Raw genomic sequence first — 56,418 nt, 5'->3', positions numbered from 1 at the left:
GTGCCAGTTCGTCGCCGTACTCGGCGAATTGCGCGGCGGTGAGCCGGTATCCGCAGGGCGGGTCCCGGATGATCTCGGCGGGGCGCGCCGGGTCGTTGTCGGCGCCGCCGGCATAGACCGGTCCGGTGGCCCGCAGGCCCTCGGCGCGCGCGGCCGCCGTCGCGGCGACGATCTGGGCCGCGTGTTCCCGGGCGAAGGCGAACAGGCCGTGGAGAGCGGTGAGTTGTGCGGCGCGGCGGCGCCGGGCGGTCAGTGCCGCGTCGGCCTCCTCCGCCGGGGTGCCGGGGTCGGCGCGGCTCTCCACGAGCAGGCCGAGGGCGTGCTTGAGGCCCGCCGTGTTGCGCAGGATGCGCTCCTGGCCGTCGCCCGCGACCTGCTTCACCGGGTCGCCGGTCACCGGGTCGGTCCGGATGCCGTACGTGCCCGTGGAGTACCCGGCGGACCGGGCGGCCGGGCGGACGTACCGCCGGGACAGGGTCTCGGCCTCGGCGTGCACGGCGGGCGCGGTGTTGAGGTTGCGCGGCCAGAGGTCGAAGAGGTCCTTGTCGTAGGAGCCGGGTACGGCCGTGTATTCGTGCAGGTCGTAGACGATGTCGGGGTGCCGGTCGCGGATGACGGCGGCCAGGGCGCGGGCCTCGGCCGTCCTGAGGGCGAGGTGGTCGCGGTTGACGTCGACGCCGTCGGAGTTGCCGCGGGTGTCGGCGGCGCGTCCGTCGGGGTTGGCGGTGGGCACGACGAGCAGGGTCGTGCGGGCCAGGAACGCGCCGGTCGCCGGGTCGGTGGCCCGGGCGAGGTCGCGGACGGTGGTGAGACAGGCCTCGCGCCCGGCGGGTTCGTCGCCGTGCTGGCCGCACACGAGCAGCACCGTGAGGGCGGCGCGGGGCGCGCCGACGCGGACCAGCCGGAGCGGGCGCCCCTGGGCGGTGGTGCCGATCCGGGAGACGGCGACGCGGTCGGAGGCCCGGTCGACCGCGGCGAGCAGCGCCCGCTCCTGCGGCCCGGTGGTCCAGCGGGCGCCGTGCGTCCGCTCGAAGCCGGTGCCGGGGAGCGGGGCGGCGGCCCGCGCCGGGAGCACCGCCACCAGGGGTGCGGCCAGGGCCGCCGCGGCGACGGCCGCGGCGAGGGTGCGTCCGGGTCCGGCCATCGGTCACTCGCCGCCGGGGACGGGGTGGTGCGGGCGCAGGGGGCGTACGGGGTCGGTGGACGGGGTGCTCGGCGCGGTGGCCCGGGACCCGGCGGTGGCGGCGGCGAAGGCGCGGGCGCCGCCGACGACGGGGACGCGGGCCGCGGTGCGGGACAGGTCGAGGGTGAGGGTCGGCCGGGTGGACGGCGGGTCGATGAGGTCCTTGTCGGTGCCCGCGACGATGAGGGCGAGCCGGTGCCCGGCGGGGACGACGTGGTCGGCGGCGGCCAGCGAGATCGTGAGGGAGTGGGCGCGGCCCGGGGTGAGCGGGCGGCCGCGGCCGGGGTCGGCGTAGGTGCCGAGGTCGGCCCAGCCCCGGCTGAAGACGGTCGCGCCGACGTCCGCCGTGTCGGTCCTGGTGTTCTTGTAGCAGGAGCTGTCGCCGGTGGTGCTCGGGCCCCAGCAGCTGCGGTCGGAGAGCGTCGTGATGCCCTCGCCGGCCGCGCCGTAGTCCCGGATGGTGGCGGGTCCGAGGTCGACCAGGACGGCGGACAGGTGGGCGGTGGACGTCGTCGGGGTCGCGGTGACGGTCACCGTCGAGGAGCCGGAGATCCGCAGGTCCTTGGCGAGCGGGCGGCTGATGAAGCCGGCCTTGCCGGGTGTCGGGGTGTCGGCCCGGGCGGCCCAGTCGCTCTCGCCGAGGGACGGGTCGTCGGTGAACCGCTCGGTGCCGGAGCCGGCCCGCAGGCCTAGGGTGCCGACGCCGGGCGCGGCGCCGCCGCCGGGGCGCAGGGCGGTGGCCCGGGTCGGGCGGGGCGGCCACACCGGGTCGGTGGTCCAGTGGTCGGGGGTGCGTTCGATGTCGGCCATGGGGGCGCGGTCGATGCCGTTGCGCAGGCCGAGGAGTTCGTGGTCGAACCAGCGGTGGAGGGTGTCGACCCACTCGGCGCGGCGGTAGTCGAACGGGTCGACGTGCCCGGTCTGCGACAGCCAGATCTTGCGCTCGACGCCGTGCTCGGCGAGCGCGTCCCACCACTGGCCGAAGTGCTTGGCGCGGACGTTGAGGTCCTGCATGCCGTGCACGACGAAGACGCTGGCGCGCACCTTGGCGGCGTCCCGGACGTAGTCGCGCTGCTGCCACAGCGGGGTCAGGTCGCCGCTGCGCGGGGCCCCGTCGACGAGCCGCTGCTGGACGGCGGCGCAGCGGGCGCGGGCGTCGGGGCTCTCCACGTAGTCGGACAGCCAGTCGGGGCCGGAGTCGTAGAGCGGGGCGCCCTGCTGGAAGTAGTAGTCGTACCAGGAGGAGATGCCGCCGATGGGGACGATGGTCTCCAGGCCCTCGACGCCGGACGCGGCGACGGCGTTGGCGATGGTGGCGTCGTAGCTCTTGCCGATCATGCCGGTGCGACCGTTGGTCCAGTCCGCCGTCGCGCGGGCGGTTCCGGTGCGGGAGGTGTAGCCCTTGGCGCGGCCGTTGAGCCAGTCGACGACGGCCTTGGCGGACTGCACGTCGGAGCGTCCGCCGACGTCGACGCAGCCGTCGGAGCGATTGGTGCCGGCGAGGTCGACCCCGACGAACGCGTAGCCGCGGGGCACGAAGTAGTTGTCGTAGTAGAGCGGCATCCCGACGATGTCGCCCTGCGCGTCGTACGTCTTCAGCTGGCTCTCGTTGCCGCGTCCGCAGCAGGAGTAGTACGGGCTGGCATCCATGATCACGGGTACTTTCCGGCCCTGTGCGGCCGGTTCGCGGGGGCGGACGACGTCGACGGCGACCCGGTCGGTCCTGCCGTCGCCGTCGCCGTCGAGCCGGGTGTCGACCCAGACGGACTCGCGGACGGCGTTCTCGTACGAGTAGACGGGCCGGGACTCGGTCGGCGGGGCCGGGCGGGCCGCGGCGCCGGCCGGGGCGACCAGCACGGCGAGCAGCGCCGCGGCGGCCGCGCCCACGAGGAGGGTCCAGAGGCGGTGGATGCGTCCGGTGGGTATCGGCATGGCCGGAAGGTACACGGGTCGACTCCCGTGCGACAGAGGGCAGTCACGCGTCGCGACAGGCGCGTGGGGCGTAAAGACACATGTCGGCCGAATGGCGATCGTGTGACAGGAGGGGCCATGGACATGACCGGGGCGCCGGGTGCTGAATAGGGTCGCGAACACGATCACACGGGGCCGGTTCCCTCCGGTCGTGTGGGGTCGGTCCCCGGTCTGTTCCTACGACTTGGAGTTTTCCGTGTACCGCAGACTCATCGCTCCCGGCGCGCTCACGGCCGCCCTGCTGCTGGCGATCCCGGCATCGGCGGCCGGTTTCACGCCCGGGGCCTCGGGCATCGGCGATCCCTACTACCCGACGTACGGGAACGGCGGCTACGACGTCTCCCACTACGACCTGCGTCTGAAGTACCAGCCGAAGACGGACCTGTTGGAGGGCACGGCGACCATCGTCGCCGCGTCCACCCAGGACCTGTCGCGCTTCGACCTCGACTTCGGGCTCACCGCGAGCGAGGTCCGGGTGAACGGGAAGAAGGCGGCGTTCGCCAGGTCGGGTGTGCAGGAACTGGAGGTGACGCCCGCGGCCGGGCTCCCGAAGGGCACCCCCTTCACGGTCGTGGTGAAGTACGCGGGCAAGCCGTCCGACGTGAAGCTGTGGGGGTTCACCTCCCCGCAGCGCACGCCGGACGGTGCCGTCTTCGCCAACGAGCCGGAGTCGGCGGCCTGGTGGTTCCCCTCGAACGACCACCCGCTCGACAAGGCCACCTACGACGTGTCGGTGGCCGTCCCCGACGGCACCCAGGCGATCTCCAACGGCACGCTCCAGTCGCAGAGTTCGAAGCTCGGCTGGACCCGCTTCAACTGGCGTTCCAGCCACCCGCAGGCCACCTATCTGACGACGCTGGCCATCGGGAAGTTCGACATCACCACCGACACCACCGCCGACGGGCTGCCCGTCGTCAACGCCTACAGCAAGGACCTCGGCGCCAACGAGGGCGCCGCCAAGGCGAGCGTGGAGCGCACCACCGAGGTCGCCGAGTGGCTGGAGTCGGTGTACGGGAAGTACCCCTTCGAGGCGCTGGGCGGCTACGTCCCGAACGTGCCGTCGTCGTTCGCGCTGGAGACGCAGACGCGGCCGTTCTACTCCCCCAAGCAGTTCGCGAACGGCGCGAACGTGTCCGTCGTCGTGCACGAGCTGGCGCACCAGTGGTACGGCGACAGCGTCTCCGTGCGCGGCTGGAAGGACATCTGGATCAACGAGGGCTTCGCCCGCTACAGCCAGTGGCTGTGGTCGGAGAAGGAGGGCGAGGGCACGGCCCGGGAGCTCTCCGACTACGCGTACGCGCAGCACCCGGCGGACGACGCGTTCTGGACGGTGAAGCCGGGTGACCCCGGCGCCGAGAACCAGTTCGACGCGGCGGTCTACGACCGGGGTGCCATGGCCATCCAGGCGCTGCGGGACGCGGTGGGCGACAAGAAGTTCTTCAAGATCCTGAAGGGCTGGCCGGCGGCGCACGCCTACGGCAACGCCACCGTCTCCGACTTCGTCTCGTACGCCGAGAAGGTGTCCGGCAAGCCGCTGGCCCAGCTGTTCGACACGTGGCTGTTCCAGCCGGAGCGGCCGGCCGCCCCGGCGGCGCTGCGGGCGTCCGGGGCGCCGCAGCAGCCGCGCTCCTGGAAGCCGATCGCGGCGACGAACACGATCCACGACGCGCGCTGATCCGCCGCGCGCCCCGGGTACGGGCCGGGCCCGTGCCCGGGGCGCGCGGGGTCGCGGGGTCCCGTCACGGCCGCCGGGCCGCCGCTCTGGCGCGGCGGGCCGCCGGCAGGTACCGCAGGCGTTCGGGCAGGCGCGGGACGGTCCAGCGGACCAGTACGGCGACCCGGCGCAGCCGGCGCTCCTGCCGCGCGCTCCACGGCAGTCCGATCGCCGCGCGCGCCTCGGGCGGCAGCAGTCCGACCGACAGGAAGCCCAGGGAGCGCGCGAGGACGGGGCCGAGCAGGGGCCACAGCAGCCGCAGCGCCCGGGATCCCGGCGGCGGCGGGAGGGTGCGGCGGGGGTCGGTCAGCTCGGCGACCACGGCGTTCGGCCCGATCTCCCGGGCGAGCGTCCTCGCGTAGTACGGCCAGAACTCCGCGACGGTCGGCGGCATGTCCCGGTCGTGGATGCCGAGGATCCGGCCGACCCGCAGCCACTCCGCGTAGAACCGCTCGTCCTCCTCGGGTGTGAACGGGCGCGCGAAATAGCGCCGGGCCCGCCGGGAGACCGGGAAGCCGGTGGCGTGCACCCAGGCGTAGGGGGCCGGGTCGAGCGCGTGGTAGCGGCGGCCGTGCGCGTCGGTGCCGCGGATGTCGCGGTGCACCCGGCGCAGCCGGCGTCCTTCTTCGGCGGCGGCCTCTCCCCCGTACACCCAGAGCAGCACCGAGGCCAGCGAGCGGGTGCCGCGGCCCCACGGGTCGGTGCGGAACACCGAGTACGCGTCGACGCCGGCGCCGACCGCGGGGTGCGCGACCTGGAGGACGAACGCGGCGGGCAGCGCCAGCAGGGAGCGGATGTCGCCCGCGGTGTCCCAGAGGATCCCGCCCTGCGGGGGCGGCGGCGGGTCGGGGTCGTGCTGTTCCATGCCGCTTCCTGTGCCGGTGCCGGATACGGACGGCACGCGCGGGGCCGGTGGGTCCCGCGGTGCTCATGTCCCAGTATGCGACGTGCCGGCCGGCTCCGGGCGGGCCGGATCTAGGGCTCGCCCCCGTAGCGCTTCGCCAGGTCGGAGGCGAGTTCCGCGACGCAGGTGCACAGGTCGGCGACGGCCGCGCCGTGGGCGGGGTCGGCGCGCGGGGCGTGCGACGGCACGACGGGCGGCCGGTAGGTGGCGAACGGGGGCGGGAGCGGCGCGGTGGGCTGCGGCGTCGCGGGGCGCGGTCGCCGCCGTACGGAGGTGACCACCGCCGTCGCCACCAGGCTCACGAAGAACGCCAGTTGTCCCGCCTTGAGGTGAACGTCCCAGGAAACCGAGGCCATGTCTGTGTCCTACCCGGCCGTCACACCCGGCCAACGCACCCGGCGGGCCGGCCCGGCGGTCCGTCCCGCACGCACGGCGCGGTGGCGCCGCCTCGGGCCTGTGCGCTCCGAGGTGACGCCACCGTGGGGGGGTGGGGCTAGTCGTTCTTCGTCGTGCCGGTCAGCGGCTCGGCGGCCGCCTTGCGGGCGATGTTCCGGCGGGCGCGGAACCAGCCGACGACGAGGAGCACGGCCACGATCGGGATCAGGCTCAGGGTCTTGCGGCCGGTCTCGGCGTCGTTCCACATGAGGCCGAGGACGAGCAGCAGGAAGACGATCGTGACGATCTCGGTCACCGGGGAGCCGGGCAGCCGGAACGCGGGGCGCTCGACGATCCCCTGCTTGGCCCGGCGGACGAACGCCAGGTGGGCGACCATGATCATGACCCAGGTGCCGATGATGCCGATGGAGGAGATCTCGATGACGATCTCGAAGGCGTCGGCGGGCAGCAGGTAGTTCAGGCCGACGCCCAGGACGCCGACGCCGGCCGTCAGCAGGATGCCGCCGTAGGGCACCTGGCTGCGGTTCATCCGGGCGGTGAAGCTCGGGGCGGAGCCCGACATCGCCATGGAGCGCAGGATGCGTCCCGTGGAGTAGAGGCCGGAGTTGAGCGACGACATCGCGGCGGTCAGCACGACCAGGTTGACGATGTCGCCGATGCCGCCGACGCCGAGCTTGCTGAACAGGGTGACGAACGGGCTCTCGCCCGCCTTGTACGTCGACGACGGCAGCAGCAGGGCCAGCACCAGCACCGAGCCGCAGTAGAACAGGCCGACGCGCCACATGATCGAGTTCACCGCGCGCGGCACGATTTTGTGCGGCTCGGCGGTCTCGCCCGCCGCGACGCCGACCAGCTCCAGGGCCGCGTAGGCGAAGACGACGCCCTGCATCACGAGGATCACCGACATGGTGCCGCTGGGCATCCAGCCGCCGTGGTCGGTGATCATGTGCAGGCCCGGTGTCTGGCCGTCGACGGGGTGCTGGGTGGCGATCAGGAAGATGCCCACGAGCAGGAAGGCGACGAGCGTCGCCACCTTGACGATCGAGAACCAGAACTCCATCTCGCCGAAGTACTTCACCGACACGAGGTTGACGGAGAGCACGACCGCGAGGGCGATCAGCGCGAGCACCCACTGCGGAACGCTGGTGAACGCGCTCCAGTACTGGGTGTAGAGCGCGATCGCGGTGATGTCCGCGATGCCCGTCATCGACCAGTTGAGGAAGTACATCCACCCGGCGATGTAGGCGCCCTTCTCGCCGAGGAACTCGCGCGCGTACGACACGAAGGATCCCGAGGAGGGCCGGTAGACGACCATCTCGCCGAGGGCGCGCACGACCAGGTACGCGAAGACTCCGCAGACCAGGTAGGCGAAGACGAGCGCGGGGCCCGCGTCGTGCAGGCGGCCGCCGGCGCCGAGGAAGAGTCCGGTGCCGATCGCGCCGCCGATGGCGATCATGTTGACGTGGCGGCTCTTGAGGGCCTTGCTGTAACCGGCGTCGCCCGCGTCGGCGGGCGTCCGGGGCGCATCCGCGGGGGATGCGTCCACGGCCGTGTTCACGGCGTCCTTGCTCACGTGGGGGTGTCCACTCTGTGGTGCGCGGGGACGTGGGGGTCCCCTGGGTCCGGATCTGCTCCGGCCCGCGACGCACCTGACGGCGCGCGGACCGACTGTGCACCTTCCCCCAAAGATCACCGTGAATGCGGTGGTGGAGATCACATAGCGGTCCTTCTCACATACCGAGAAGGACCCTTGCGCGACCGGTCGTCCAGGCGTAAGGAGCGTGGTCGGCGACTTTCACAACATCGGTGTGTCAGCAATACTGTTGAACCCGATCGGTACCGAGGGTTAGGCGCGAGGCGGACATGGCGACCGACATCGAGAACAGCGGGGCGGGACCGGCCGGTCCGGAGCCCACGCTGACCGTCGACGAGCTGGCGGCGCGGGCCGCCGTCACGGTCCGCACGATCCGCTTCTACAGCACGCGCGGACTGCTCCCGCCGCCGGTGATCGGGCCGCGCCGGGTCGGCCACTACGGACAGGCGCACCTGTCCCGCCTCGGTCTCATCGAGGAGCTCCAGCACCAGGGCATGACCCTGTCCGCGATCGAGCGCTACATGGAGCAGCTGCCGGCGGACCTGAGCGCCGACGACCTGGCCATGCACCGCGCGGTGGTGGCGAGCTGGGCGCCGGACGCGGCGGAGGACATGGCGCGGGAGGAGCTGGAGCGGCGCTGCGGGCGGGCGCTGTCCGGCACGGACGTGGACCGCCTGTCGGCCATGGGCGTGCTCACGTACCTGGAGGAGGCGGACGGGTTCCGGGTGGACGTCGGGCAGTTGCGGCTGGGCGTGCAGCTGCTGGACGTGCCGATCGCGCTGGAGACGCTGCTCGCCGCGCGCACGATCCTGCTGGAGCACACCCGGCAGACGGCGCAGGCGCTGTCCCGGCTGTTCCAGGAGGAGGTGTGGGGGCCGTACCGGGAGCGTGAGGCGGCGCCCGGGGACCCCGGGCACGTGGCGGCGATGCGGTCGCTGTCGGCCCACATGCAGCCGCTGGTGGTGCAGGCGCTGGTGACCGCGTTCCAGCGGTCGCTGCGCGAGGAGCTGCGCGCGGCGTTCCGCAGCGCCGCCGGGTGAGCGGCGGCCGTGCCGGTCCGCCCCGGTCGCGGGGCGGACCGGCACGGCCGGCGGGGGTGCGGCTCAGCGGTCGCTGAACGTCTCGCCCTTCTCCGCCTTCGCCACGAGCAGCGCGGGCGGCAGGAAGCGGTCGCCGTAGCGGTCGGCCAGCTCGCGCGCGCGGGCGACGAATCCGGCGGGGCCGCCCTCGTAGCCGTTGATGTACTGGAGGACGCCGCCGGTCCAGCCGGGGAAGCCGATCCCGAAGATGGAGCCGATGTTGGCGTCGGCGACGGACGTCAGGACGCCCTCCTCCAGCAGCCGGACCGTGTCCAGCGCCTCGGCGAAGAGCATGCGCTCCTGCATGTCCCGGAAGGGGATCTCCGTGCCCGGCCGGGTGAAGTGCTCGCGCAGCCCGGGCCACAGGGCGCCGCGCCTGCCGTCCTCCCCGTACTCGTAGAAGCCCGCGCCGCCGCTGCGGCCGGTGCGGCCGAACTCGTCGACCATGCGGTCGATGACGGCCTCCGCGGGGTGCTCGGTCCAGGTGCCGCCCGCCTCCTCGACGGCCGCCCGGGTCTCCTTACGGATCTTGCGGGGCAGGGTGAGGGTCAGCTCGTCCATCAGGGAGAGCACCTTCGCCGGGTAGCCGGCCTGGCCCGCCGCCTGTTCGACCGACGCGGGCTCGACGCCCTCGCCGACCATCGCGACGCCCTCGTTGATGAAGTGGCCGATGACGCGGGAGGTGAAGAACCCGCGCGAGTCGTTCACGACGATCGGCGTCTTGTTGATCTGCCGGACGAGGTCGAAGGCGCGGGCCAGCGCCTCGTCCCCGGTGCGCTCGCCCCTGATGATCTCGACCAGCGGCATCTTGTCGACCGGCGAGAAGAAGTGCAGGCCGATGAAATCGGTCTGCCGCCGGACGCCTTCGGCGAGGGCGGTGATGGGCAGCGTCGAGGTGTTGGAGCACAGCAGCGCGTCGGGGGCGACGACGTCCTGGATCTCCTGGAACACCTTGTGCTTGAGCGACGGGTCCTCGAAGACGGCCTCGATGACGGTGTCGCAGCCGGCGACGTCCTGCGGGTCGGCGGTGGGGGTGATCCGCGCGAGCAGCGCGTCCGCCTTCTCCCGGGTGGTGCGGCCGCGGGAGACGGCCTTCGCGCAGAGCTTCTCGGAGTACGCCTTGCCCTTCGCGGCGGACTCGGCCGACACGTCCTTGAGGACGACCTCGATGCCCGCGCGGGCGCACGAGTAGGCGATGCCCGCGCCCATCATGCCCGCGCCGAGGACGGCGACCCTGCGGACCGCGCGGGGCTCGATGCCCTGCGGGCGGTTGGCCCCCGAGTTGACCGCCTGGAGGTCGAAGAAGAACGCCTGGATCATGTTCTTCGCGGTCTGGCCGGTGACCAGCTCGGTGAAGTAGCGGGCCTCGATGGTCAGGGCGGTCTCGAAGTCCACCTGGGAGCCCTCGACGGCGGCCGCGAGGATGTTGCGGGGGGCCGGGTAGGGGGCGCCGTTGAGCTGCTTCTTGAGGTTGGCCGGGAACGCGGGCAGGTTCGCGGCGAACTTCGGGTGGGCGGGGGTGCCGCCGGGGATGCGGTAGCCGGGCTCGTCCCAGGGCTGGTGCGACTCGGGGTGGGCGTCGATGAAGGCGCGGGCCTTCTCCAGCATCTCCTCGCGGGTGGCGGCCACTTCGTGGATCAGGCCGTTGTCGAGCGCGCGCCGCGGCGGGTACTGGGTGCCCTGGAGGAGGACCTTGAGGAGGGCGTCGGCGATGCCCATGAGGCGGACGGTGCGGGTGACGCCGCCGCCGGCCGGGAGCAGGCCCAGGGTGACCTCGGGCAGGCCGATCTTCGAGCCCGGCGCGTCCAGGGCGACACGGTGGTGGCTGGCCAGGGCGATCTCGTAGCCGCCGCCCAGGGCCGCGCCGTTGATCGCCGCGACGACCGGCTTGCCGAGGGTCTCGATGCGGCGCAGGGAGTTCTTGATGCCGAGGCCGGTCTCGAAGACGGCCTGAGCGTCCTCGGGGCCGGCCTTCATCATGTCCTTGAGGTCACCGCCCGCGAAGAAGGTCTTCTTGGCGGAGGTGTAGATGATGCCGCGGATGGCGTCCCGCTCGGCCTCGGCGCGGTCGGCGATCGCCGCGATGGAGTCCTTGAACGCCTGGTTCATGGTGTTCGCGGACTGGTGCGGGTCGTCGAGGACGAGGGTGACGATGCCGGTGTCGTCCTGTTCCCAGCGGATGGTGGTGCTGGCGGTCATATGCGTGTCTCCGTGAAGGTGAAGTCAGGTGCGGCGGGTGGGGGCGGGAGGCGAGGTGGGGCGGTGGGTCGGCACCGGCGCCGGGCCCGTGCGGGCCGGTGGCTCGGTCGTCCGCCGGGCGCGGCCGGGGACGGGACGGTGGCCCCGCGGTGCTACACCCGCTCCACGACGGTCGCGATGCCCATGCCACCGCCGACGCACAGGGTGGCCAGCCCGTACCGCAGGTCGCGGCGTTCCAGTTCGTCGACCAGCGTGCCGAGGATCATCGCGCCGGTGGCGCCCAGCGGGTGCCCGAGGGCGATCGCGCCGCCGTTGACGTTCACCTTGTCCAGCGACAGGCCCATGTCCTTGACGAAGCGCAGCACCACCGCGGCGAAGGCCTCGTTGATCTCGACGAGGTCGATGTCGTCGATGGTCAGCCCGGCCTTGGCGAGCGCCTTGCGGGTGGCGGGCGCCGGGCCGGTGAGCATGATGGTCGGCTCGGAGCCGGAGACGGCCACGGAGACGACGCGGGCGCGGGGCGTCAGGTCGTACCGCTCCCCCACCTCGCGCGAGCCGATGGCGACCAGGGACGCCCCGTCGACGATGCCGGAGGAGTTGCCCGCGTGGTGCACGTGGTCGATCTTCTCGACCCAGTGGTACTTCTGGAGGGCGACGGCGTCGAAGCCGCCGAGGTCGCCGATGTCCTTGAAGGACGGCTTCAGCCCGGCCAGCGAGTCGGCGGTGGTGCCGGGGCGCAGGAACTCGTCGTGGTCCAGGACGGTGAGCCCGCTGCGGTCCTTCACCGGTACCACCGAACGCTCGAAGCGGCCGTCCTTCACGGCGGCGGCGGCCCGCTCCTGGGAGAGCGCCGCGTACTCGTCGACGTCCCGGCGGGAGAAGCCCTCGATGGTGGCGATGAGGTCGGCGCCGATGCCCTGCGGCACGAAGCCGGTCTCGAAGTTGGTCATCGGGTCGGCGAACCAGGCGCCGCCGTCGGAGGCCATCGGCACCCGTGACATCGACTCGACGCCGCCGGCGAGGACCAGGTCCTCCCAGCCGGAGCGGACCTTCATCGCGGCCAGGTTGACGGCTTCGAGGCCCGAGGCGCAGAAGCGGTTCTCCTGGACGCCGGCGACGGTGTCGGGCAGGCCGGCGGCGATGGCGGCGACGCGCGCGATGTCGGAACCCTGGTCGCCGACGGGGCCGACGACGCCGAGGACGATGTCGTCGATGGCGGCGGGGTCGAGGCCGGGGAAGCGCGCCTGGATCTCGTGGATCAGGCCGACCACCAGGTCGATCGGCTTGGTCCCGTGCAGGGAGCCGTTGGCCTTGCCCCGGCCACGAGGGGTGCGGATCGCGTCGTAGACGTACGCGTCTGTGGTCACGGAAGTGCCTTTCAACAGGGGGTGTTCAGGACAGCAGCGAGCGGCCGATGATCTCCTTCATGATCTCGGTCGTGCCGCCGTAGATGGTCTGGACGCGTCCGTCGGTGAAGGCCTTCGCGACGCGGTACTCGGTCATGTAGCCGTAGCCGCCGTGGAGCTGGAGGCAGCGGTCGGCGACGCGCTTCTGGAGTTCGGTGGCCCACCACTTGGCCATGGAGGCGTGCACGGCGTCGAGGGTGCCCGCGGCGTGGTCCTCGATGCAGCGGTCGAGGAAGGCCCGGGTGACGGCGCACTCGGTGGCCATCTCGGCGATCTCGAACCGGATGTGCTGGAGCTTGGCGAGCTTGCGCCCGAAGGCCTCGCGCTCCTTGACGTAGGCCGTGGTGATCTCCAGCAGGTGCTCGGCGGCGGCGATGGCGGCGACGGCGATGCCCATGCGCTCCTGCGCCAGGTTCGTCATCAGGTGGATGAACGCGCCGTTCGGCTCGCCGAGCAGATTCTCCTTGGGCACCCGTACGTCGTGGAAGAACAGCTCGGCCGTGTCCTGCGCCTTCTGGCCGATCTTGTCGAGGTTGCGGCCGCGCTCGAAGCCCTCCGCGCCGCGCTCGACGACGAGCAGGGACAGGCCGTGCGCGCCGCCCTCGGGGGTGGTCTTCGCGACGACGATCACGAGGTCGGCGAGGATGCCGTTCGAGATGAAGGTCTTCGAGCCGTTGAGCAGCCAGTGGTCGCCCTTGTCCTCGGCGGTGGTGCGGATGCCCTGGAGGTCGGATCCGGCGCCGGGCTCGGTCATGGCGATCGCGGTGATCAGCGAGCCGTCGCAGAAGCCGGGCAGCCAGCGCCGCTTCTGCTCGTCGGTGCCGAGGGAGGTGAGGTACGGGCCGATGATGTCGTTGTGCAGGCCGACGGCGAGCCCGGCCGCGCCGGCCCGGGTGAACTCCTCGGCCAGCACCGCGCTGTAGCGGAAGTCGGGGTCGCCGCCGCCCCCGTACTCCTCGGGGACGGCGAGTCCGAGCAGGCCCTGGCGGCCGGCGGCGAGCCAGGCCTCCCGCGCGACGATGCCGTCCTTCTCCCACTGCTCGTAGTGCGGGGTCACCTCCTTGGCGAGGAAGGTGCGCACGGTCTCGCGGAACGCCTCGTGCTCGGCGCTGAACAGGCGTCGTTCCATGCTCGCGATCAACTGCCTTTCTTCGGGGGGTCGGTGGGTCCGTCGCCGGTCAGGGCGGGTACGTCCCAGTCGCGGGCCACGTCCGCGGTGTCGGCGCCGGGCCGGGCGGGCGGGCGCCGGACCGCGGTGGGTGTGCGCGTGAAGCGGGGGGCGGGGGCGGGCTGGGTGATGCCGCCGTGCTCGACGAAGGTGCCGCGGGCGGCCAGATGCGGGTGCCCGGGTGCCTCGCGCAGCGACAGGACGGGGGCGACACAGGCGTCCGAGCCCTCGAAGACGGCCGTCCACTCCTGCCGCGTGCGCTCCTTGAAGCGCGCGGCGACGGCCTCGCGCAGCTCGCCCCAGCGGGCCAGGTCCGAGCGGGCGGGGGCGGTGTCGGCGAGGCCGAGGAGGTCGCTGAACTCGTCGTAGAACTGCTGTTCAAGGGCGCCGACCGCCATGTACTGGCCGTCGGCCGTCTCGTACGTGCCGTAGAAGGGGCAGCCGCCGTCCAGCAGGTTGGCGCCGCGCCGGTCCTGCCAGCCGCCCGCAGCGAGCATGCCGTGGATCATCGAGGCGAGGTGGGCGGTGCCGTCGACGATGGCGGCGTCGACGACCTGGCCGGTGCCGGTGGCGCGGGCGTGGTGGAGGGCCGCGAGGATGCCGACGACGAGGTAGAGGGAGCCGCCCGCGTAGTCCCCCACGAGGTTCACCGGGACGGTCGGCGGCTCGTCGGGCCTGCCGATCATGCCGAGGGTGCCGGTCGGGGCGATGTAGGCGATGTCGTGCCCGGCGCGCTGGGCCAGGGGGCCGTCCTGGCCCCAGCCGGTCATGCGTCCGTAGACCAGCTTCGGGTTCCGGGCGTGGCAGTCGGCGGGGCCGACGCCGAGGCGCTCGGCGACACCCGGCCGGTAGCCCTCGATCAGCACGTCCGCGCGGTCGACGAGTCCGAGCACGCGCGCGGTCCCGCCCTCGGCCTTCAGGTCGACGAGCACCGAGCGCTTGTTGCGGTTGGTGACATCGAACTCGGGGGCGATGCCGAGGCTGCTGCCGCCCGGCCGGTCGACCCGGACGACGTCGGCGCCGAGGTCGGCGAGCAGCATCGCGGCGAACGGTCCGGGACCGATCCCGGCCAGCTCGACCACCCGCACCCCGGCGAGCGGCCCGCTGTGCTCCTCGTGCATCCCCGCGCCTGTCCCTGCCATCCGGCCACGCCCCCAGCCCGTCTGTGACACAACTGATGTAACACCAACGATGCTATGAACGCGGACGGGTCAGCACAACCCCCTGAAGAGCAAGCGCTTAGCCAATTTCGGGTGGCGCTCCGGCGGCGCGGTCCGCGTCGAGCTCGGCCAGGCGGCGCTTGGGCGCGATCGCCCGGTAGCTCTCCTCGACCCAGTCGCAGAGCAGCCCCGTGTCCGGTACGCCCTTCTCCTCCAGCGGGATCCGCACCCAGCCCGACCGGCCGAGCCCGTACCGGGCGGGCGCGGCGCCGGGGGCGGTGAGCGCGTGGGCGTGCGTCTCCTCGTCCGTGAGCTTGACCGTCATGCCCATCGGGTGGCTGCCGTCGGTGACGCCCAGGAAGGCGAACACCTTCTGGTGCACCTTCAGGGCCGACTCGCCCCAGGGGAACTCCTCGGTGGCGCCCGGCAGTCCGAGGGCGAACTCCCGCACCCGCTCCCAGGTGCGCAGGGTCTTGCGCGACGGTGTGCTCCGCTCGGCCACGGCGGCCTCCGGTGATCGGGAGGGCCCCGGGCAGGGCCCGCTTCCTCCTCACGCTAGCCTCAGCCACCGACAACGGCGCGGGACGCACGATGAGGGGTGTCATGAACGAGTCTGACAAGCCCGGCGGCACGGACAGGGCGTACGACGTGGTGCTCTTCGGGGCGACGGGGTTCGTGGGCGTGCTCACGGCCGAGTACCTCGCCGCCCACGCCCCGGAGGGACTGCGCTGGGCGATCGCGGGCCGGGACACCGCCAAGCTGGAGCGGCTGCGCGAGCGGCTCACCGGGATCGACCCCGAGTGCGCGGTGCTGCCGCTGGTGCGCGCGGACGTCGCCGATCCGGCGAGCCTGCGCGAACTGGCCGCCCGCGCGCGTGTGGTGGCCTCCACCGTCGGGCCGTACCTGGAGTACGGGGAGGGGATCGTCGCCGCGTGCGCCGACGCGGGCACGGACTACGTGGACCTGACGGGCGAGCCGGAGTTCGTCGACCTGATGTACGTGCGGCACGACGCCCGCGCGCGTGAGACGGGCGCCCGCCTGGTGCACGCCTGCGGTTTCGACTCGGTGCCGCACGACCTGGGCGCCTACTTCACCGTGCGGCAGCTCCCTGAGGGGGTGCCGCTGCGGGTCGACGGTTTCGTGCGGTCGAACGCGCGGTTCTCGGGCGGCACGTTCGCGTCCGCGCTCAACCAGTTCGCGCGCGGGCGGCAGATGATCGCGGCCCAGCGCGACCGGCGGCGCCACCAGCCGCGCCTGGTGGGCAGGACGGCGTACGCGCCGACGTCCGCGCCGCGCTACGCCAAGGAGGTCGGGGCGTGGGCGCTGCCGCTGCCGACGATCGACCCGCAGGTGGTGCAGCGCTCCGCGCGCGCCCTGGAGCGCTACGGCCCGGACTTCCGCTACCGGCACTACGCGGCGGTGCGGTCGCTGCCGGTCGCGGTCGGCGGGGTCGCCGCCGCGGGCGCGCTGTTCGCGGCGGCGCAGGTGGCGCCCGCGCGGCGCTGGCTGGGCGGGCGGCTGGTCCCCGGGGACGGCCCCGACGCGGAGCGCCGGGCCAAGAGCTGGTTCTCGGTGCGGTTCGTGGGCGAGGGCGGCGGACGGCGGGTGTTCACGGAGGTGTCCGGAGGGGACCCCGGCTACGGGGAGACCGCGAAGATGCTGGCCGAGTCGGCGCTGTGCCTGGCGCAGGACGATCTGCCCGACACCGCGGGGCAGGTCACCACGGCGGTGGCGATGGGGGACGCGCTGACCGGGCGGCTGCGAAGCGCCGGGATCACCTTCCGGGTGGCGGCCGAGCGCTGAACCCGCGCCGCTACAGGGCCGCCAGCGCGTCCCGGCACAGGCGGTCCGCGCGCCGGGTCGTCTCCGGCTGGCGGTAGGCGGGGGTGAGGGACAGGGTGTGCGCGCACGCGGTGTCCAGGGACACGCGGTGGCCCACCGAGACGTACACCGGCTTGACGCCGGTGCGGGTGCGCAGGGCGCGGCCGACCTCCTCGGCGCCGTCGAGGAGCGGGGCCGCGCTCCCCCGCTCCGGCCGCAACTCGCCCTCCGTGAAGACGAACGGGTTCTTGGCGACCCCCATCGTGGGGAGCCCGGTGAGCACGCCCAGATGGCTGGCGAGGCCGAAGCGGCGCGGGTGCGCGAGGCCGTAGCCGTCGCAGACCACCAGGCCGGGGTCGGTGCGCAGCGCCGCCAGGGCGTCGAGGACCGCGGGGAGTTCCCGGAACGCCAACAGGCCCGGGACGTAGGGGAAGGCGACCCGTCCGACAGCGGTCGCCTCCTCGACGACGTCGAGCGTGACCGGGTCCAGGACCACCGCGGCGGCGGCGACGAGGTCGCGCGCGTCGTCGTAGGCGACGTCGATCCCGGTGACCGGGCCCGCGCCGGGCGGCGGACCCGTCTCGTCGAGGACGACGCGGTCGCGCAACGCGTCCTGCACCGCCCGTGCCGCCGCCTCGTCGGCCGGCCAGCCCGCCGGAATCCCGGTGATCGTCCCCATGCCGCACACCCTAGACGCCCGTTCCCGGCGGCTCCGCGACCTGTAGCATGTAAGCCATGAAGCAGATTACTGACCCTTACATCGTTGAGCCGGGCGTCCCCTCGGTCGAGGTGTTCCGGCGGTTGCGGACGGACGCGGGGCTCTCCGACCGGAGTCCGCGGGCCGCGGCGCTCGCCCTGCCGAACACCTGGTTCGGCGTCCTGCTGCGGCACCGCGGCGAGGAGATCGGGATGGGCCGGATCATCGGGGACGGCGGCACGGCGTTCCAGATCGTCGACATCTGCGTGCACCCCGCCCACCAGGGCCGGGGCCTCGGCCGGCGGATCATGGCGGCCCTCACCGACGAGCTGGAGCGCCGGGCGCCCGCGTCCGCGTACGTGTCCCTGATCGCGGACGGCCCCGCCAGGTTCCTCTACGAGAAGTTCGGCTTCGTGGAGACGTCCGCGTACGGGTCGGTGGGCATGTCCCGGGTGATGCCGGGCGCTTCCTAGGGCCCGACCGCCGGTGACCGGGTGGGGGTTCGCGGCTCCCAGAGGCCCGCGCGGCGCAGCGACTGCGGGCAGTGCAGGTAGATCTCGTCGATGTCCAGCAGCAGGGCGAGCCGCGGGCGCTGCCCCCTGACCTCCATCAGGTCGAAGAAGGGCGCGTCGGTGAGGATCCGGGCGCGGCCGTTGACCCGCAGGACGTCCGTCGCGCCGGGTATCAGGAACAGCAGGCCCGCGTGCGGGTTCTGGAGGATGTTGTGGAAGCTGTCGCCCCGCCGGTTGCCGGGGCGGTCCGGCAGGGCGAGCGTGCCGTCGTCGACGACGTGGGCGAACCCGGGGCCGTCGCCGCGCGGCGACACGTCGCAGCCGCCCCGCGCGTCGGAGGTGGCGAGCAGGCAGAACGGCGAGCGGGCGATGAGGTCCCGGTCCTGCCGGTCGAGCCGGTCGTGGACCTTGTCGATCACGATGGGGTGCGGCTCGCCGAGGATCTCCCGCAGCTGGTCCGGGTCGCGCAGCTCCACCTGGCCGGTGGCCGGCTCGCGGGTTTCGGTGGCGTACGGCAAGCCGTCTCCTGAGGTCGTGCGGGTGGCGCCCAGCCGGACATCACCCCCGTGTTCGAATGTGAGGTTAGCCTGACCTTACCTGTGGTCTGACCTCACCTGTGGAGGGTGTCGCTCCGGATGGCGGCCGGGCGCCGTACACGCCGGTGAACAGGGCGGATCCGGCTGAGCCCGGCGCACCTGGCTGGACGGGGTGGCCGCCGTGTGCGCGGACCGGATCACCGGGCGCGTGGCCGGGAGGCCCGGGCCTCCCGGGCGGCCTGCGGCCTACCGCACCAGGCGGGCCGCCCTGCCGTGCTCCCCCGCCGCCCAGCAGCCGCCGTCGCGGGCGCAGTCCACGGTGTCGTACGAGCCCGGGTCGACCGTGCGCCAGGAGCGGCCGCCGTCCGTGGTGAGGTCGGTGCCCGTCGGGCCGACCGCGAGGGCGGCGCCGCGGCGGTGCGGGAGCCAGGCGACGCCGGAGCGGTAGGCGGGCGGTCCGGTGGTGGCCGCCGTCCAGGTGCGGCCCGCGTCGCCGGTGACGGCGGCGGCGCGCGGCGAGGGCTGGTCGGCGCGGTAGTCGCCGCCGACGGCGATGCCGTGCGCGCGGTCGCGGAAGGCGAGGCCGAAGACGCCGCGCGCCGGGTCGCCCGCGGGAACCGTCGTGGTGCCGGCCCGCCAGGTCCGCCCGCGGTCGGCGGAGTGCAGCACGCGGGCGTCCGCGCCGCCGCCCGTCGCCAGCCAGACGTCCCGGGGGCCCGACGTCACCAGGCACTGCCCGGACGCGGCGAAGCCCGCCTCACCGGGCAGCGCGGGCGGCATCCCGGCGCTCGGCAGCACCGACCAGGACCGGCCGCCGTCGCGGGTCGACAGGAGGCGGAACCGGCCGTCGACCGGATCGCTCATCGCCAGCCCGTGCCGGGGGTCGAAGAACGCCACGCAGTCGTAGAACGCCTTCGGGTCGGTGTTGCGGAACGACTCCGTCCAGGTGGCGCCGGCGTCGTCCGTGCGGAAGATCCGGGAGGCGTCGCCCTCGCCGATGGCCAGGACGACGGCGCGGCGCGTGCCGAACGCCTCGACGTCGCGCAGCTCCAGACCGGCCGCCCCGGGCGGGGACACGTCGCGCCAGTGCCGGCCGCCGTCGGTGGTGCGCAGGACGGTGCCCCCGGTCCCGGCCAGCCAGGCGGCGGACCGGTCGACGGCCGCGAGGCCGCGGAACCGCACGTCCGTCCGCGAGGTCTCCGTCGGGTGCCAGGACGGCTGCCGCACGGACGCGGATGCGGATACGGGTGTGGATACGGATGCGGGTGTGGATACGGGCGCGGACGCGGACGCGGTCGTCGGGTTCGTGCCGACGGCGAGGACGCCCAACAACGCCGTCACCACCGGGCCCAGGACGCGCGGGATCCTCCGGCGTCTCGATGTTCGCGGTCTCCCCATGGCGCGCGAAGCTAGCCCACCGTCCCGGCCGCGTCCAGAGCACCGCGAAACGACCTTGATTGAAACCGGTGACAGAGGTCACTTGTTTTTCGTCCGACATCAGGTGCACGGATTCTCTCGTTCCGCCGTCTAGTCGAGAGAGGCCCTCAGAGCGTCCGTCGCTCTCCGTCCAGTCGTAAGGGAGCAGGCGTTGTCCACCGTCATCGAGCAAGCCGTCGAGGCCCGTCTCGTCGCCGCCGCGCCACGCATGGCGAGCATCCCCGCGACCCTGCGCTACGACACGCACGACCCGTTCGCCGTCCGCATGTCGTTCCCGGCGGCGGCGACCCTGGAGGGCGTCGACGTGTCCTGGACGTTCGCCCGCGAGCTGCTGACCGGCGGCCTGACCGAGTCCGTCGGCGCGGGGGACGTCCGCGTGCGCCCGTACGGATACGACCGTACGGTCCTGGAGTTCCACGCGCTGGAGGGCACCGCCGTCGTCCATCTGCGCTCGGACGACGTACGGCAGTTCCTGACGGGCACGACGCGGCTGGTGCCGACGGGCGACGAGGGCCGGCACATGGACGTGGACGGGTACCTGGCCGAGCTGCTGCGCGACGCGCTCTGACCGTCTCCCCCGGTCGGGCGGGGAGCCGGCCGGGGCCATCGGGGCGACGCGGTCTCAGCCACCGCCCCCGTCCGACGCCCGCGCCGCCTCCGCGGACTTCACGGCCGCCTCCAGTGCCGTGCGGATCTCCGGCACGGCGGGTCCGGCGAGGGCGGCGAGAGCGGTGAGCCGGTCCGCGTACCGGCGGCGCTCGCGGCCTGAGAGCAGGCCCCGGAAGTGTCCGGCGGCGGCGAGGACGAGGAGGGCCGCCCGGTCGGGGTGGACGGCGTCGGGCGCGTCGGGCCCGGTCAGCGCGTTCCTGGCCTCCATGCGCAGCACCTCCACGTACCCGGCGCGGAGCAGCGTGTACCGGGTGCCGGGGAACAGGCCGAGGACGCGGCGCCGTTCGGCCGCGAGCCAGCCCGCCGCGACGAGCTCGCGGCGCACCGTGTCCCGGGTCAGGCGGGCCCGGTGGGTGATCAGGCGGCGCCAGGAGCGTGGCCGCGACTCCTGGATCAGTTCGAGGAGCTGGTCGAGGACGGGGTCGTCGGTGCGGCCGTCCGGCACCGGGGTGACGACGCCGTCGATCTCGCGGACGAGGCCGCGCGCGGCGAGCTCGGCGAGGGCCCCGGCGCGCACGGCGAGGGCCAGGTCGGGGGCGCCGGTCACCCGGTCCTTGCCGGGGTCGTACGCGACGAGGAGCAGGCGGGCGGGGAGCGACGGGGAGCCTTGGGGCACGTCCCCACGATAATTCTTTGACAGCCCCCGGGCAGCTCCCTAGCGTGGATGCCGGTTCTGTTGCCGTCGAAACGGAGAAGGACGTTGCTCCTCTGAGGTCTTGAGACACCGCGCGTGTTCCGCAGCCGCTGCGTGCTGCGCGATCCGTGTCGTGCGAGACCTCGGCGCATGAGCCGTCCTCCCCTCGGTACAGGCCCTTTTTTCGTTGCCCGGGTCCCGCGGTGTCTCGAACGCGTCGCATCACGTCACCGTTCGCACCGAGCAACCGCGAGGCCTGTATGTCACATCCCCGGAGCAGTCCCGGTTCCCCCACGATCTCCGTCGCCGTCACCGGAGTCGACTACGCCTGGCCGGACGGCACCGGCGTCTTCGACGGCCTCCAGGTCGCCTTCGGCCCCGGCCGCACCGGACTGATCGGCACCAACGGCTCGGGAAAGTCGACCCTGTTGAAGCTGATCGCCGGTGAGCTGCGGCCCGCCGAAGGCACCGTGCGGGTGGCCGGCGAGGTCGGTCACCTGCCGCAGAACGTCACGCTGGACACCGCGCTGCGCGTCGACGACGTCCTCGGGATCGCCGGCGTCCGCACCGCGCTGCACGCCATCGAGTCGGGCGACGTGGCCGATGAGCACTTCGCCGTGGTCGGCGACGACTGGGACGTGGAGGAGCGCACCGTCGCCACGCTCGCCCAACTCGGCCTGGACCACATCGATCTGGACCGCACGGTCGGGGAGCTGTCGGGCGGCGAGTCGGTCCTGCTGCGCCTCGCGGCGCTGCTGCTGCGCCGCCCCGACGTGCTGCTGCTCGACGAGCCCACCAACAACCTGGACCGGTACGCGCGACAGCGGCTGTACGGGGCCGTGGAGCGCTGGCCCGGAGTGCTGATCGTCGTCAGCCACGACCGTGAACTCCTCGACCTGGTCGACCAGATCGCCGATCTGCGCGGCGGTGAGGTCACCCGGTACGGCGGCAACTACTCGGCGTACGAGGAGGCGCTGGCCGTCGAACAGGAGGCGGCGGAACGGCTGGTGCGGGTCGCGGAGTCGGACCTGAAGCGGCAGCGGCGCGAACTGACCGACGCGCACGTGAAGTTGGCGCGACGCAGGCGCTACGCACAGAAGATGTACGACACCAAGCGCGAGCCGCGGGCGGTGATGAAGCTGCGCAGCAGATCGGCGCAGGTCTCGGCGGGCAAGCACCGGATCGTGCACGAGGAGAAGCTGGCCGAGGCCAAGGAGCGGCTCGACGAGGCCGTGGAGGCGGTGCGCGACGACGACGAGATCCGTATCGAGCTGCCGTTCACGGCGGTGCCGCCGGGGCGTTCGGTGCTCACGCTGCACTCGCTGGCCCTGCCCTACGGGTCGGGGGTGAGCGGCGAGTTCGAGCTGCGCGGGCCGGAGCGGGTGGCGCTGGTCGGGCGCAACGGGGCGGGCAAGACGACGCTGCTGCGGACCATCGCCGGGGAGCTGGCGCCGGCCGGGGGCGAGGTGATCACGCACGTGCCGTGGCGGTTCCTGCCGCAGCGGCTCGACGTGCTCGACGACACGGCGACCGTCGCCGAGAACGTCGCCCGGTTCGCGCCGGACGCCGACGTCAACCGGATCCGGGCCCGGCTGGCCCGCTTCCTGTTCAAGGGCGCCAAGGCCGATCAGCGGGCGGCGACCCTGTCGGGCGGTGAGCGCTTCCGCGCGACGCTGGCCGCGCTGATGCTCGCCGAGCCCGCGCCGCAGCTGCTCCTGCTGGACGAGCCGACGAACAACCTGGACATGGCGAGCGTGCGCCGCCTGACGTCGGCCCTGGAGTCGTACGAGGGGGCGCTGATCGTGGCGAGCCACGACCTGCCGTTCCTGGAGTCGATCGGGGTGACCCGGTGGCTCGAACTGGGCGGCGGGACCGGGTGACCGCCCGCGGCACCCCGCCCCGCGAGAAGGAGGTGACGGCCGTGTAACGGGGTATTCCGCCGTGCCCGCCGCGCTGTGCATGATGGGCCCGCAGCCGTCGCCCCGCACCCGCGGCAGCGCGGCGCCGTGACCCGTGGAGACCCCCTGTGCCCAGCATGAAGGCCCTCGTCCGTCGGCCGGGCCCGCGCCCGGCCGACGGGCTCGTCACGCACGCCGAGCGCACTCCCGTCGCCCCGGGGAGGGCGCGGGCGCTGTGGCGGGTGTGTGTGGCGGTGCTGGAGGGGCACGAGTGGCAGACGGTCCCGGTGGAGCCGGGCGTCGCGCGGATCGTGACGCGCGTCGGCCGCTCCGTCAGCCGGGCGGGGGAACCCGGCACGCCGGACGGCGGCGGTGTACTGAAAGGGGGCGACACGCTCTACGTGGGACGCTGCGGACGCACGAACACGGCAGGGCTACGGCGACTGCGCGCCGCCTGCGAGCCGCTGGGCGCGCGTGCTGGAGCACGCCTCGCGCTTCCCGCGCTTCCTGCCCGTGCCGGAGGGAGCGGGCGCCCACGTGGCGCCGCAGGGCGGAACCCGCCTGCTCATGGCGGCCGGCGCGCCCGCGTCGGCGGAGTGGTCGGCGGGCCTCGGTCATGAGCCCGTTCCGGCTGACATCCCGGAGTTCGAGAAGCGTAAAAGATGTGTGACGTGTCTCTCAGTGCGGCTCCGTGACCTCTCCGCGTAACCCCAGCTCTTTATCGAGCGCTTAACCTACGGCAACGTAACCTACGACACCGTAGGTAGTACCGCTCGTACCGCTCGCTGTACCTCCGTCCCCCAGGAGCTTCCCGTGACCGTCATCTCTCCCCGCCTCGGCTCGTCGACCACATGGACCGACGCCCGCCTTCTGTACGCGCTGGAGGAAGTGGTCGAGAAGGAGCTGAACCGCCATCTGAAGGTCGCCAAGGACTGGATGCCGCACGAGTACGTGCCCTGGTCCGACGCCCGGAACTTCCCCGGCCTCTTCGAGGACGGCGAGGCCTGGCGGAAGGACCAGTCGAAGGTCACCGAGGTCGGCCGCACCGCGCTGATCGTCAATCTGCTGACCGAGGACAACCTCCCCAGCTACCACCACGAGATCGCGACCCTCTTCGGCCGCAACGGCGCGTGGGGCACCTGGGTGCACCGCTGGACCGCCGAGGAGGGCCGGCACGGCATCGTGATGCGCGACTACCTCCTCGCGTCGCGCGCCGTCGACCCGGACCAGCTGGAATCCTTCCGCATGTCCCACATGAGCGAGGGCTACGAGTCGGACAACAACCACTCGATGCTGCACTCGATCGCGTACGTCGCGTTCCAGGAGCTGGCGACCCGGATCTCGCACCGCAACACCGGCCACCAGTCCGGCGACCCGGTCTGCGACCGCATGCTGTCGCGCATCGCGACCGACGAGAACCTGCACATGGTGTTCTACCGGAACCTGCTGAAGGCCGCCTTCGAGCTGGCGCCCGACCTGACGATGCAGTCCGTGCGCGACGTCGTCGTCGACTTCCGGATGCCCGGGCACGGCATCCCCGGCTTCGAGCGGGCCGCCGCGCAGATGGCGATCGGCGAGGTCTACAACCTGCGGATCCACCACGACGACGTGATCCAGCCCGTGCTGCGGTTCCTGAAGGTCATGGAGATCGGCGGGCTCGGCCCGGAGGGCGTCAAGGCTCAGGAGGAGCTGGGTCTGTTCATGAACGGCCTGGACACCGAGGCGTCCAAGTTCGACGAGAAGCTCGCGGCGCGCAAGGCGCGGATGGCGGCCAGGGCCGCGGCCGTGTAGGTCCGGCCGCACCGGTCGCACGGGCCGTGGTCGCGGCCGCTCGTTCACCGGGCGGCCGCGACCACGGCCCTTCGCGTGCGCGCGACGCGCGCCACCCTCCCGATCACGATGGGTGACATCGGTCTGTCCGGCCGTGCGTTCACATCCATGGCGATCCTGTGCAGCTTTGACCGCCTTACCCCGCAGAACTCGGACGAGACCGCCCAACTCGCCGCCCGCGTCCCGCCGATGGCGTGATAACACGGAGTGATCGAACAGAAGGAGGCTCGCCCGCATGGGTATCTTCAACCGTCGTCACCCGGTCGCGACCATCGACCCGGCCCCGGCCGTCGTCAGCCCTCGCACCCCGTTCCCGGGCGAGAGCACCGGCGAGGTCGCGCTCGATCCCCGGCTGCGGGCGCTGTCCGGGCAGTGGACCATCGACCGGCCGCACAGCCGGATCGGCTTCTCCGTGCGGCACGCCATGGTCACCACCGTGCGGGGCGCCTTCGCCGACTACGACTCGACGCTGTACTTCGACGGCGCGGTGCCGTCCCGCTCCCGCGCCGAGCTGGTGATCCGGGTCGCCAGCGTGGACACGGGCGTGGAGCAGCGTGACGCGCACATCGTGGGCCGGGACTTCTTCGACGCGGCCCAGCACCCGGAGATGGTGTTCCGCAGCACCTCCACGGTCCACGAGGGCGGCGGGACGTTCCGCATGGCCGGGGACCTGACGATCCGCGGGGTGAGCCGCCCGGTGGATCTCCAGCTCGACTATCTGGGCTCGGTGCTGGACCCGTTCGGCTTCGAACGGTCCGGGTTCGACGGCACCACGACCATCGACCGCACCGAGTGGGGGCTGGTCTACAACAAGCGCCTGGAGGCGGGCGGCACCATGGTCAGCGAGAAGGTGCGCCTGCAATTCGACATCTCGGCGGTGCGGGCCGCGCCGGAGGGTTAGGGCCGGTCCTCCGCGCCCCGGTGCCCCCGGCGCCCCGCATCCGTGGGTCAGCCGCGCCGGAGCTGATGCCGCTCCTTCTCGGAGAGCCCGCCCCAGACGCCGAAGCGTTCGTCGTTGGCCAGGGCGTAGTCGAGACAGGCCGGGCGGATCTCGCAGAGGCGGCAGATCTGCTTAGCCTCTCTGACCGAGCTGCCCGGTTCCGGGAAGAAGAAGTCGCCGCCGGTCTGGGCGCACAGGGCCTGGTCCTGCCAGGTGGGTTCGGCAGGCGGAAGGGTCGTCGTCGCGTGCATGGGGCGAGCCTCCCGCCCGGCGAAAAACGTTCGATCAACGCGCGATCAACGCCGCACCGGGCGGGGCACCTCCCCGGCTACCGCTGGTCCGGATCGCCCCTGAGCACGGCGAACCCGGCGCCGTGCGGGTCGGCGAGCTGGGCGATCCGCCCCACCCCGGGGACGTCGACCGGGGCCGAGCGGATGTCGCCGCCGAGCCGCCGCGTCGTCGACGCCGTCGCGTCCACGTCCGGGACGTGGAAGTACGGCGTCCAGTAGCCGCCCTCCCCGGCCCGCACCGGCTCGGGGTCCAGGGGGACGATCCCGCCGAACATGGCGTTCTCGTCCGTGCCCGCCGGGTTCACCGTCGTGTACGTGCCGCCGGGGAACTCCACGTCGAACGCGCCCCAGCCGAAGACCGTGCCGTAGAACGTCCGGGCGGCGGCGAGGTCGGGGGTGTACAGCTCCAGCCAGTTCAGCCCGCCGTCCTCCGTCACGTGCTCCAGGCCCCGGTGGACGCCCGGCTGCCAGATGCCGAACGACGCGCCGCCGGGGTCGGCGATCATCGCCATGCGGCCCAGGTCGCCGACGTCCGTCGCCGGGAGGAGGACGGTGCCGCCGGCCTGCTCGGCCGTCTTGACCGTGGCTTCGGCGTCACCCGTCCCGAAGTAGACGCTCCAGGCCGGCTCGCCCTGCTCGGCGGTGACCGTCATGGCGCCGGACACCGCCTTGTCACCGAGGCGGAAGGTGCCGTACCCGCCGAACTCGGGACCGGCCGACGCGAACCGCCAGCCGAAGAGTCCGCCGTAGAAGGAGACCGCGCCGTCCAGGTCCGGGGTGCCGAGGTCCAGCCAGACCGGTCCGCCGTTCACGAAGTCTGTGGTGATCATGGTCGTGCCCTCTCCGTCGAGGGAATGTCCCGTGTGTGCTCCGGACCTCCGAGTCTTCCACCGCCCACTGACAATCGCCGTCCCACCACGCCTGACCAGGCAAGGTACGGACCATTCGGCCACCCCCCGGTCGCCTTCAACACCTGAACGCGATCAATTCCTGGGAGCGCTCCCCGTCCTAAGTCTTGACGCCTCTTGCCGCTCTCGCCACAGTGGGGCTCCCCCACACCCCCCACATGTCGGGAGTCTCGATCGTGATATCTCGCAGACTGTTCCTCGCCGGCGCCGCCACCACCGCCGCAACGGCGGCCACCTCCCTGGCCTGGCCGGCCTGGACCGCGGGCGCCGCGCCCGCCACCTGTGAACTGGCCCTGGAGAACAAGTCGTTGAGCGGTACGGTCAACGCGTACGTCACCGGGCACGAGCAGTCCACGGGCAACTGGGTGCTCCTGAAGGCCGACGGCGGCGTCTACCGCCCGGCCTCTCCGAGCGCCCCGCAGACCCCGCTGCCCGTCGACTGCGCCATCCCGCTGGGCGCGGCGGGCTCCGCGCCGAAGGTGGTGACGCTGCCTCAGATGTACGGCGCGCGCGTGTACTTCGTGCGCAACGACACGCTCGACTTCTTCCTCAACCCGGGCCCCTCCCTGGTCGAACCGGCCTTCGCCACCGAGGCGGACCCGAACTACGGCAAGACCTGGTCGTTCTGCGAGTTCACCTTCAACTCCGACCAGCTGTACGCGAACATCAGCTACGTCGACCTGGTCACCGCGCTGCCCATCGGGCTGACCCTGGAGGGCGACACCACCCACACCGTCGCCCCGCTGCCGGACGGCGCCGTCGACCGGATCGCCGCGGACCTCGCCGCGCAGGCCGCCGAGGACGGGCAGCCCTGGGACCAGCTCGTCATCAAGGGCGGCGACGGGAAGGTGCTCCGGGCGATCTCGCCGCAGAACCTCATGGCGCCGTTCTTCGGGCAGCCCGACCGGATGCCGTTCCGCGACTACTTCGACGCCTACGCCGACCAGGTGTGGGCCAAGTACGCGGGCACCGACCTGAGCATCGACCTCCAGGGCGGGCGCGGCGTGTTCACCGGCCGGGTCAGCGGCGGCACGCTCACCTTCAACGGCGGCCACACCTTCACCAAGCCGACCGCGAAGGACATCTTCACCTGCAACTACGGTCCGTTCGCCAACAACCCGGCGGACTCCGACGACAAGAAGGGGCTGCTGGCCCGGCTCGCCGCCGGATTCAACCGCGGCATCATGCTCACGCACCCCTCGCAGCCGAACGGCGCCGGGTCCGGGGACTACTACCGGGACGCGACGACGAACCACTGGTCGCGCATCGTGCACGCCAACTCGCCGATCGGCTACGCGTTCCCGTACGACGACGTGCGCCCCGACGGCGAGCCGGACGTCTCCGGCGCGGCGAACGACGGGAATCCGCGCCGTTTCACGGTGAGCGTCGGCTCCTAGGCCCGCCCGCGCCGGGCCGTCGCGTCACGCGCGGGCGTCCTCGCGGATCAGTTCCACCGCCTTCTCCGCGAGGGCGACCGTGGGCGCGTGCGTGTGGCCCCGGGTGATGTGCGGCATGACGGAGGCGTCGACGACGCGCAGCGCCTCGGTGCCGCGCACCCGCAGCCGGGGGTCGGTGACCGCGTCCGCGTCCGTGCCCATCCGGCAGGTGCCGACCGGGTGGTACAGGGTCTCCGCGCCGGCCCGGACGGCGCGGGCCAGCGCCTCGTCGTCGACGACGCCGGGGTAGCCGCCCAGGGGCGAGGCGTGCAGCGGGCTCAGGGCGGGATCCGCGAGCAGTTCCTCGGCGCGGCGCACCCCCGCGATCAGCGTGCGCAGGTCCTCGTCGGCGGTGAGGTAGTCCGGGTCGATGGCGGGCCCGGAGCCCGGGCCGGTCGGGGTGATGCGGCCCTCGCTGCGCGGTTGGAGCAGGACGACGCCGATGGTGAGTCCGTGCTCGGTGGGCGGGGTGAGCCCGTGGTTCACGAAGGGCACCGGCGCGAACAGCAACTCGACGTCCGGCGCGGTGAGTTCGGGGCGCGACGCGAGGAAGGCGACGGCCTCGCCGATGTTCGAGGTGAGCGGGCCGCGGCCGCCGAGCAGGAAGCGGGCGAGGTTGGCGGGGGTGTCGGCGCCGGTGAGCGAGACGGGCCGCGGGCAGCGGACGGTGACCGCGTAGGAGAGGTGGTCCTGGAGGTGGCGGCCGACGCCGGGCGCGATGACGCGGGGGGCGATGCCGGCGGCGGTCAGCGCCTCGGGGTCGCCGATCCCGGCCTGCTGGAGCAGGTGCGGCGAGCCGATGGCGCCGGCGCTGAGGACGACCTCGCGGGTGGCGCGCAGGGTGCCGGCGGGGATGCCTTCGGCGACGACCCCGGCGGCGCGGATGCCGTCGAAGTCGATCCGGGTGACGCGGGCGCCGGTGATGATGTCGAGGTTGGGGCGGCGGGCGGCGGGCTTGAGGTAGCCGTCGGCGGCGCTCCAGCGGCGGCCCCGGTACTGGTTGACCGGGGTCATGCCGAAGCCCGTGTGGTCCGCCTCGTTCACCTCCGTCAGTTCCCGCAGCCCCTGGGCGCGGCAGGCGTCGAGGAACGCGGCCGTGGTGGGGTTCGGGGCGCGCTGGGGCGAGATGTGGAGCGGGCCGTCGGTGCCGTACACCGACCGGGCGGGGCGTTCGCCGCCCCACCGTTCGGCGCGCCGGAAGTACGGGGCGAACGCGTCGTAGGCCCACTCCTCCCCCGCGGCCTCGCCCCAGGCGTCGTAGTCGGAGCGGTGGCCGCGCACCCACATCATCGCGTTGAGGGAGGAGGAGCCGCCGAGGGTGTGGCCGCGCGGCCAGTACAGCTCGCGGTCGTCCAGGGCGGGCTGCCCGGTGGTGGCGAGGTCCCAGTCGTACGGCGTCTTGAACAGTTTCGGGAAGGCGGCCGGTATCCGGATCTCCGTCTTGCGGTCGCGGGGCCCCGACTCGACGAGGGCGACCCGGACGGACGGGTCCTCGCTGAGCCGCCCCGCGAGGACGCACCCGGCCGAACCGGCTCCGACGATGACGTAGTCGTACGTGCGGTCCTTGCTCAACTCGGCTCCCTGGCTACGGTGGTGACCGCAGTGCGCGGTGCGGCGCACTGGTGTTACCGATGGTTTACACCTCGGCGGGGCCGACCGTACACAGCGGGTCGGGGTGGGCCCGGTGGTCTTGCGGGCCCACCCGTCGGTCCGTTCCGTCAGGTGCCGTCGATCAGGCGGGTGGCCTGGTCGGGGCTGAAGGTTCCGGCCGGGACGCCGGGGGCGGTGCCGCACCGGCCGTCCGAGTTTCCCGGCGTCTTGATCCAGAGCAGCATGTCGGCGCCGCCGCCTTCCTGCGGGCGGGTGCCGAGCTTGCGTCCGGCCGGGTTGCACCATTCACCGGCGAGCTTCCCGTTCCCGTTGCGGCTGGTGTCGACGACGACGTGCGAGCCGCCGCCGAGCGCCGCGTCCACCCCGTTCGCGTAGGTCGTCGAGGCGCTGGTGGAGTAGTAGTTGGAGACGTTGACCGCGAAGCCGCGTACGTCGGCGATGCCCGCGCCCCTGAGCCGTCCCGCCATGGTCGCGGCGTCGGTCCAGCCCGCGTTGCCCGCGTCCAGGTAGGCCCAGGTGCCGGGTGCCTTGGCCTTCAGCATGCGGGTCGCGTACGTGAGCATGCCCAGGCGGTCCTGGATCTGGGTGTCGCTCATGCAGGCGAAGTCGCCGAGCGCGTCCGGCTCGATGACGACGACGGCGGGCCGGTCCGCGAGGGCCGCCGCGAACGTGGAGATCCACGTCCGGTACGCGGCGACGCTCCCGGCGCCGCCCCCGGACTCGCCGCCGCACGCGTCGCGGCCCGGGATGTTGTAGGCGACGAGCACCGGCAGCCGGCCGTGACCGGCCGCCTTCCCCACGTAGTTCGCGACCTGTGCCCCGGTGGATCCGGTGCCGAACCAGGCGGCGATGGGCTGTTCCGCGATCTGGGTGCGGATGGCGGCCGCGCGGGCGCCGGTGGGGTGCGCCGCGACCCATGTGGCGGGGTTCGAGGCGGTGTTGACGTAGAAGCCGTTCGTGTCGGACAGCGGGTCTGCCGCGGCCGGTTGCGCAGTGGCGAGCGCGCAGGCGGTCACCGCCACGGCGGCCGCGCCGATCCGGCCGAAGGTCCTGGGGGTACGCGTCATCGCGTCACCGTTGAGGACGATCAGCCCGTCGAGGAGGTTGCGGCCCAGGCGGTCGACTTCCTGGACGGTGAGCATGTCGCCGTCGCGGAGGTAGTCTAGGGCGGCGGTCAGGCCGGGGCGCTCGTCCACGGCAAGCTTGCCGCTGACCTTCTCCTCGAAGACCTTGAGGCAGATCGCATCGAGGGCGTCGTGCTGGCGCAGGGTCTTCTGCTTGTCGGTGCTGACGCGGACCAGTCCGACAAGCGCCTCGGGGTAGCCCTTCCGTTCACCAAACGTCTTCAGACGGCGGTCTGAACGCCAGCAGTTGATGAACGGGAAAATGAACGGTTCCGGCGAGGAGCCGGGCCGCAGGGCGACTCCTCGCCGCGGGCTCGGTAAACGGTCGATAGATGAACGCGGGCGCGTGCCCTGACTATCGGGGGGATCATCGAGGCGAGCCCTGAAGCCGCCAATAGTTGATCTTGGAGGCGTCGGTTCTTCTGCCGGGCGATGGTGGTCGCGTTCGGGGTGTCGGGCGACCGTGTCGACTACGTCCTTGGATGCACAATGCATTTCCCCGACTGATCGCACAGCCTCCATGGCTGAACAATGAAAACCCACGTCTGCCGGGCGTCCGTGGGTACGGAGTCGGTGCGTTTACGCAGGGGCTTGCCGTTGCCGTCCTTCAGCTGGACCCACCGCTTGGTCTGGTAGGAGTCGGTGTAGTGGACCTTGATGCCCCACTGGCACGACTTCCCCCGTGGGGCGATCGCGTGCACCTTGTAATTGCCCGAGGGCTGGCCGCCTCCGACCTCGATGACATGGGTGCTGAAGTAGGACTCGCCTTGTCCCTCGACCTCATCGGTCAGCACCGGTTCGTCGACGAGGGACGGAATATGGAGCTGGAGACCTTCATAGGATGCTCCGCCCTGCTCCGGAAGTTGCACGATGGTGTGCCCGGTGCTCTTCCGGCAGACGACGTCGATGGCCTGCCAGCCGTTGATGGTCACCGCGGTGGACCGGGTACTCATCACGTTCATCTGGAACACGTCGGCGTACCCTCCGAGGGTGGGTGACGCCAGCTGATCCTTGTACCGCTCGGGGGCGTTCTCCAGCGTGGCCACGGTGGAGAGCGGGCGGCCGCCCAGTTTCTTCAGGTACGAGAAGGCGCCCGAGCGGTCGTTCTCGACGGCCACCAGTTTCTGCTTCTCTTCGGGAGTCAGTGCCCGGTCGAGAACCACGGCCCATGTCTCGGGCTCGGCCTCCTCGGGCCGCACGGACACCGTGAACGGCACCTTGTCGGCGTCGTACTCCGCGTTGGAGTCGTTCTCCCTGCCCACACTGGGTTTGATCATGAGGTAGCCGGTCAGCGTGTCCCGGAAGACGGCCATGAGAGCGATCGACAGCATCACCAGCAAGGTCACCGCTCGTCGCCGCCGAGAGGAGCCGGGTGCCAGGCCGAGCGTCTCGGCGACGATCGATGCGAAGCTCTCACGCGCTCCGTTTCCCTCGTCGGCGTCACCCTGTCGCGGGGGCTGCGAGGCCGCGGCCGGCGGGCCGTCGGCCGAGTCCCCGTTATGCCCGGCCTGTTGTGGGGCCGGCTCCGCAAGAGCGCCGTCAGCACCGCCCGGCTGCGGACCATCCCGTCTCTGGTCCGGTGGCTCGGTCGTCGTCATGCTCGTCCCCCGTAGGTCCGCCACGCTTCGGTCCACGGGCTGCACCCCTGACGTACAGTGCCCCGTCGAGCAGGCGTCACCTCTGGTGACCCACCCGTCGCGTCCGGGACGCTGCCGCCGTGCACCTCCCAATATCCCCTCCACACCCATCCTCAGCATCGGCGACAGCACGAGATATCGCCATAGTGTTCGCCTCCATCACGCGAAGAGGCCGGCTGTTCGTCGCACGCTGCCTGGACCGGCACCCTGTTGACCCTCATCCCGGCCCACGGGGCCGGCCTCGACGGGCGGCGGGTGGCCCACGGCGACTTCTCCCGGGAGGGCGGCGCCCGCGCGATGACGCAACTGCTGGACCGGCACGGGGACCTCGACGCCGTGTTCGTGGCGTCGGACGCGATGGCGGCGGGCGCCCTGGAGGCGCTGCGCGGCGCGGGCCGCGCGGTCCCCGACGACGTGGCCGTCGTGGGATTCAACGACATCGTCACCGCCCAGCACACGACCCCGGCCCTGACGACGGTCCGCCAGCCGATCGAGGCGCTGGGCCGCGAGATGACCCGCATGCTCCTGCGCGCGATCAACGAGGACACCCCGACGCCGCTGATCCTCTCGACCGAGCTGGTGGTCCGCGAGTCCGCCTGACCCGCCTGACCCGCGGGCGGACCGGCGGAGCGCCCTCCGGTGTAGTCCTTCGGGCCCCTTCCCCCGCATGATGATCGACATGAACACGGAGAACCCCGACCCGGCCGAGCTGGCCGCCCTTCGCCGGAGCCTCGCGTGCCGCCCGGGGGCGGCGCCGCCGGCGGGCTGGGCGGCGGTGCGCTCCTTCGAGGCGGAGCACGGCGTCGTCCTGCCGCAGCCGTACCGCACGTTCGTCGCGGAGATCTGCGACGGACTGCGCGCGGGACCGCCGTACTACGGCCTGCTGCCCTTCGCCGAGGCCCCCGGCGACTGGGGCGCGGACCGCCCCGAGCGCGTGCTCGCCGAGCCCTTCCCGCTCACGGCGCCCTGGCTGTGGGAGGAGGACGACGACGAGCAGGAGCCACCGGACGCGGAGTCCGAGGCCCGGCAGGACGCCGCGTACGACCACGGCTCGCTGCTGCTGGGCACCGACGGCTGCGGCATGTACTGGCACCTGGTCGTCACGGGCCCGCAGCGCGGCCATGTCTGGCTGATCGACGAGAACGGCGCGGTCCCCTTCGGGACCCGCCCGGAGAGCGACCTGATGCCGGGCACTCCCGGATTCGCGGGATGGGCGGCCCACTGGGCCGGAGGAGGTTCCTGGTTCGGGGACGCGTGACGACGTCCCGGACCGATCGGGGCGAGGGGCCGGGCTGATAATCTTCCGCGATGGACGAGGTGCTGGACGAGGGGCCGTTCTTCCACGGGACGAAGGCCGACCTGAAGGTCGGGGACCGGCTCAGCGCCGGCTTCCGGTCCAACTACCGGCCCGAGATCGTGATGAACCACATCTACTTCACCGCGCTGCGCGACGGCGCGGGGCTCGCCGCCGAACTCGCGGCCGGGGACGGGGCTCCGCGCGTGTTCGTCGTCGAGCCGACCGGTGACTTCGAGAACGACCCGAACGTCACCGACAAGAAGTTCCCCGGCAATCCCACCCGCTCCTACCGCAGCAGGGAACCGCTCCGCATCGTCGGTGAGGTCACCGACTGGACGCGGCTGACGCCCGAGGCCCTCCGGATGTGGCACGACCGGCTGACCGCGATGCGGCGGGACGGCCGCGCCGAGATCATCAACTAGCCCGCACCCGAAGCGATACGAACGGCTCCGCCCTCCCGGGGTTCCCGGGAGGGCGGAGCCGTTCGTACGGTGCGGCCGGTGGATCCGCGCGTGGGCTCAGGCGCGACGTCGATTACCTGTGATCACGCGGTAGAGGATCAGCAGGATCAGCGAGCCGACGATGGCGGCCACCCACGTGGAGAGGTTGAAGAAGCCGTCGATCGAGTCGACGCCGAAGATGACCTTTCCGAGCCAGCCGCCGAGAAGTCCGCCGGCGACGCCGATCAGCATGGTGATGATGATGCCGCCCGGGTCCTTGCCCGGCAGCAGCAGCTTGGCGATGGCTCCCGCGAGCAGTCCAATGACGATCCACGCGATGATACCCATCAGGCGCCTCCAACCAGGGGAAATAAGAACTGATTAAGCGAGTGCTCCACCGCTCCGCCTTCAAACCCACACAGCTGCCCACGGGATGTTCAAGCCCTCGCACCGGGTCCCGGACGTCGATCCCCGACCGCACGCCGACGGCCACCTGCACCCCGGCCGGCCTGCTCGGGGGAGGAACGACGGTCTAGGCTGGCCCGGTGACTGGGGAACGGGAGCGGCCCGCGCCGTCGGGCGTGTGGGCCACCGCGGTCGGGGTGGCCCGGGTGCGGGCGCTGGAGACCGGCCGGGCGAACGCGCTGTTCCACGACCCGCTGGCCCGGGCCTTCGCCGCCGCCGGCGGCCTGTGGCCCTCCGGAGCGCCGCTGCCCGACGACGAGGCCGCGCGGCGCCGCCGGCGGCCTGTGGCCCTCCGGAGCGCCGCTGCCCGACGACGAGGCCGCGCGGCGCCGCCGGCTCGCCGTGTCGTACTCCATCGTCGTGCGGACCCGGTTCCTCGACGACCTCCTCCGTGCGGCGTCGGCGTCCGGGATCCGGCAGGTCGTGCTGCTCGGCGCGGGCATGGACAGCCGGGCCTTCCGGCTGGACTGGCCCGAGGACACCCGGCTGTTCGAGGTCGACACCGCGGCGCCGCTGGAGTTCAAGGAGTCGGTGCTGCGCCAGGAGCGGGCCGTCGCGCGCTGCGAGCGGATCACCGTCGCGGTGGATCTGCGGGACGACTGGCCGGGCGCGCTGGCCGCCGCGGGCCACGACCCGGCGGAGCCGACCGTCTGGATCGCCGAGGGGCTGCTGATCTATCTGCCCGAGGACGCCGTGGAGCTGCTGCTCGCCCGGATCGGTGCGCGGTCGGCGGCGGGCAGCCGGATGGGGCTGACCCTGGGCTCGCGCGGCACGGTCGAGCGCTTCGGCGCGGACGCCGCGCCGGGATCGGCGGCGTCCCTGTGGGTCTCGGAGATGCCCGACGACCCGGTGCGCTGGCTCGCCGGGCACGGCTGGGAGGCCGAGAGCCACACCCTGCGCGAGCGGGGTGCCGCCTACGGCCGCCCGGCCGGCACCCCGGCGAGCGGTACGGAGGGTCCCGGCGGACTGGTCGCGGCGGTCCGCCGGTGACGGGCTCACATCTGATTCACATGTGATGGGGGTCGTCGTAGGCCGGGATCGACCCGTCGGCCTTCTTCACCAGGAACAGACCCGCCATCCCCATGTCCGAGTGGCTCTGGACGTGGCAGTGGTACATCCACGCCCCGGCGCCCACCCCCTCCCCCGCGATGATCTGGAACCCGAACGAGTCGGCCGGGCCGCAGATCTTGTTGTCGAGGACCTGCGTCGGGTCGTCGGGGCCGGTGAGCAGGCCGGTGCGGTTGTCCGCCCAGCGATGACCGTGCAGGTGGAACGTGTGGTAGTACTCGCCGTGCGTGATCATCACGATCTCGACCCGGTCGCCGACGGTGGCCTCGAAGGTCGGCGCCTCGTGGGCCGCCCTGTTGTTGATCGTCATGTCGTTGAAGACGATGGTGAAGGTCTTGCCGGGGTCGGGCAGGACGTCGCCCTTGCGGCGCACGACCACCGGGCCGTACAGGCCCTTGCGGATGCCGCCCGTGCCGTGGTCGGTGCCCACCACGTGGTCGTGGTAGTGCCAGTAGCCGGCCGTGCCGGGCCGCCAGGTGCCGTCCTTGCGGCGGCCCGGGGCGTGGGTGCGCCAGGTGTAGGTGCGGGTGCCGCCGGGCTCGACGTGGCTGCGGTTCATCCGCGTGCCGTCGCTGGAGACCTCGTAGTCCATGCCGTGGACGTGCAGGCTGGCGTCGACGTCGGTGAGGTTGTGGAACTCGATGTGCAGCGTGTCCCCCTCATTGAGCTCGATCAGGGGGCCCGGGACGGACGCCTTGCCCTTCTCGAAGCCGTACCCGAGCTGCCCGTCCGCCAGCTTCTCCGCGAACAGGGTGATCCGTCTGACCTCGCCGCCCGCTGGCGCGGTGCGCGGCGGGGTGTCGGCGCCCGCCGCGGGCGGCGCCGCGGCCCCGATGGACAACGATGTCACCCCCGCCGTCGCCGCCACCGCGCCGCCGATGAGCATGCGGCGGCTGAGCGCGCGTCGGTCGCTCTCGCTCGCTCGGTTCGCCTCTTCGTGGTCCGTCACGGCCAACTCCCCAGCCTCGTACCGGCATTCACGTCACACAGGGCATCGCGCCGATCACCGTAGCCAGCTGATCTTCGTTTATCCACACTCAGGACAAAGTTCGTGCGATTGCGGTCATACCTATTGGCGGGCCGCGAAAAGAGGTCTAGCTTTCACCGCGCTGTTGCTGTGTCCGACGAGGGGTGAGTGAACACATGCGGCGCTTACCGCATCAAATGCCTTCTTCCCTACGAGAGTTCAGAGCGAGCAGGCGCAGACGCCGCCGGGTCCTGGCCGGCGGTGTCGCCGCCGGCGCACTCGCGGCGGGCCTGCTGAGCATCCCGAACGCCAGCGCCTACCCGGATCCCGGCGCACCGCCCGTGACAACGATGTCCGTCAAGTCGCCGCCCGGCGGCGCCACGGTCCGGGTCCTGCTGTTCTACGGGTCGGCGGCGGGCGGCGACGCGTCGCCCGTGGTCGACGCGGGCATCGAGGCGATCGAGTCGATCGGCCGGACGGGCCCGGCCGGGCAGCGGTTCACCGTCACCGCGACCGACGACGCCTCCGTCTTCACCAACGGGACCCGGATGGGGCGCTTCAACTCCGTGGTGTTCCTGACCGGCGGCGGGGACGTCCTCGACCCGGACCAGGAGGCCGGTCTTGAGGCGTACATGGAGGCCGGCGGCGGTTTCGTCGGCGTCCACGACGCGGCGCGCGCCGAGCCGTACTCGGACTGGTTCACGGGGCTCGTGGGCGCCCGGCCCGCCGCCTCCTCGCCGACGGACACCCAGCGGGCCACCGTCGAGGTCGGCGACCGGGTGCATCCGGCGACGAAGGACCTGCCGGTCCAGTGGAAGCGGCCCGACCAGTGGCTGAACTGGGCCGAGAACCCGTCCGGCGACGTGCACACCGTCGCCCGGGTGCGCGAGTCGACGTACCGGCCGGGGGCCGGCGCCAACGGCGGCGACCATCCGGTGAGCTGGTGCCGTGACTACGACGGCGGCCGGTCCTTCTACACCGGCATGGGAGGCACGGCCGCCAGCTACGACGAGGCGGACTTCCGCGACCACCTGCGCGGCGCGCTGCTGTGGACGACGCGTCTGGTGCGCGCCGACTGCAAGGCGACGATCAACGGCAACTACAAGGCCGAGCGGCTCACGCAGGCCAATCAGCCCGGGCGGAACGACCAGATCGGCGAGCCGCACGGCCTGGTGAGCGCGCCCGACGGGCGGATCCTGTACATCGGACGCGGCGGCGCGGACTCCTCGCAGCCCGTCGTCACGGACTGGAACGACCCCGACGTCGGCAAGGGCAAGGGGCAGATCCACGTCTACGACCCGAAGACCAAGAAGGTCACCCTGGCCGGCGAGTTGACCGTCTTCGGCAACAAGGGCGGCGGCGACGAGCTGGTCAAGGTCGAGGAAGGGCTGCTCGGCATCGAGCTGGACCCGGGGTTCGAGCGGAACGGGTGGGTGTACCTGCACTACACACCGCACGCGCAGCTCGACCGGGACAAGCAGCTCGCCGAGCGCAGGGTGTCGCGGTTCACGCTCGACCCGGCCACGGACAAGCTGGACCTGGGCAGCGAGAAGGTGCTGCTCAAGTGGCCGGTGCAGGTGCACAGTTGCTGCCACGCCGGGGGCGGGATGGCCTGGGACTCCAGGGGGAACCTGTACATCGCGACCGGTGACAACAACTCCTCGCAGTTCAGCGACGGTTACTCGGGCAACAACCCGCAGCCGAACTACAAGGGCGTCTCGTTCGCCGACGCGCGCCGCACCGCGGGCAACACCCACAACCTCAACGGCAAGATCCTGCGCATCCACCCGGAGGCCGACGGCACGTACACCCTGCCGGAGGGCAACCTCTTCACCGGCAAGGAGACGGCCGAGGGCGGCGGCAAGACGCGCGGCGAGATCTATGTGATGGGCGTCCGCAACCCGGCGCGCATCTCCGTCGACAAGAAGACCGACACCCTGTACGCGGGCTGGGTCGGTCCGGACGCCGGTGAGCCGTCGACGACCTGGGGGCCGGCGAAGTACGACACGTTCGCCGTCATCACCAAGGCGTCCAACCGCGGCTGGCCGTACTGCATGGGCAACAAGCAGCCCTACCGCGACCGCAATCTGCCGGACCCGAGCAAACCGCTCGGCTGGTACGACTGCGACCACCCGAAGAACGAGTCGCCGAACAACGACGGGCTCGTCAATCTGCCGCCGGTCACCGGGAACAACATCTGGTACTCGCCGCAGGGCGGCGCCCCGGACTATCCGCGCGACGCCAAGGGCGTCCCGTCCTACAAGCAGGACGAGGCCACCTATCTGCTGCCGTGGCTCAAGGGCGGCGGCCAGGCGGCCATGGACGGGCCGGTCTACCGGTACGACCCCTCGGTCACCAGCGCCGGCCAGTGGCCGGGCTACTGGGACGGCAAGTGGTTCGTCGGTGACTTCTACGACTCCGACCAGCCGCGCAACGCGGTGGTGATGGATCCGTCGACCCAGGGCGACGGCGGGCTGCCGGTCCACTCCGAGTCGCTGAAGAAGATCGTCCCGGTCGGGAACGACGGCATCAAGAACCTCATGGACTGGAAGTTCGGTCCCGACGGTGCGCTGTACGTCCTCGACTACGGGCGCGGCTTCTTCACCTCCGACTCCAAGTCGGCGCTCTGGAAGGTCACGTACACCGGCGGCGGGCCGACCCCGGCGGCCGATCAGCTGGCCAGGAAGGGCTGACCCATGCGGACAGGAGAACGACCCAGACATGTGATCGCGCTGCTCGCGGCGCTGCTGCTGCTCCTCGGGCTCGGCGGCACCCAGGCCGCGTACAGCCAGCCGGAGCCGTCCGGCGCGGCGGCCGAGCAGGTGCTGACGTGGACGGCGGGCGACGACATCACGAAGTACGCGTCGGCGCCGGCCACGGCGGTCGCGGGCAAGGCGACGATCGTCTTCGAGAACAGCGCGGCGACCGGCAACACCACGGGGATGCCGCACACGTTGACGTTCGACGTGTCGGATCCCGAGTACAACAACGACGTGCCGCTGAACATCCTGGCCAACCCGAACGACGACCAGGGCGGAAAGCACTCGGTGGAGGTCACCCTCTCGCCCGGCACGTACCGCTACCACTGCACGATCCCGGGCCACACGAGCATGACGGGCGTGCTGACGGTGACGGACGGCGGCGGCGGTGACGACACCACCGCGCCGGAGACCTCCGCCAAGGCCGAAGGCCAGACCAATGCCGACGGCGCGTTCGTCGGGTCGGCGTCGGTGACCGTGTCGGCGACCGACGCCGGTTCGGGCGTCGACCGGATCGAGTACGCCCTCGACGACGGCGCCTACACGCCGTACGCGGCGGCGGTCGTCGTCGACCGGGTCGGGGCGCACACGCTGAAGTACCGGGCGGTCGACAAGGCGGGCAACCAGTCCGCCGAGAAGTCGCTGGAGTTCACCGTGGTGGCGCCGCCGACGGACGACACGGCACCGCCGGAGACCTCCGCGACGGTCACCGGCGACAAGGACGCCGACGGGGCCTACCTCGGGATGGCGACGGTCACCGTGACCGCGTCCGACACCGGCTCCGGCGTCAACACCATCGAGTACGCGGTCGGCGCGGACGGCGCCTGGCAGCCGTACACCGCGCCGGTGATGGTGCACGACCCGGGCGCGTACACGGTGCGCTACCGGGCCACGGACAAGGCGGGCAACCGGGCCGCCGACAAGTCCGTCGGCTTCACGGTCGTGGCGCCGCCCGCGCAGGACACCACCGCGCCGACCGTGTCCCTCGCGGTCGCGGGCGACAAGAACTCCGACGGCGCCTACCTCAACCGGGCCAGGCTGACGGTGACGGCGGCGGACGACGACTCCGGGGTCGACCGGATCGAGTACTCGCTCGACGGCGGCCCCTATCTCGCGTACACCGCGCCGGTGGTGGTGGACCGGGTGGGCGCGCACTCGGTCGCGTACCGGGCGAGCGACAAGGCGGGCAACACCGCCGCGGCGCAGACCTTCGTGTTCGCGGTCGCCTCGGGCGGCGGGGTGCCCGCACCCGACTGCCCGGAGTACGACGAGCGTTCCACGGTGTTCGTCGGCGCGGCCGACACGGGCATCCCGAACCGGGTCACCGACAACCGGTGCCGGATCGGCGAGCTGATCGAGGACGAGAAGGAGTGGACGTCGCACGCCCTCTTCGTGAAGCACGTGAAGACGGTGACCGACCGGCTCCTCAAGGCGGGCGTCGTCGACCGGCGTGAGTACACCGTGCTCAACAAGGCGGCGAAGCAGTCCCCGATCGGCACACCCGGCCAGACCGAGGGCTACACGAAGATCCTCGACGGCACGCAGGAGCAGTTCGCCGAATGGGAGCAGGTCGGCGGCGGGAAGTTCACGCTGAACGCCGACGGTTCGATCACCAGCCGTACGGACGTCGACGGCATGGGCATGCTCTGGTTCCCGCAGCGCAAGTACGGGAACTTCTCGCTGAAGCTCCAGTGGCGTGACGACGCGCCGGGCACGGGCAACGCCAACGGCGGTGTGTTCGTGCGCTTCCCGTGGGTGCACGGCAACCCCGAGGAGCCGAGCCCGGAGTGGGTCGCCATCAAGTACGGGCACGAGATCCAGGTGCTCGACCGGCCCGACGGCGACATGTACAAGACCGGTTCGGTCTACGGCTTCGACCGGGTGGGGCTCGCGGGCGCGGGTGTCACCCAGAAGGGCACGTGGAACGACTACGAGGTGAAGGTGGTGGACCAGCACTTCTCGATCTACCGCAACGGCGTGCTGATCAACGAGTTCGACAACACCGGTGGCCAGGTCTTCGAACCCCCGCGGGGCGACGACCCGGGCACCGACGGCCGGCGCTACGCCTCCGGCTACGTGGGGCTGCAGGTGCACAGCACGTCGGACGTCGTCTCGTACCGGGACGTCCGCGTGAAGGAACTCCCCTAGCGCGGCGGTGCGGCGGTCCGGGCCGGGTCAGTCCTCGTGTCTGGCCCGGCTCGGCTGCACCCGCTTCGGCTCGCCCGGCATCTTCGGGTACTCGGGCGGGTACGGCAGGTCGCCGAGGCCGTGGTCCTTCTCGTCCTTGGCGGCCAGGTCCAGCAGGGCCTCCAGCGAGTACCGCTCGGCGTCCATGTCCGCGTGCACGTCGCCGCGCTCGGCGTACCGCCGGGGCATGGTGACGATGTCGAAGTCGCGGGGCACCGCGTCGCCCAGCTCGTCCCAGTCGAGCGGGGCGGAGACGGGGGCGTTCGGGCGGGCGCGGACCGAGTAGGCGGAGGCGATGGTGCGGTCCCGTGCGGTCTGGTTGTAGTCGACGAAGATCCGCTCCCCGCGCTCCTCCTTCCACCAGGCCGTGGTGACGGACCCCGGCATCCGGCGCTCCAGCTCGCGGCCGACGGCGATGGCGCAGCGGCGCACCTGGGTGAAGGTCCAGCGCGGCTCGATGGGCACGAAGACGTGCAGGCCGCGCCCGCCGGAGGTCTTGGGCCAGCCCCGCAGTCCGCCGAACTCGTCGAGCACGGAGCGCAGTTCGCGGGCGGCGCGGACGGCGTCCGCGTAGTCGGTGCCGGGCTGCGGGTCCAGGTCGATGCGCAGTTCGTCGGGGTGTTCGAGGTCGCCGCGGCGCACCGGCCACGGATGGAAGGTGAGGGTGCCGTACTGGGCGGCCCACACCACGGCGGCGATCTCGGTGGGGCACATCTCGTCGGCGGTGCGCCCGGAGGGGAAGGCGATGGTGGCGGTGGGGATCCAGTCGGGCAGGTTCTTGGGGGCGCGCTTCTGGTAGAAGGACTCGCCGGCCAGGCCCTCGGGGTAGCGCTCCAGCGTGGTGGGGCGGTCGCGCAGGGCGCGCACGATGCCGTCGCCGACCGCGAGGAAGTAGGCGGCGAGGTCCCGTTTGGTGTATCCCGACTCGCCGCCGTCGGGGAAGTACACCTTGTCGGGGCTGGAGAGTCGCACCGTCCGACCGCCCGCCGCCAGCTCCACCGCCGTGCCGTTGCTGCCCATGGCCCCACGCTAGGCCGCTCCGACGAAGCGCGCATACCGGGCGATACGCCGCCGCACGGGACAGAATCGGTGCATGGATCTTCCCGTGATGCCGCCGGTCCGGCCGATGCTCGCCAAGTCCGCCGCCCGGATCCCGGCGGGGATGCACTACGAGGCCAAGTGGGACGGCTTCCGGGCGATCGTCTTCCGCGACGGCCCCGAGATCGAGCTGACCAGCCGCACCACCAAGTCGCTGACCAGGTACTTCCCCGAACTGGTGGCGGCGCTGGCCGAGCGGGTCCCGCAGCGCTGCGTCCTCGACGGGGAGATCGTGGTGGCCCGGGACGGGCGGCTGGACTTCGACGCGCTGAGCGAACGGATCCACCCGGCGCAGTCCCGGGTGCGCACCCTCGCCGAGCGCACCCCCGCCTCGTTCGTGGCGTTCGACGTCCTGGCGCTCGGCGACACCGCGCTGCTGGACACTCCGCTGGCCGAGCGCCGACGGCTCCTGGCGGAGGCCCTGGCCGGCGCCGACGCCCCGGTGCACCTGGCGCCCGCGACGACCGACGCCGCGCTGGCGGAGCAGTGGTTCGAGCGGTTCGAGGGTGCGGGCCTGGACGGCGTCGTCGCCAAGCCGCTCGATCTGCGCTACCGCCAGGACGAACGCCTGATGATCAAGGTGAAGCACGAGCGGACGGCGGACTGCGTGGTCGCCGGGTACCGCTACCACAAGAGCGGGCCCGTCGTCGGCTCGCTCCTCCTCGGCCTGCACGACGACCGGGGCGCCCTCCAGCACGTCGGGGTCTGCGCGGCCTTCACCATGAAGCGGCGCACCGAACTGATCGCGGAGCTGGAGCCGCTGCGCATGGCCGACCCCGCCGGGCACCCGTGGGCGGCCTGGGGCGAGGAGTCGGCCCACGACGCGCGCCGGATGCCGGGGGCGCCGAGCCGCTGGTCGGGCAAGAAGGACATGTCGTGGGTGGCGCTGCGGCCGGAGCGCGTCTGCGAGGTGGCGTACGACCACATGGAGAACGGGACGCGTTTTCGGCACACGGCCCGCTTCCGGCGCTGGCGTCCGGACCGGGAGCCCGAGAGCTGCACGTACGCGCAGCTGGCGGAACCGGTGACCTTCGACCTGGCGGACGTGCTGCGCTGAACCGGGGTGACGGGGGCCCGCGGCGGGTAGGCCGGGGGCGTGGACGAGATGCGCAGGCGGGGTTTTGTCATCGGTGCGCTCGGGCTGCTCGCCCCGGGGTGCAGGCCCACGGGGACGCCGTCGGGCGGCGCGTCGCTCGCGGGGCGGTCGTCCGTCCTCGCGGTGAAGGTCGACAACGTGGGTGCGGCCCGCCCGCAGACCGGCGTCGAGGACGCCGACATCGTGTACGTCGAGCAGGTGGAGGGCGGGCTCAGCCGGCTCATGGCGGTGTTCGGGAGCCGGGTGCCCGACGTCGTGGGGCCGGTGCGCAGCGCCCGTGAGACGGATCTGGAGCTGTTGCGCCAGTTCCGCGAGCCGACGCTCGCCTACTCGGGGGCGCAGGGCGGGCTCCGGCCGCTGATCGACGCGGCTCCGCTGCGCGCGGTGCCGCAGGGCGCGCGGGCCGCCGCCTATGTCCGGGGCGGCGGCAGGCCCGCGCCGCACAACCTGTATCTGCGGCCCGGCCGCCTCGGGCGGACGGTCTCCGGAGCGGGCGCCGGGGCGGCGGCGGGCTTCCGGTTCGCCGCGAAGGTGCCCGCGGGCGGGCGGCCGCGCTCCCGGCAGACGGTGTCCTTCCCCGCCGCCCGGTTCGCCTTCGACTGGTCCGCCGGCCGGGGGCGGTGGCTGGTGGGCATGGACGGGCGCCCCGCGACGAACGCCGACGGGGCGCGCCTCGCGGCGCCGACGGTCGTGGTGCAGTACGTCGACGTGCTGCCCTCGCGCTTCCACGACGTGAACGGCAGCACCTCGCCGCTGTCGCGGACCGTCGGGTCGGGGCGGGCGCTGGTCCTGCGGGACGGGCGGGTCTTCGACGCGCGCTGGTCCCGTCCGTCGCCGCGCAGCGGCACCGCGTTCACCACGCGGGACCGCGGTGGCCCGCTGCCGTTCGCGCCGGGGCAGGTGTGGGTGGTGTTCGCGAAGAAGTGAAGAAGTAGACCGCCCTACAGCCTGTGGCCGCGCCCGCCGGAGTCCGTCAGCCGTCCGCGCCCGCCGCCGGGTCCTGCGGGCGCCGGAGCCCCTCCGCCGCGTCCGCCACCCGCTGGATGAGGTCGAGGAACTGCGTCTGCTCGGCCGCGTCGAGCGGTGCCAGGAAGATCTGGTTCATCCGCGCCGTGCGCAGGGTCAGCCTCTTGTGCGCGCGCAGCCCCTCGGCGCTCGGGCGGAGCAGCCGGCGGCGGCCGTCCCCGGGATCGCGCACCCGGTCGATCAGCTCGCGCCGGGCCAGCCGGCCGACCACCTCGGCGATGGTGGAGCGGTCCAGGCCCACCCGCTCGCCCACCGTGCGCTGGTCCAGGCCCGGCTCGGCCACCAGCGCGTTCAGCACCGCGAACTGCGGCGAGGTGACCTCCTCGGAGACCATCGTGGTCCACAGCAGGTGGTGCGCCTGCTGGAGCCGCCGGGCGAGGTGTCCGGGATGGCCGCTCAGGTCCACCGCGCCCATCGCGGCCCTCCGGTCTGCGTCGGATCTTTGTGAGTGCACTGAGCAATGCTAGACCCTTGACGCCCTTCTCCCCCAGTGGCAACGTGGCGCCCGTTCGAAAACTACTCAGCACACTGAGCATTATTCGGGGCCGGTCGGCCGGGGCATCGCCCTCGTACGGGAACAGCAGGAAGGCCACGCACGCCCATGACCCTCACCCAGCACGACATCGACGCCGAGATTGCGGCCGAGCGGGCCGCGTACGCGCGCCGGCTGGCCGGCGGGGCGCCCGTCGAGCACCATCCGCGCCGCGCCTACGCGCCCTACCGCTCGTCCGCGCTGCGCCACCCGGGGCACCCGCCCGTCGGCATCGACGTGTCGCAGGACCCGGAACTGGTGGAGCTGGCCGCCCCCGCCTTCGGCGAGCGCGACATCACCGAGACCGACAGCGACCTCACCCGGCAGCACGCCGGGGAGCCGATCGGCGAGCGGATCACCGTCTCGGGGCGCCTCCTCGACCGGGCCGGGCGCCCGCTGCCCGGCCAGCTGGTCGAGATCTGGCAGGCCAACGCGGCGGGCCGGTACGCGCACCAGCGCGAGCAGCACGATGCCCCGCTGGACCCCCACTTCACCGGCGTGGGACGGACGCTGACGGACGATCAGGGCCGCTACCGCTTCACCACGATCCAGCCGGGGCCCTATCCGTGGCGCAACCACCTCAACGCGTGGCGGCCCGCGCACATCCACTTCTCGTTGTTCGGCCCGGCGTTCACCCAGCGGCTCGTGACGCAGATGTACTTCCCGAGCGACCCGCTGTTCCCGTACGACCCGATTCTCCAGTCGGTCACCGACGACGCGGCCCGGCAGCGTCTGGTCGCCACCTACGACCACAGCCTGTCGGTCCCGGAGTTCTCCCTGGGCTACCACTGGGACATCGTGCTCGACGGCCCGCGGGCCACCTGGATAGCGGAAGGGCGCTGAGCCGACACCATGACCAGGATCGACACCGGCCGACCGGACCGGGTGCTGCCCACGCCCTCGCACACGGTCGGCCCGTTCTACGGCTACGCGCTGCCGTTCCCGGGCGGCCCCGACATCGCCCCCGTCGGCCGTCCCGGCACGATCACGCTCCAGGGCCACGTCCTCGACGGCGCGGGCGCCCCCATCCCGGACGCCCTCCTGGAGCTGTGGGGACCCGACCCCGAGGGGAACCTGCCGCGGGTCGACGGCTCGATCCGGCGCGACCCGGCGACGGGCGGCTATCTCGGGCGCAACGGCGTGGAGTTCACCGGCTGGGGCCGCGTCCAGACCGACGCGAACGGCCACTGGTACGCGCGGACCCTGCGGCCCGGCGCGCGCGGCCGCAGCGCCCCGTACCTGAGTGTGTGCGTGTTCGCGCGCGGCCTCCTCGTCCACCTGTTCACCCGCGTCTACCTCCCGTCGGACGAGACGGTGCTCGCCGCCGACCCGCTGCTGGCGCGGCTCCCGCGCGAGCGCCGGGACACGCTCATCGCCCGCCCGCAGGCGGACGGCACGTTCCGTTTCGACGTACGCCTCCAGGGCGAGGGCGAGACGGTCTTCCTGGAGTTCACATGAGCCTGTTCGACCCCGGCGGCCAGGGCGCGCCCACCGAGCACTCCACCTCGGAAGTGGCCTTCCTCCAGGCCCTGTTGGACGCGGAGGCGGGCCTGACCCGGGCCCAGGCGGCGCTCGGCCTCGCCCCCGCGTCGGCCGCCGACGCGGTGACGGCGGCGGCCCGGGCCGACCGCTTCGACGGGGAGGACCTCGCGCGCCGGGCCCGCGCCGGCGGCAACCCGGTGATCCCGCTGGTCGCCGACCTGACGGCGGCGGTGCCGTCGGACTGCGGTGCGTACGTGCACCGGGGCGCGACCAGCCAGGACGTGCTCGACACCGCGCTGATGCTGGTCGCGGCGCGGACCCTGCACCTCGTGGACGAGGAACTCGCTTCCACGGCGCGGGAGTTGGCGCGGCTCACGGTCGCGCACCGGGACACCGTCATGCCGGGCCGGACGCTCACCCAGCACGCCGTGCCGACGACGTTCGGACTGAAGGCGGCCGGCTGGCGGTCGCTGGTGCTCGACGCGCGGGACCGGCTGCGGGCGGTCGTGCTGCCGGCGCAGCTCGGCGGCGCGGCGGGGACGCTGGCGGCCTTCGCGGCGTACGGCTCCCCGGACCCGCTCGCCCTCGTGGACGCCTACGCGCGGCAGGTCGGCCTGTCCGCACCGGTGCTGCCGTGGCACGTGCTGCGCACCCCGGTCGCCGACCTGGCGGGGGCGCTCGCCTTCGCGGCGGGCGCGCTCGGCAAGGTCGCCGCGGACGTGCTCACCCTGTCCCGTACCGAGATCGGGGAGCTGGCCGAGGGTGCGGGCGGCGGGTCCTCCGCCATGCCGCACAAGGCGAACCCGGTGCGCTCCACGCTGGTCGCCGCCGCGGCCCGGCGGGCGCCCGGACTCGCCGCGACGCTCTACGGCTCGCTGGCCGCCGAGGACGAACGGGCCGCCGGGGCCTGGCACGCCGAGTGGGCCACGCTGCGGGAGCTGCTGCGGCTGGTCGGCGGGGCGGCGCGGGACACCGCCGAGCTGACCCGCGCGCTGGTGGTGCGCGGCGACGTGATGCGGGCGCACCTGGAGCTGACCGGGGGCGCGATCGTCTCCGAGCGGATCGCCGCCGAACTGGCCGGCGCCGTGGGCCGGGCGCGGGCCCGGGACCTGCTCGCCGCTGCCGCCGCGACGGCCCGGGAGAGCGGCCGTCCGCTGCGGGAGGTGCTCGCCGCCGAGCCCGCCCTGGCCGCCGCCGACCTCGGGGCGCTGCTCGATCCGGCCCGGTACCCGGGGGCGGCGGGAGCCCTGGTCGACCGGGCGCTGACCCGCACCTGAAAACCCCGCCCCGCCCCTGCCCCGAATCCACCGCGAAACCTGCCCGGAGTCCCCCATGAGTCCTGCCCGGAGTGCACCGTGAGCCGCCTTCCGCACCATCGCGCCGAGGGCTCCCCCAGCGCGCCGCCGCTCCTCCTCGGCCCGTCCCTCGGCACCTCCCTCGCGCTGTGGGACCGGGTGGCGCCCGAGCTGTCCACCACCCATCGCGTCGTGCGCTGGGACCTGCCCGGGCACGGCGGGTCCGACGCCTCACTGATCTCGGCCGGCGCCACCGTCGGCGACCTCGCCGCCCTCGTCCTGGCGCTCGCCGACGAGCTGGGCATCGACCGGTTCGCGTACGCGGGCGTGTCGTTGGGCGGCGCCGTCGGGCTGCACCTCGCCGTGCACCACCCGGAGCGGGTCGGCGACCTCGCCGTGCTCTGCTCCTCCGCGCACTTCGGCGGGCCGGGCCCCTGGCGGGAACGGGCCGCGCTGGTCCGCGAGGAGGGCACGGCCGGGGTGGCCGCGAGCGCGCCCGCCCGCTGGTTCACCCCCGGCTTCTCGGTGCCGCGCCTGGTGCGGGACAACCGGGACGCCGACCCCGAGGCGTACGCGGCCTGCTGCGACGCGCTCGCCGCCTTCGACCTGCGCGAGAGGCTGCGGGACATCTCCGCGCCCACGCTGCTGATCGCCGGGCGCGACGACCCGGCGACACCGCCCGCGCATCTGCGGGAGATCGCCGACGCGGTGCCCGGCGCCGGACTCGTGGAGCTGTCCGGCGCCTCGCACCTGGCCGTCGCCGAGCGCCCCGAGGCGGTCCTCGGGGCGCTGCGCGCGCACTTCGGGGCGGGTGAACGGCGCGGCATGGAGGTGCGGCGCCAGGTCCTCGGCGACGCGCACGTCGACCGGGCGCAGGCCCGGCAGACGCCGTTCACCGCCCGGTTCCAGGACTTCATCGCGCGGTACGCGTGGGGCGAGATCTGGACCGACCCGACGCTCACCCGCCGCGAACGCAGCATGGTCACGCTGACGGCGCTGGTCGCGCACGGCCACCACGACGAGCTGGCCATGCACGTCAGGGCGGCCCTCGGCAACGGCCTCACCCCGCAGGAGATCGGGGCGGTGCTCCAGCAGTGCGCGGTGTACGTGGGCGTCCCGGCGGCCAACGCGGCGTTCGCCGTGGCTCAGCGGGTGCTCGCCGAGGCCGGCGCGGAGAGGGGCGGGGAGGAGGGCGCCTCCCCGGGCGCCTGAGACCGGCCGCCGGGTACCGGTCCCGGGCGGCCGGTCGCCGGGTACCGGTCCCGGGCGGCCGGTCGCACGGGTCGCGCCGGTCGCACGGGTCGCACGGGTCGCGGTCAGTGCAGTCCGCGCCCGGTCTCCAGCACCTCCCGCGCCCGCGTGGCCAGTCCCTCCGCCCCGCACGAACGGGCCAGCTGGAGGCCGCGGTTGAGCTCGTCCCTGGACCGGGCCGCGATGCCGTACTCGACGCGGGCCAGGGCGTGCTCGTACGCGCACGGCGACGCTTCGAGATAGGTCACCGCCTTGGCGTACAGGGTCAGTTGGCGCTGTCCCGTCTCCAGGGCGGCGGCGCAGCGCAGTGCTTCCCCTATCGCCGTGTCCGTGCCGAGCCGCTCGGCCTGGACGCGGGCCAGCACCGCGAGTTCGGCGGCGCGCCTGGGGTCGGTGTCGGCGACGGCGCGGGCCAGGTCGCAGGCCCACGAGGAGACGATGGTGTTGTGCCCGCCGCGGGCCTGCGCGGCCTTGGCCGCCGCCTCCAGTTCGCTGATGCCCTCGGCGGTGCGGCCGACGGCGAGCATCAGGCGGCCGCGCACGGAGTACGCCTCGGGGAACAGGATCGTCGACGGGTAGGGCGGCGCGTAGTCGTAGCGCTCGGCGATCTTGAGGGCTTCGTCGGGCCGGCCCCGGGCGAGCAGCGTGTCGATGAGCTTGCCCGCGGCGTCCCAGTGCATGGGCAGTCCGCGCCCGACGCGGTCGGTCAGCCGCAGCGCCTCGCGCAGCATGCCCTCCGCCTCGGTGAGCCGGCCGCGCCTGCGGTGCACGTATCCGGCGAACGCGTGGGCGACGGCGAGGTGTCCGCCGCTCCAGCCGGCGCTCTCGTAGGCCCGGATGCCCTCCGCGAACAGGCTCTCGGCGCGGTCGAGACGGTCGGAGAAGATGTACGAGAACCCGAGGGCGATCAGGATCTCGAAGCTCCACTCGGTGTCGGTCCAGCCGAGTCCGGGCGCGAGGCGGCCGTTGACGAGGGCCCGGTCGCAGTGCTCGGCGACCTCCTCGGCGTTCTCACCGCGGTTCATCATGTCGAAGGCGCGCAGGATGAGCAGCACCCGCTCCGCGTTGTCCCGGCCGGTGACCTGGGCGGCGAGGTCGGCGAGCCGGCGGGAGCGGGCCGGCGCGTCCGACTCGCCGTTGTAGATGCTCTCCCAGAAGAAGCGGCTGGCCTGGAGGCGCAGCCGTTCGGGACCGGGTTCGAGGCGGCGGGACTCGGCGTCGATGAGTGTGAGCGCGTCGGCCAGCTGGTCGTTGTGGACCAGGGCCTGGGCCATCCGGCACACCGCGTCGACGCGCTCCTCGCCGTACAGGCCGGGCGTGGCTTCGAGGGCGGCGCGCAGGTGCCGGACCGTGGTGGCCGGTGAGGTGAGCAGCGTGGCGCAGCCCAGCTCGTACTGCACGTGCGGCCACAGCTCGGGCAGCGGCGGCTCCTTCAGGGCGCGCTCCAGGCAGCGCCGGGCCGCGGCCGGGGCGCCGACCGCGAGGTGTTCGCGGGCCGCCGCGCGCAGTTGCTCGACGAGTTCGGGATCGTCGTCCGGGTGGACCTCCAGGAGGTGCCGGGAGGCGGCGGCCGGGCCGTGTCCGGAGGCGGTGACCGCCCAGGCGGCCTGGCCGTGCATGGCGGTGCGGGTGGCCGACGGGATCGACTGGTAGACGGCGGTGGCGATCAGCGGGTGCACGAACTCCAGGGTGCCGACGTCGCCGTAGGTGCCGTCGGTCAGGATGCGGGCGGTGCGCAGCCGTTCGGCGCAGCGGCCGGCCTGCTCGGGGTTCATCCCGGCGAGGAGGGCGGCGAGGCCCGGTTCGATGCGGGTGCCGAGGACGGCGGCGGCCCAGGCGAACCGGGTGGCGTCGGTGCCGAGTCCTTCGAGCCGGGTGACGAGGCCGCGGCCGCGGGCCGTCTTGTTCAGCGCGCGCAGTTCGGCGGCGTGGGACTCCTCGGGCGCTATGCCGGCGTCCCCCACCTTGGCCAGCAACTCGACGGTCTCGTAGGGGTTTCCGCCGGTGACGGCCCACACCTCGCGGCAGAACGGGTCGTCGGCGTGCGGGCCGAGTGTGACGCGGGTCAGGCCCGCGGCGGCGTCGGGGCTGAGCGGGCGCAGCCGGGAGGTGCCCTGCCGGGCGGCGACCGCGACCGCGTCCAGGCAGTTGGCGACCTGGGGGTCCTCCGGGTCGCGCTGGGCGACGACGACCAGGACCGGCAGGTCGTCCAGCCGCTCCGCGAACGCGACGAGCCATTCGAGGGTCTCCAGGTCGGCCCAGTGCGCGTCGTCGATCAGCAGGACCAGCGGCCAGTGCAGCCGGGCCAGCCGGGAGACCGCCGCGACGAGTCCGTCCCGCACGCCCTGCGGGTCGGCCTGCCGGCCGGTGGGCGCGGCTATGCCGAGCGCGGGGCCCGCGATGTCGTACCAGTCGCCGAAGTACTCGCGGGACTCCTCCTCGGAGAGCGCGAGCAGCGCGGGCTGGAGCAATTGCCGTACGACGTTGAACGGTACGGAGGTGACGGTCTCGCCGCCCCGTGCCGACCAGACCGTGGCCCGGCCCTGGGCCCGCCGGCGCACCTGGTCGAGCAGGGCGGTCTTGCCGATCCCCGCCTCGCCGCGGTAGACGACGAGGCTGCCCGATGATGCGGCGTCCGCGCAGAGGTCGTCCAGTGCTCTCACGGCGACGCCCAGTTCGGGCTCCCGCTCCCACAACTGGGGCCCACAGGAGGCGGCGTCGGAGTGCCGTCCCTGAGTCATGCCGCACCCTCCAGGTGTCGTGCCCGCCGATGAGTCGACGGTCCATCGCGTACGGGTGGTGTACTGGTCACGAGAGTAGTGCGCGGCGCGGCGCCGTGGTGGGGGGTTGCGGAGCCGGTCGAAAATGGTCGGCGCCGCGGGGTGGGCCCGGCCTTCGGGGCGGGGCCCGCGGATAACGATCCCGCCCGCATCGCGGCCGAAGGGCGCCCCTCTCATCCGCCTTTCAGGCGCGCCTCATACTGTGGCGGCCATGACGTCGCAGACTCCCGCAGGCTGGTACCCCGATCCGGGACAGGTTCCAGGCGGCCCGCGCACCGAACGCTGGTGGGACGGCGGCCGTTGGACGGAACAGGTCCGGCCCGCCACGACCCCGTCGCCGATCCCGCCGCAGGACGCGGTGCCCGGGGCGGACCGGCCCCCGGCCCAGCCTCCGGCGCCGCTGCCCCCGCAGCCGGCCTCCATACCGGGCGCCCCGGAACATCCGCCGATGGGGGCCTATCCGGCATTCCCCAATTATCCGGCCTATCCGGGGCAGTTGCCGCCGAAGCCGCGCAGCACGGCGCGCATCGCCATCGCGGCGGTGGTCGCGGTGGTGGTGCTCGCCGGGATCGGCGGCGGCGTGTACGCGCTGAACGCGGGCGACAGCGGCAAGGACGACAAGGCCGGCTCCTCCTCGCAGCGGCCCGAGCCGCCGGGCGGCGGCGGCCCGGAGAACGGTGACGGCGGCCGGGGCGGCAGCGGCGGCACCGGCGGGCCGGACGGCAGCCCCTCTCCCCAGGCGCCCGACGGGTCGCCGCGGGCCCCGCTCGACAAGGGCTTCGCGACCGACATCGGCAACGGGATAGCCCTGCCGGTGCCCGAGGGCTGGACCGGCGCGGACGGCGTCGGGTCCGCCGGGGTGCAGACGGGCACGTACTCCTGCCCCGACGGCTCGGGCAAGCGGTGCGTGAGGGGCGGCGCCTCCAGCGCGTCGTCGAAGACGCTCAAGCTGTCCGCGACCGGCGCCGAGGCCGCCGCCAAGGAGGACATCGCCAAGAACGCGAAGGAGTCCTACGGCGGCAAGACCTATGGCGGGATCACCGGGCACGAGCAGGTGCTGTCGAAGAAGATCACGGTGGCGGGCAAGAAGGGCTACCTGGTCCGCTGGAGCGTGCGGACCAAGGCGAAGGTCGACGCCTGGGTGGAGTCGGTCGCCCTGCCGTCCCCCACCGCGTCCGGCTCGCTGGTCGTGATCCGGATCGGCGTGGACAAGCCGCGGACGGCGAAGGAGAAGGCCGCGGGGCCGGACGACTCGGCGATGGACGAGATCGTCGAGGGCGTCAAGACGGCCGACATCAGCGGCGCCTCGGGCGGCAGCGGCCAGGGCGTCTGACCGCCCGGCCGCCCCGCCACGGCATGCGGGCCGGGCGGGTGCCCCTCCGCTCAAGGAGGAACCCGCCCGGCCCGGGGGTGCGCGCCGCCCCCGTCCCCACGGTGCGGCGCGGGCAGACCGCCGGCCGGTCATCCCTGCGACCGGCGGTCTCCCGTCTTTAGGGGGCCTGACCTTCCCAGGTCAGGCCGAGTCCCGGAATCAGGACGCGCGTCACGAAGCCGACCAGGTAGTCGACGTCGGCGTCGCGCCCTTCCAGGACGGGCCTGCTCCGCAGGACCCCGAAGAGCTGCGCGGCGACATAGGGCAGGGCCGGATGGTCGGCGGCGATCTCGCCGCGCGCCACGGCCCGCGCCACCATCGCGTCGATCGACGCGATCTCCGGCTCGACCAGCGCCTCGCGCAGCGCCCGCTTCAGCTCCGAGTCCTGGAGCATCGCGTGGCCGAGCGCCTGGAGCAGGGCCGTGTCCCGCTTCCCCTGCGCCGCCGCGTGCCGCGCGGCGGCCACCAGGTCCCCGGCGAGGGTACCCGTGTCCGCCGCGAGGAACGTCACGCAGCGGCCGGCGCGCACCGCGGCGGCCACCAGCTGCGGCTTCGTCCGCCACTGCCGGTACAGCGTCGACTTGCTGCAACAGGCCTGCGCGGCGACGCCCTCCATGGTCAGCGCCTCGTACCCGAACCGGCGGAGCTGGTCGAGCACGGCGTCGTAGAACTCCTGGGCGCGCTCGGGGGTGATCTTGGAGCGGCGCGAGGCGGTCGGCGCGGTCGTTCGCACGGTCGCGGTTCCCTGGTCGCGCGTCGTCATCACGGTGCTCCTCGGTTCGGTGGCCGGTGTCGATGAGATCACAACCACTATCGATACGCCAGTGTACCGGTACGCCATCGTTTCGGTACACTGGCGTACCGATAAGCACGATGCGAGTCGTGCTCGACCGCGCCACCGGCGCACCCACGCAGAATCACGCACCACCCAGTCGTCACGAAAAGGGGCCGGGGGATGAATTCCCTTACCGAGCCTGCCGAACCGGAGCCGGACGCATCCGTCGCCCGACCACCCCTGGTCCGCGAGCTCCTGCTGGTCGTAGGACTCTTCCTCGTCTACAAGTTCGGCCGCCAGCTGGCCAATGGCCACACCGCCGAGGCGTTCCGCAACGCCGGCGACGTCTGGCACCTCGAACGGTCCGCGCACCTGCCCGGCGAGGGTCTGGTGCAGGGCGCCCTGCTGCACGGCGACACCCTCGTCCGGGTGGCGAACACCTACTACGCGACCGTGCACTTCCCGGCGACGCTGGCGTTCCTGGCCTTCCTGTACCTGCGCCGCCCGCGGCACTACGTGTGGACGCGGCGGGTGCTGGCCGCGCTGACGGCCGCCGCGCTCGTGCTGCACCTGACGTTCCCGCTGGCGCCGCCGCGGATGCTGGCGGCGGCGCACCTCGTGGACACCGCGCAGGTCTACGGGCCCTCCGTCTACGCGGCCGAGCCGGCCACCGACACCATGGCGAACCAGTTCGCGGCCATGCCCTCGCTGCACTTCGGCTGGGCCCTGATGGTCGCCGTCGGGCTGATCGCGGCGACCCGCTCGAAGTGGCGCTGGCTGTGGCTGCTGCACCCGCTGCTCACCCTGCTCGTGGTCGTCGGCACGGCGAACCACTACTGGCTCGACGCCCTCGCGGCGACGGCGCTGCTCGGGATCGCCCTCGCGGTGATCCGGCTGCCCCGCACCGTGCACGGGCGGGGCATCGGCCGGCATCTGCTGCCGGTCCCGGCCCGCCCGGTGGCCGCCGCCGAGAGCCGGGGCACGCCCGGCGTCGTGCCGTGGTCGCCGCGGCCCGCGTCGCGGACGGCGCCGGGCTCGCTGTCCGCCTCCGACGTCCTGGCCCGGATGCCGGTCCGGATCCCCGTGCGGGTGTCGCCGACCCCCGGCTCCACGTCGGCGGCCACCGCGCCGCGGCCCGTGGCGAGCGGGGCCGAGCGATGAGCGCCACCCTGCTCGCCGTCGCGCTCTCCCTGGTGTCGGCAGTGGCCTACGCCGCCGCGGCCGTCGCCCAGGAGCGGCTCGCCTCGCGGTCGGGCGGCGGCACCCTGCGGCTGCTGGCCACCGGGTCGTGGTGGCTCACGGTGCTGCTCAACGCCGGAGCGGCGCTGCTGCACGTCGCGGCCCTCAAGTACGGGCCGCTCACCCTGGTCCAGCCGCTCGGCGCGCTGACGCTGGTCGCGGCCGTGCCGCTCGGGGCGCGGATCGCCGGGCGGCGGGTCACCGTGCGCGAGTGGCGGGGCACCGCGCTGACCCTGCTCGGCCTGGGCGCGCTGCTGGTGACCGCGTCGGGCCCGGAGCCCGACGACACGCTCTCGCTGCCGCAGGCGCTCGCGGTCGCCGGCCTGACGACGGCGCTCATCGGGGTGCTGGCCCGGCGCGGCGCCCGGCCCGGGCTGCGGCACGCCACCGCGTCCGGGGTCGCGTCGGGGGTCGCCTCCGCGCTCACCCAGACGGTGACGGTGGCGGCGACGGACCGGTCCGGCTCCCCGTTCACGGCGCAGGTCGTGGTGGTGGCGGTGCTGGTCGCGCTGTTCGCCGCCGGCGGGCTGCTGCT

47 protein-coding genes and 3 pseudogenes (2 of these 50 only partly in view) are annotated in these 56,418 nt (G+C 73.1%); 25 read left to right on the top strand and 25 right to left on the bottom strand.

Annotated features, from left to right (window positions below):
- Both ACIP5K_RS14510 and ACIP5K_RS14505 read right to left on the bottom strand, forming a co-directional pair.
- On the bottom strand, nt 1-1,144 hold the 5' portion of the coding sequence (locus ACIP5K_RS14510; protein ID WP_401409255.1) for a M14 family metallocarboxypeptidase. 140 nt of this gene lie to the left of the window's left edge; only the first 1,144 of its 1,284 coding nucleotides appear in the window; the start codon lies at nt 1,142-1,144; its stop codon lies beyond the left edge, outside the window.
- Between the two features lie 3 nt (nt 1,145-1,147).
- Nucleotides 1,148-3,115, bottom strand: a complete 1,968-nt coding sequence (locus tag ACIP5K_RS14505; RefSeq protein WP_401409252.1) for a Xaa-Pro dipeptidyl-peptidase — start codon at nt 3,113-3,115, stop codon at nt 1,148-1,150.
- A 235-nt stretch (nt 3,116-3,350) separates the two neighbouring features.
- Between ACIP5K_RS14505 and ACIP5K_RS14500 the strand changes: the two genes are divergently transcribed.
- Nucleotides 3,351-4,829, top strand: a complete 1,479-nt coding sequence (locus tag ACIP5K_RS14500) for a M1 family metallopeptidase (RefSeq protein ID WP_401409249.1) — start codon at nt 3,351-3,353, stop codon at nt 4,827-4,829.
- Nucleotides 4,830-4,893: 64 nt separating this feature from the next.
- Here ACIP5K_RS14500 and ACIP5K_RS14495 read toward each other — a convergent pair whose 3' ends face one another.
- From ACIP5K_RS14495 to ACIP5K_RS14485, 3 genes are all read right to left on the bottom strand, one after another.
- Complete coding sequence (locus ACIP5K_RS14495; RefSeq protein WP_401409246.1) at nt 4,894-5,733, bottom strand: oxygenase MpaB family protein; 840 nt, start codon at nt 5,731-5,733, stop codon at nt 4,894-4,896.
- 110 nt (nt 5,734-5,843) lie between these two features.
- A complete protein-coding gene (locus ACIP5K_RS14490; protein WP_401409244.1) occupies nt 5,844-6,128 on the bottom strand; it encodes a hypothetical protein in 285 nt (94 codons plus the stop codon).
- Nucleotides 6,129-6,265: 137 nt separating this feature from the next.
- Nucleotides 6,266-7,741, bottom strand: a complete 1,476-nt coding sequence (locus ACIP5K_RS14485; protein WP_401409241.1) for an amino acid permease — start codon at nt 7,739-7,741, stop codon at nt 6,266-6,268.
- A gap of 290 nt (nt 7,742-8,031) precedes the next feature.
- On the opposite strand from ACIP5K_RS14485, the gene ACIP5K_RS14480 reads away from it, so the two are divergent.
- Entirely contained in the window at nt 8,032-8,802 is a 771-nt protein-coding gene (locus ACIP5K_RS14480) for a MerR family transcriptional regulator (protein WP_401409238.1), read from the top strand.
- Between the two features lie 63 nt (nt 8,803-8,865).
- Here ACIP5K_RS14480 and ACIP5K_RS14475 read toward each other — a convergent pair whose 3' ends face one another.
- The 5 genes from ACIP5K_RS14475 to ACIP5K_RS14455 all read right to left on the bottom strand — a co-directional run bounded on the left by ACIP5K_RS14475 (nt 8,866) and on the right by ACIP5K_RS14455 (nt 15,276).
- Nucleotides 8,866-11,040, bottom strand: a complete 2,175-nt coding sequence (locus ACIP5K_RS14475; protein WP_401409235.1) for a 3-hydroxyacyl-CoA dehydrogenase NAD-binding domain-containing protein — start codon at nt 11,038-11,040, stop codon at nt 8,866-8,868.
- A 152-nt stretch (nt 11,041-11,192) separates the two neighbouring features.
- Nucleotides 11,193-12,407 (bottom strand): acetyl-CoA C-acetyltransferase, encoded by a 1,215-nt coding sequence (locus ACIP5K_RS14470; RefSeq protein ID WP_401409232.1) that lies wholly within the window; start codon nt 12,405-12,407, stop codon nt 11,193-11,195.
- 25 nt (nt 12,408-12,432) lie between these two features.
- Complete coding sequence (locus tag ACIP5K_RS14465) at nt 12,433-13,575, bottom strand: acyl-CoA dehydrogenase family protein (RefSeq protein WP_401409229.1); 1,143 nt, start codon at nt 13,573-13,575, stop codon at nt 12,433-12,435.
- An 8-nt stretch (nt 13,576-13,583) separates the two neighbouring features.
- The gene (locus ACIP5K_RS14460) at nt 13,584-14,735 is read right to left on the bottom strand and encodes a CaiB/BaiF CoA transferase family protein (RefSeq protein ID WP_401409227.1); all 1,152 of its coding nucleotides are present in this window, start codon (nt 14,733-14,735) and stop codon (nt 13,584-13,586) included.
- Nucleotides 14,736-14,853: 118 nt separating this feature from the next.
- Entirely contained in the window at nt 14,854-15,276 is a 423-nt protein-coding gene (locus ACIP5K_RS14455) for an MmcQ/YjbR family DNA-binding protein (protein ID WP_401409224.1), read from the bottom strand.
- 101 nt (nt 15,277-15,377) lie between these two features.
- On the opposite strand from ACIP5K_RS14455, the gene ACIP5K_RS14450 reads away from it, so the two are divergent.
- Complete coding sequence (locus tag ACIP5K_RS14450) at nt 15,378-16,577, top strand: saccharopine dehydrogenase family protein (RefSeq protein ID WP_401409221.1); 1,200 nt, start codon at nt 15,378-15,380, stop codon at nt 16,575-16,577.
- A 10-nt stretch (nt 16,578-16,587) separates the two neighbouring features.
- Here ACIP5K_RS14450 and ACIP5K_RS14445 read toward each other — a convergent pair whose 3' ends face one another.
- The gene (locus ACIP5K_RS14445; protein ID WP_401409218.1) at nt 16,588-17,274 is read right to left on the bottom strand and encodes an endonuclease V; all 687 of its coding nucleotides are present in this window, start codon (nt 17,272-17,274) and stop codon (nt 16,588-16,590) included.
- A 56-nt stretch (nt 17,275-17,330) separates the two neighbouring features.
- Between ACIP5K_RS14445 and ACIP5K_RS14440 the strand changes: the two genes are divergently transcribed.
- Nucleotides 17,331-17,765, top strand: a complete 435-nt coding sequence (locus ACIP5K_RS14440; protein ID WP_401409215.1) for a GNAT family N-acetyltransferase — start codon at nt 17,331-17,333, stop codon at nt 17,763-17,765.
- On the opposite strand, the gene ACIP5K_RS14435 is transcribed toward ACIP5K_RS14440, so the two are convergent.
- Nucleotides 17,762-18,322, bottom strand: a complete 561-nt coding sequence (locus ACIP5K_RS14435) for an MSMEG_1061 family FMN-dependent PPOX-type flavoprotein (protein WP_401409212.1) — start codon at nt 18,320-18,322, stop codon at nt 17,762-17,764. The genes ACIP5K_RS14440 and ACIP5K_RS14435 overlap by 4 nt on opposite strands.
- 264 nt (nt 18,323-18,586) lie before the next feature.
- Nucleotides 18,587-19,738 carry a WD40/YVTN/BNR-like repeat-containing protein gene (locus ACIP5K_RS14430; RefSeq protein ID WP_401409210.1) on the bottom strand — a complete coding sequence of 384 codons (1,152 nt, stop codon included), beginning with the start codon at nt 19,736-19,738 and terminating at the stop codon, nt 18,587-18,589.
- A 190-nt stretch (nt 19,739-19,928) separates the two neighbouring features.
- Here ACIP5K_RS14430 and ACIP5K_RS14425 point away from each other — a divergent pair, with 190 nt between their 5' ends.
- A complete protein-coding gene (locus ACIP5K_RS14425; RefSeq protein WP_401409207.1) occupies nt 19,929-20,345 on the top strand; it encodes an SsgA family sporulation/cell division regulator in 417 nt (138 codons plus the stop codon).
- 54 nt (nt 20,346-20,399) lie between these two features.
- Here ACIP5K_RS14425 and ACIP5K_RS14420 read toward each other — a convergent pair whose 3' ends face one another.
- Complete coding sequence (locus ACIP5K_RS14420) at nt 20,400-21,062, bottom strand: GPP34 family phosphoprotein (RefSeq protein WP_401409204.1); 663 nt, start codon at nt 21,060-21,062, stop codon at nt 20,400-20,402.
- A gap of 278 nt (nt 21,063-21,340) precedes the next feature.
- Here ACIP5K_RS14420 and ACIP5K_RS14415 point away from each other — a divergent pair, with 278 nt between their 5' ends.
- From ACIP5K_RS14415 to ACIP5K_RS14400, 4 genes and pseudogenes are all read left to right on the top strand, one after another.
- Nucleotides 21,341-22,960: an ABC-F family ATP-binding cassette domain-containing protein gene (locus ACIP5K_RS14415; RefSeq protein WP_401409201.1), complete on the top strand. Its 1,620-nt coding sequence runs from the start codon at nt 21,341-21,343 to the stop codon at nt 22,958-22,960.
- Between the two features lie 146 nt (nt 22,961-23,106).
- Nucleotides 23,107-23,686, top strand: a pseudogene (locus tag ACIP5K_RS14410) (N(G),N(G)-dimethylarginine dimethylaminohydrolase).
- A 105-nt stretch (nt 23,687-23,791) separates the two neighbouring features.
- Entirely contained in the window at nt 23,792-24,769 is a 978-nt protein-coding gene (locus ACIP5K_RS14405) for an acyl-ACP desaturase (protein WP_401409198.1), read from the top strand.
- Between the two features lie 274 nt (nt 24,770-25,043).
- Complete coding sequence (locus ACIP5K_RS14400; RefSeq protein WP_401409195.1) at nt 25,044-25,709, top strand: YceI family protein; 666 nt, start codon at nt 25,044-25,046, stop codon at nt 25,707-25,709.
- Nucleotides 25,710-25,756: 47 nt separating this feature from the next.
- Here ACIP5K_RS14400 and ACIP5K_RS14395 read toward each other — a convergent pair whose 3' ends face one another.
- Together ACIP5K_RS14395 and ACIP5K_RS14390 are read right to left on the bottom strand one after the other, a co-directional pair.
- Nucleotides 25,757-25,999, bottom strand: a complete 243-nt coding sequence (locus ACIP5K_RS14395) for a WhiB family transcriptional regulator (RefSeq protein ID WP_401409192.1) — start codon at nt 25,997-25,999, stop codon at nt 25,757-25,759.
- Between the two features lie 77 nt (nt 26,000-26,076).
- Nucleotides 26,077-26,868, bottom strand: a complete 792-nt coding sequence (locus ACIP5K_RS14390; RefSeq protein ID WP_401409189.1) for a VOC family protein — start codon at nt 26,866-26,868, stop codon at nt 26,077-26,079.
- Nucleotides 26,869-27,122: 254 nt separating this feature from the next.
- On the opposite strand from ACIP5K_RS14390, the gene ACIP5K_RS14385 reads away from it, so the two are divergent.
- The gene (locus tag ACIP5K_RS14385) at nt 27,123-28,343 is read left to right on the top strand and encodes a glycoside hydrolase family 64 protein (RefSeq protein ID WP_401409186.1); all 1,221 of its coding nucleotides are present in this window, start codon (nt 27,123-27,125) and stop codon (nt 28,341-28,343) included.
- Nucleotides 28,344-28,367: 24 nt separating this feature from the next.
- On the opposite strand, the gene ACIP5K_RS14380 is transcribed toward ACIP5K_RS14385, so the two are convergent.
- The 3 genes from ACIP5K_RS14380 to ACIP5K_RS14370 form a co-directional block, all read right to left on the bottom strand.
- The gene (locus tag ACIP5K_RS14380; RefSeq protein WP_401409183.1) at nt 28,368-29,954 is read right to left on the bottom strand and encodes a GMC family oxidoreductase; all 1,587 of its coding nucleotides are present in this window, start codon (nt 29,952-29,954) and stop codon (nt 28,368-28,370) included.
- 146 nt (nt 29,955-30,100) lie between these two features.
- Nucleotides 30,101-31,612: a glycoside hydrolase family 6 protein gene (locus tag ACIP5K_RS14375; protein ID WP_401410195.1), complete on the bottom strand. Its 1,512-nt coding sequence runs from the start codon at nt 31,610-31,612 to the stop codon at nt 30,101-30,103.
- The gene (locus ACIP5K_RS14370) at nt 31,588-32,715 is read right to left on the bottom strand and encodes a hypothetical protein (RefSeq protein ID WP_401409180.1); all 1,128 of its coding nucleotides are present in this window, start codon (nt 32,713-32,715) and stop codon (nt 31,588-31,590) included. Before ACIP5K_RS14370 ends, ACIP5K_RS14375 begins: the two co-directional genes overlap by 25 nt.
- A gap of 246 nt (nt 32,716-32,961) precedes the next feature.
- Between ACIP5K_RS14370 and ACIP5K_RS14365 the strand changes: the two genes are divergently transcribed.
- The 3 genes from ACIP5K_RS14365 (at nt 32,962) to arr (ending at nt 34,473) form a co-directional block, all read left to right on the top strand.
- Nucleotides 32,962-33,354 carry a LacI family DNA-binding transcriptional regulator gene (locus tag ACIP5K_RS14365; protein WP_401410193.1) on the top strand — a complete coding sequence of 131 codons (393 nt, stop codon included), beginning with the start codon at nt 32,962-32,964 and terminating at the stop codon, nt 33,352-33,354.
- 67 nt (nt 33,355-33,421) lie between these two features.
- Nucleotides 33,422-34,012: an SMI1/KNR4 family protein gene (locus ACIP5K_RS14360; RefSeq protein WP_401409177.1), complete on the top strand. Its 591-nt coding sequence runs from the start codon at nt 33,422-33,424 to the stop codon at nt 34,010-34,012.
- A 50-nt stretch (nt 34,013-34,062) separates the two neighbouring features.
- A complete protein-coding gene (gene arr, locus ACIP5K_RS14355; protein WP_401409175.1) occupies nt 34,063-34,473 on the top strand; it encodes an NAD(+)--rifampin ADP-ribosyltransferase in 411 nt (136 codons plus the stop codon).
- Between the two features lie 96 nt (nt 34,474-34,569).
- Here arr and ACIP5K_RS14350 read toward each other — a convergent pair whose 3' ends face one another.
- The gene (locus tag ACIP5K_RS14350) at nt 34,570-34,839 is read right to left on the bottom strand and encodes a GlsB/YeaQ/YmgE family stress response membrane protein (RefSeq protein WP_401409172.1); all 270 of its coding nucleotides are present in this window, start codon (nt 34,837-34,839) and stop codon (nt 34,570-34,572) included.
- Nucleotides 34,840-35,072: 233 nt separating this feature from the next.
- Between ACIP5K_RS14350 and ACIP5K_RS14345 the strand changes: the two are divergent.
- Nucleotides 35,073-35,946: pseudogene (locus ACIP5K_RS14345) on the top strand (SAM-dependent methyltransferase).
- A gap of 16 nt (nt 35,947-35,962) precedes the next feature.
- Here ACIP5K_RS14345 and ACIP5K_RS14340 read toward each other — a convergent pair.
- Nucleotides 35,963-36,910, bottom strand: a complete 948-nt coding sequence (locus tag ACIP5K_RS14340; RefSeq protein WP_401410191.1) for a multicopper oxidase domain-containing protein — start codon at nt 36,908-36,910, stop codon at nt 35,963-35,965.
- 257 nt (nt 36,911-37,167) lie between these two features.
- On the opposite strand from ACIP5K_RS14340, the gene ACIP5K_RS14335 reads away from it, so the two are divergent.
- Complete coding sequence (locus ACIP5K_RS14335; protein ID WP_401409169.1) at nt 37,168-39,684, top strand: ThuA domain-containing protein; 2,517 nt, start codon at nt 37,168-37,170, stop codon at nt 39,682-39,684.
- A gap of 3 nt (nt 39,685-39,687) precedes the next feature.
- Nucleotides 39,688-41,898, top strand: coding sequence for an OmpL47-type beta-barrel domain-containing protein (locus ACIP5K_RS14330; RefSeq protein WP_401409166.1), 2,211 nt, complete (start codon nt 39,688-39,690; stop codon nt 41,896-41,898).
- Nucleotides 41,899-41,925: 27 nt separating this feature from the next.
- Here ACIP5K_RS14330 and ligD read toward each other — a convergent pair whose 3' ends face one another.
- Nucleotides 41,926-42,957: a non-homologous end-joining DNA ligase gene (gene ligD, locus ACIP5K_RS14325; protein ID WP_401409163.1), complete on the bottom strand. Its 1,032-nt coding sequence runs from the start codon at nt 42,955-42,957 to the stop codon at nt 41,926-41,928.
- 73 nt (nt 42,958-43,030) lie between these two features.
- Here ligD and ACIP5K_RS14320 point away from each other — a divergent pair, with 73 nt between their 5' ends.
- Together ACIP5K_RS14320 and ACIP5K_RS14315 are read left to right on the top strand one after the other, a co-directional pair.
- A complete protein-coding gene (locus ACIP5K_RS14320) occupies nt 43,031-44,092 on the top strand; it encodes an ATP-dependent DNA ligase (protein ID WP_401409161.1) in 1,062 nt (353 codons plus the stop codon).
- Between the two features lie 48 nt (nt 44,093-44,140).
- Nucleotides 44,141-45,058 (top strand): DUF3048 domain-containing protein, encoded by a 918-nt coding sequence (locus ACIP5K_RS14315; RefSeq protein WP_401410189.1) that lies wholly within the window; start codon nt 44,141-44,143, stop codon nt 45,056-45,058.
- 46 nt (nt 45,059-45,104) lie between these two features.
- On the opposite strand, the gene ACIP5K_RS14310 is transcribed toward ACIP5K_RS14315, so the two are convergent.
- On the bottom strand, nt 45,105-45,572 hold the full coding sequence (locus ACIP5K_RS14310) for a MarR family winged helix-turn-helix transcriptional regulator (RefSeq protein WP_401409158.1): 468 nt from the start codon (nt 45,570-45,572) through the stop codon (nt 45,105-45,107).
- A gap of 186 nt (nt 45,573-45,758) precedes the next feature.
- On the opposite strand from ACIP5K_RS14310, the gene pcaH reads away from it, so the two are divergent.
- The 4 genes from pcaH (at nt 45,759) to pcaD (ending at nt 49,678) form a co-directional block, all read left to right on the top strand.
- Nucleotides 45,759-46,532, top strand: a complete 774-nt coding sequence (gene pcaH / locus ACIP5K_RS14305) for a protocatechuate 3,4-dioxygenase subunit beta (protein ID WP_401409156.1) — start codon at nt 45,759-45,761, stop codon at nt 46,530-46,532.
- Nucleotides 46,533-46,541: 9 nt separating this feature from the next.
- Nucleotides 46,542-47,147 (top strand): protocatechuate 3,4-dioxygenase subunit alpha, encoded by a 606-nt coding sequence (pcaG, locus tag ACIP5K_RS14300; RefSeq protein ID WP_401409154.1) that lies wholly within the window; start codon nt 46,542-46,544, stop codon nt 47,145-47,147.
- The gene (gene pcaB / locus ACIP5K_RS14295) at nt 47,144-48,448 is read left to right on the top strand and encodes a 3-carboxy-cis,cis-muconate cycloisomerase (RefSeq protein WP_401409151.1); all 1,305 of its coding nucleotides are present in this window, start codon (nt 47,144-47,146) and stop codon (nt 48,446-48,448) included. Before pcaG ends, pcaB begins: the two co-directional genes overlap by 4 nt.
- Before the next feature lie 78 nt (nt 48,449-48,526).
- Nucleotides 48,527-49,678, top strand: a complete 1,152-nt coding sequence (gene pcaD / locus ACIP5K_RS14290) for a 3-oxoadipate enol-lactonase (protein WP_401409148.1) — start codon at nt 48,527-48,529, stop codon at nt 49,676-49,678.
- A 104-nt stretch (nt 49,679-49,782) separates the two neighbouring features.
- Here pcaD and ACIP5K_RS14285 read toward each other — a convergent pair whose 3' ends face one another.
- On the bottom strand, nt 49,783-52,458 hold the full coding sequence (locus ACIP5K_RS14285; RefSeq protein ID WP_401409145.1) for an ATP-binding protein: 2,676 nt from the start codon (nt 52,456-52,458) through the stop codon (nt 49,783-49,785).
- A 250-nt stretch (nt 52,459-52,708) separates the two neighbouring features.
- Here ACIP5K_RS14285 and ACIP5K_RS14280 point away from each other — a divergent pair, with 250 nt between their 5' ends.
- Nucleotides 52,709-53,830, top strand: coding sequence for a DUF2510 domain-containing protein (locus ACIP5K_RS14280; protein WP_401409142.1), 1,122 nt, complete (start codon nt 52,709-52,711; stop codon nt 53,828-53,830).
- Between the two features lie 157 nt (nt 53,831-53,987).
- Here the strand turns inward: ACIP5K_RS14280 and ACIP5K_RS14275 are convergent, their stop codons facing one another.
- Nucleotides 53,988-54,632: a TetR/AcrR family transcriptional regulator gene (locus ACIP5K_RS14275; protein ID WP_401409139.1), complete on the bottom strand. Its 645-nt coding sequence runs from the start codon at nt 54,630-54,632 to the stop codon at nt 53,988-53,990.
- Nucleotides 54,633-54,824: 192 nt separating this feature from the next.
- On the opposite strand from ACIP5K_RS14275, the pseudogene ACIP5K_RS14270 reads away from it, so the two are divergent.
- Nucleotides 54,825-55,611, top strand: a pseudogene (locus tag ACIP5K_RS14270) (phosphatase PAP2 family protein); the annotation flags it as partial.
- Nucleotides 55,612-55,801: 190 nt separating this feature from the next.
- A protein-coding gene (locus ACIP5K_RS14265; RefSeq protein ID WP_401409137.1) for a hypothetical protein crosses the window boundary here: on the top strand, nt 55,802-56,418 show its 5' portion. It continues 274 nt past the right edge of the window; the window shows 617 of its 891 coding nt (coding positions 1-617); the start codon lies at nt 55,802-55,804; its stop codon lies beyond the right edge, outside the window.

Source organism: Streptomyces sp. NPDC088785 (assembly GCF_044750685.1).
Classification (GTDB): domain Bacteria; phylum Actinomycetota; class Actinomycetes; order Streptomycetales; family Streptomycetaceae; genus Streptomyces.
Note: the sequence above shows the minus strand (reverse complement) of the source record. Positions and strands in the feature narration are given on the sequence as shown.

Excerpts from the sequence above, each read along its gene's own strand:
- ACIP5K_RS14505 (WP_401409252.1), bottom strand. The coding sequence starts at position 3,115 with ATGCCGATACCCACCGGACGCATCCACCGCCTCTGGACCCTCCTCGTG.
- ACIP5K_RS14495 (WP_401409246.1), bottom strand. The coding sequence starts at position 5,733 with ATGGAACAGCACGACCCCGACCCGCCGCCGCCCCCGCAGGGCGGGATC.
- ACIP5K_RS14490 (WP_401409244.1), bottom strand. The coding sequence starts at position 6,128 with ATGGCCTCGGTTTCCTGGGACGTTCACCTCAAGGCGGGACAACTGGCG.
- ACIP5K_RS14480 (WP_401409238.1), top strand. The coding sequence starts at position 8,032 with ATGGCGACCGACATCGAGAACAGCGGGGCGGGACCGGCCGGTCCGGAG.
- ACIP5K_RS14475 (WP_401409235.1), bottom strand. The coding sequence starts at position 11,040 with ATGACCGCCAGCACCACCATCCGCTGGGAACAGGACGACACCGGCATC.
- ACIP5K_RS14465 (WP_401409229.1), bottom strand. The coding sequence starts at position 13,575 with ATGGAACGACGCCTGTTCAGCGCCGAGCACGAGGCGTTCCGCGAGACC.
- ACIP5K_RS14460 (WP_401409227.1), bottom strand. The coding sequence starts at position 14,735 with ATGCACGAGGAGCACAGCGGGCCGCTCGCCGGGGTGCGGGTGGTCGAG.
- ACIP5K_RS14450 (WP_401409221.1), top strand. The coding sequence starts at position 15,378 with ATGAACGAGTCTGACAAGCCCGGCGGCACGGACAGGGCGTACGACGTG.
- ACIP5K_RS14445 (WP_401409218.1), bottom strand. The coding sequence starts at position 17,274 with ATGGGGACGATCACCGGGATTCCGGCGGGCTGGCCGGCCGACGAGGCG.
- ACIP5K_RS14440 (WP_401409215.1), top strand. The coding sequence starts at position 17,331 with ATGAAGCAGATTACTGACCCTTACATCGTTGAGCCGGGCGTCCCCTCG.
- ACIP5K_RS14430 (WP_401409210.1), bottom strand. The coding sequence starts at position 19,738 with ATGGGGAGACCGCGAACATCGAGACGCCGGAGGATCCCGCGCGTCCTG.
- ACIP5K_RS14415 (WP_401409201.1), top strand. The coding sequence starts at position 21,341 with ATGTCACATCCCCGGAGCAGTCCCGGTTCCCCCACGATCTCCGTCGCC.
- ACIP5K_RS14400 (WP_401409195.1), top strand. The coding sequence starts at position 25,044 with ATGGGTATCTTCAACCGTCGTCACCCGGTCGCGACCATCGACCCGGCC.
- ACIP5K_RS14395 (WP_401409192.1), bottom strand. The coding sequence starts at position 25,999 with ATGCACGCGACGACGACCCTTCCGCCTGCCGAACCCACCTGGCAGGAC.
- ACIP5K_RS14390 (WP_401409189.1), bottom strand. The coding sequence starts at position 26,868 with ATGATCACCACAGACTTCGTGAACGGCGGACCGGTCTGGCTGGACCTC.
- ACIP5K_RS14375 (WP_401410195.1), bottom strand. The coding sequence starts at position 31,612 with ATGCATTGTGCATCCAAGGACGTAGTCGACACGGTCGCCCGACACCCC.
- ACIP5K_RS14370 (WP_401409180.1), bottom strand. The coding sequence starts at position 32,715 with ATGACGACGACCGAGCCACCGGACCAGAGACGGGATGGTCCGCAGCCG.
- ACIP5K_RS14360 (WP_401409177.1), top strand. The coding sequence starts at position 33,422 with ATGATGATCGACATGAACACGGAGAACCCCGACCCGGCCGAGCTGGCC.
- arr (WP_401409175.1), top strand. The coding sequence starts at position 34,063 with ATGGACGAGGTGCTGGACGAGGGGCCGTTCTTCCACGGGACGAAGGCC.
- ACIP5K_RS14350 (WP_401409172.1), bottom strand. The coding sequence starts at position 34,839 with ATGGGTATCATCGCGTGGATCGTCATTGGACTGCTCGCGGGAGCCATC.
- ACIP5K_RS14340 (WP_401410191.1), bottom strand. The coding sequence starts at position 36,910 with ATGCTCATCGGCGGCGCGGTGGCGGCGACGGCGGGGGTGACATCGTTG.
- ACIP5K_RS14335 (WP_401409169.1), top strand. The coding sequence starts at position 37,168 with ATGCGGCGCTTACCGCATCAAATGCCTTCTTCCCTACGAGAGTTCAGA.
- ACIP5K_RS14330 (WP_401409166.1), top strand. The coding sequence starts at position 39,688 with ATGCGGACAGGAGAACGACCCAGACATGTGATCGCGCTGCTCGCGGCG.
- ligD (WP_401409163.1), bottom strand. The coding sequence starts at position 42,957 with ATGGGCAGCAACGGCACGGCGGTGGAGCTGGCGGCGGGCGGTCGGACG.
- ACIP5K_RS14320 (WP_401409161.1), top strand. The coding sequence starts at position 43,031 with ATGGATCTTCCCGTGATGCCGCCGGTCCGGCCGATGCTCGCCAAGTCC.
- ACIP5K_RS14315 (WP_401410189.1), top strand. The coding sequence starts at position 44,141 with ATGCGCAGGCGGGGTTTTGTCATCGGTGCGCTCGGGCTGCTCGCCCCG.
- ACIP5K_RS14310 (WP_401409158.1), bottom strand. The coding sequence starts at position 45,572 with ATGGGCGCGGTGGACCTGAGCGGCCATCCCGGACACCTCGCCCGGCGG.
- pcaH (WP_401409156.1), top strand. The coding sequence starts at position 45,759 with ATGACCCTCACCCAGCACGACATCGACGCCGAGATTGCGGCCGAGCGG.
- pcaG (WP_401409154.1), top strand. The coding sequence starts at position 46,542 with ATGACCAGGATCGACACCGGCCGACCGGACCGGGTGCTGCCCACGCCC.
- pcaB (WP_401409151.1), top strand. The coding sequence starts at position 47,144 with ATGAGCCTGTTCGACCCCGGCGGCCAGGGCGCGCCCACCGAGCACTCC.
- ACIP5K_RS14285 (WP_401409145.1), bottom strand. The coding sequence starts at position 52,458 with ATGACTCAGGGACGGCACTCCGACGCCGCCTCCTGTGGGCCCCAGTTG.
- ACIP5K_RS14280 (WP_401409142.1), top strand. The coding sequence starts at position 52,709 with ATGACGTCGCAGACTCCCGCAGGCTGGTACCCCGATCCGGGACAGGTT.
- ACIP5K_RS14275 (WP_401409139.1), bottom strand. The coding sequence starts at position 54,632 with ATGACGACGCGCGACCAGGGAACCGCGACCGTGCGAACGACCGCGCCG.